General features: G+C 63.3%; 46 protein-coding genes and 1 pseudogene (1 of these 47 running past the window's edge). 23 read left to right on the top strand and 24 right to left on the bottom strand.

Features of this window, described 5'->3' with window-relative positions; translation table 11 throughout:
• Window positions 1-163, bottom strand: the 5' portion of a protein-coding gene (locus tag B3361_RS01015) for an RHS repeat-associated core domain-containing protein (RefSeq protein ID WP_225624736.1). 749 nt of this gene lie to the left of the window's left edge; the window shows 163 of its 912 coding nt (coding positions 1-163); it begins with the start codon at window positions 161-163; the stop codon falls past the left edge of the window.
• A gap of 192 nt (window positions 164-355) precedes the next feature.
• Between B3361_RS01015 and B3361_RS01010 the strand changes: the two genes are divergently transcribed.
• Entirely contained in the window at window positions 356-931 is a 576-nt protein-coding gene (locus B3361_RS01010; protein WP_054904290.1) for a DUF2780 domain-containing protein, read from the top strand.
• A 201-nt stretch (window positions 932-1,132) separates the two neighbouring features.
• Here B3361_RS01010 and B3361_RS01005 read toward each other — a convergent pair whose 3' ends face one another.
• From B3361_RS01005 to B3361_RS00990, 4 genes are all read right to left on the bottom strand, one after another.
• Window positions 1,133-1,861, bottom strand: a complete 729-nt coding sequence (locus B3361_RS01005; RefSeq protein ID WP_054904289.1) for an RHS repeat-associated core domain-containing protein — start codon at window positions 1,859-1,861, stop codon at window positions 1,133-1,135.
• A gap of 243 nt (window positions 1,862-2,104) precedes the next feature.
• Window positions 2,105-2,800: an RHS repeat-associated core domain-containing protein gene (locus B3361_RS23955; protein WP_082414563.1), complete on the bottom strand. Its 696-nt coding sequence runs from the start codon at window positions 2,798-2,800 to the stop codon at window positions 2,105-2,107.
• Window positions 2,801-3,071: 271 nt separating this feature from the next.
• A complete protein-coding gene (locus B3361_RS00995) occupies window positions 3,072-4,421 on the bottom strand; it encodes an APC family permease (protein ID WP_054904287.1) in 1,350 nt (449 codons plus the stop codon).
• Window positions 4,422-4,644: 223 nt separating this feature from the next.
• Window positions 4,645-5,532 (bottom strand): acyltransferase, encoded by an 888-nt coding sequence (locus tag B3361_RS00990; protein WP_054904286.1) that lies wholly within the window; start codon window positions 5,530-5,532, stop codon window positions 4,645-4,647.
• 182 nt (window positions 5,533-5,714) lie between these two features.
• Here B3361_RS00990 and B3361_RS00985 point away from each other — a divergent pair, with 182 nt between their 5' ends.
• A complete protein-coding gene (locus tag B3361_RS00985; RefSeq protein WP_009682544.1) occupies window positions 5,715-6,215 on the top strand; it encodes an ATP-dependent zinc protease in 501 nt (166 codons plus the stop codon).
• Between the two features lie 174 nt (window positions 6,216-6,389).
• On the opposite strand, the gene B3361_RS00980 is transcribed toward B3361_RS00985, so the two are convergent.
• The 5 genes and pseudogenes from B3361_RS00980 to aceE form a co-directional block, all read right to left on the bottom strand.
• A complete protein-coding gene (locus tag B3361_RS00980; protein ID WP_054904285.1) occupies window positions 6,390-7,013 on the bottom strand; it encodes a glutathione S-transferase in 624 nt (207 codons plus the stop codon).
• A 3-nt stretch (window positions 7,014-7,016) separates the two neighbouring features.
• Window positions 7,017-7,685 (bottom strand): peptide-methionine (S)-S-oxide reductase MsrA, encoded by a 669-nt coding sequence (gene msrA / locus B3361_RS00975; protein WP_054904284.1) that lies wholly within the window; start codon window positions 7,683-7,685, stop codon window positions 7,017-7,019.
• 155 nt (window positions 7,686-7,840) lie between these two features.
• Window positions 7,841-10,531: a putative bifunctional diguanylate cyclase/phosphodiesterase gene (locus B3361_RS00970; RefSeq protein ID WP_054904283.1), complete on the bottom strand. Its 2,691-nt coding sequence runs from the start codon at window positions 10,529-10,531 to the stop codon at window positions 7,841-7,843.
• Window positions 10,532-10,780: 249 nt separating this feature from the next.
• Window positions 10,781-12,058: pseudogene (aceF, locus tag B3361_RS00965) on the bottom strand (dihydrolipoyllysine-residue acetyltransferase); the annotation flags it as partial.
• Window positions 12,059-12,083: 25 nt separating this feature from the next.
• Entirely contained in the window at window positions 12,084-14,729 is a 2,646-nt protein-coding gene (gene aceE / locus B3361_RS00960; RefSeq protein WP_286920041.1) for a pyruvate dehydrogenase (acetyl-transferring), homodimeric type, read from the bottom strand.
• 383 nt (window positions 14,730-15,112) lie between these two features.
• Here aceE and glnE point away from each other — a divergent pair, with 383 nt between their 5' ends.
• The 8 genes from glnE to B3361_RS00920 all read left to right on the top strand — a co-directional run bounded on the left by glnE (window position 15,113) and on the right by B3361_RS00920 (window position 25,231).
• Window positions 15,113-18,046: a bifunctional [glutamate--ammonia ligase]-adenylyl-L-tyrosine phosphorylase/[glutamate--ammonia-ligase] adenylyltransferase gene (gene glnE, locus B3361_RS00955; protein ID WP_054904281.1), complete on the top strand. Its 2,934-nt coding sequence runs from the start codon at window positions 15,113-15,115 to the stop codon at window positions 18,044-18,046.
• Between the two features lie 224 nt (window positions 18,047-18,270).
• Window positions 18,271-19,320, top strand: coding sequence for a lipopolysaccharide heptosyltransferase II (gene waaF, locus B3361_RS00950; RefSeq protein WP_054904280.1), 1,050 nt, complete (start codon window positions 18,271-18,273; stop codon window positions 19,318-19,320).
• Window positions 19,321-20,379: a lipopolysaccharide heptosyltransferase I gene (gene waaC / locus B3361_RS00945; protein ID WP_029885035.1), complete on the top strand. Its 1,059-nt coding sequence runs from the start codon at window positions 19,321-19,323 to the stop codon at window positions 20,377-20,379. It begins immediately after the preceding gene.
• Window positions 20,379-21,503, top strand: a complete 1,125-nt coding sequence (locus B3361_RS00940) for a glycosyltransferase family 4 protein (RefSeq protein WP_286920040.1) — start codon at window positions 20,379-20,381, stop codon at window positions 21,501-21,503. The genes waaC and B3361_RS00940 overlap by 1 nt, the downstream gene beginning before the upstream one ends.
• Window positions 21,500-22,306 (top strand): lipopolysaccharide core heptose(I) kinase RfaP, encoded by an 807-nt coding sequence (gene rfaP / locus B3361_RS00935; protein WP_054904278.1) that lies wholly within the window; start codon window positions 21,500-21,502, stop codon window positions 22,304-22,306. The genes B3361_RS00940 and rfaP overlap by 4 nt, the downstream gene beginning before the upstream one ends.
• Window positions 22,306-23,040, top strand: a complete 735-nt coding sequence (locus B3361_RS00930; RefSeq protein WP_054904277.1) for a lipopolysaccharide kinase InaA family protein — start codon at window positions 22,306-22,308, stop codon at window positions 23,038-23,040. The genes rfaP and B3361_RS00930 overlap by 1 nt, the downstream gene beginning before the upstream one ends.
• Window positions 23,037-23,789 (top strand): lipopolysaccharide kinase InaA family protein, encoded by a 753-nt coding sequence (locus B3361_RS00925; RefSeq protein WP_054904276.1) that lies wholly within the window; start codon window positions 23,037-23,039, stop codon window positions 23,787-23,789. Before B3361_RS00930 ends, B3361_RS00925 begins: the two co-directional genes overlap by 4 nt.
• Window positions 23,789-25,231 carry a lipopolysaccharide kinase InaA family protein gene (locus B3361_RS00920; RefSeq protein WP_054904275.1) on the top strand — a complete coding sequence of 481 codons (1,443 nt, stop codon included), beginning with the start codon at window positions 23,789-23,791 and terminating at the stop codon, window positions 25,229-25,231. The genes B3361_RS00925 and B3361_RS00920 overlap by 1 nt, the downstream gene beginning before the upstream one ends.
• Here B3361_RS00920 and B3361_RS00915 read toward each other — a convergent pair.
• The 8 genes from B3361_RS00915 to B3361_RS00880 all read right to left on the bottom strand — a co-directional run bounded on the left by B3361_RS00915 (window position 25,192) and on the right by B3361_RS00880 (window position 36,352).
• Entirely contained in the window at window positions 25,192-28,002 is a 2,811-nt protein-coding gene (locus tag B3361_RS00915) for a dermonecrotic toxin domain-containing protein (protein ID WP_286920039.1), read from the bottom strand. The two genes, B3361_RS00920 and B3361_RS00915, sit on opposite strands and share 40 nt — an antisense overlap.
• Before the next feature lie 71 nt (window positions 28,003-28,073).
• Window positions 28,074-28,250, bottom strand: a complete 177-nt coding sequence (locus tag B3361_RS00910; protein ID WP_009683340.1) for a hypothetical protein — start codon at window positions 28,248-28,250, stop codon at window positions 28,074-28,076.
• The gene (locus B3361_RS00905) at window positions 28,247-29,359 is read right to left on the bottom strand and encodes a PepSY-associated TM helix domain-containing protein (protein ID WP_009683341.1); all 1,113 of its coding nucleotides are present in this window, start codon (window positions 29,357-29,359) and stop codon (window positions 28,247-28,249) included. Before B3361_RS00905 ends, B3361_RS00910 begins: the two co-directional genes overlap by 4 nt.
• 158 nt (window positions 29,360-29,517) lie before the next feature.
• Window positions 29,518-31,950: a TonB-dependent siderophore receptor gene (locus tag B3361_RS00900; RefSeq protein WP_054904273.1), complete on the bottom strand. Its 2,433-nt coding sequence runs from the start codon at window positions 31,948-31,950 to the stop codon at window positions 29,518-29,520.
• A gap of 133 nt (window positions 31,951-32,083) precedes the next feature.
• Window positions 32,084-33,040 (bottom strand): FecR domain-containing protein, encoded by a 957-nt coding sequence (locus tag B3361_RS00895; protein ID WP_054881576.1) that lies wholly within the window; start codon window positions 33,038-33,040, stop codon window positions 32,084-32,086.
• Window positions 33,037-33,555 (bottom strand): RNA polymerase sigma factor, encoded by a 519-nt coding sequence (locus tag B3361_RS00890; RefSeq protein ID WP_029885025.1) that lies wholly within the window; start codon window positions 33,553-33,555, stop codon window positions 33,037-33,039. The genes B3361_RS00895 and B3361_RS00890 overlap by 4 nt, the downstream gene beginning before the upstream one ends.
• Before the next feature lie 152 nt (window positions 33,556-33,707).
• Window positions 33,708-34,418 (bottom strand): 3'-5' exonuclease, encoded by a 711-nt coding sequence (locus B3361_RS00885; protein ID WP_009681519.1) that lies wholly within the window; start codon window positions 34,416-34,418, stop codon window positions 33,708-33,710.
• Window positions 34,415-36,352 (bottom strand): DUF294 nucleotidyltransferase-like domain-containing protein, encoded by a 1,938-nt coding sequence (locus B3361_RS00880; RefSeq protein ID WP_054904272.1) that lies wholly within the window; start codon window positions 36,350-36,352, stop codon window positions 34,415-34,417. Before B3361_RS00880 ends, B3361_RS00885 begins: the two co-directional genes overlap by 4 nt.
• 116 nt (window positions 36,353-36,468) lie before the next feature.
• Between B3361_RS00880 and B3361_RS00875 the strand changes: the two genes are divergently transcribed.
• Complete coding sequence (locus tag B3361_RS00875; protein ID WP_054904271.1) at window positions 36,469-37,008, top strand: response regulator; 540 nt, start codon at window positions 36,469-36,471, stop codon at window positions 37,006-37,008.
• Between the two features lie 146 nt (window positions 37,009-37,154).
• On the opposite strand, the gene B3361_RS00870 is transcribed toward B3361_RS00875, so the two are convergent.
• Complete coding sequence (locus tag B3361_RS00870; RefSeq protein WP_009681522.1) at window positions 37,155-39,332, bottom strand: malate synthase G; 2,178 nt, start codon at window positions 39,330-39,332, stop codon at window positions 37,155-37,157.
• 449 nt (window positions 39,333-39,781) lie between these two features.
• On the opposite strand from B3361_RS00870, the gene B3361_RS00865 reads away from it, so the two are divergent.
• Complete coding sequence (locus B3361_RS00865) at window positions 39,782-40,300, top strand: glycine cleavage system protein R (RefSeq protein ID WP_054904270.1); 519 nt, start codon at window positions 39,782-39,784, stop codon at window positions 40,298-40,300.
• Between the two features lie 294 nt (window positions 40,301-40,594).
• Here the strand turns inward: B3361_RS00865 and rarD are convergent, their stop codons facing one another.
• From rarD to B3361_RS00845, 4 genes are all read right to left on the bottom strand, one after another.
• Entirely contained in the window at window positions 40,595-41,482 is an 888-nt protein-coding gene (gene rarD, locus B3361_RS00860) for an EamA family transporter RarD (RefSeq protein ID WP_009681524.1), read from the bottom strand.
• Window positions 41,483-41,546: 64 nt separating this feature from the next.
• Window positions 41,547-42,521, bottom strand: coding sequence for a serine/threonine protein kinase (locus tag B3361_RS00855; protein ID WP_054904269.1), 975 nt, complete (start codon window positions 42,519-42,521; stop codon window positions 41,547-41,549).
• 99 nt (window positions 42,522-42,620) lie between these two features.
• Window positions 42,621-43,367 (bottom strand): TOBE domain-containing protein, encoded by a 747-nt coding sequence (locus B3361_RS00850; RefSeq protein ID WP_054904268.1) that lies wholly within the window; start codon window positions 43,365-43,367, stop codon window positions 42,621-42,623.
• A gap of 54 nt (window positions 43,368-43,421) precedes the next feature.
• Window positions 43,422-44,153, bottom strand: a complete 732-nt coding sequence (locus B3361_RS00845; RefSeq protein WP_054904267.1) for a ComF family protein — start codon at window positions 44,151-44,153, stop codon at window positions 43,422-43,424.
• A gap of 89 nt (window positions 44,154-44,242) precedes the next feature.
• On the opposite strand from B3361_RS00845, the gene bioB reads away from it, so the two are divergent.
• The 9 genes from bioB (at window position 44,243) to B3361_RS00800 (ending at window position 54,570) form a co-directional block, all read left to right on the top strand.
• A complete protein-coding gene (gene bioB / locus B3361_RS00840; protein WP_009681528.1) occupies window positions 44,243-45,301 on the top strand; it encodes a biotin synthase BioB in 1,059 nt (352 codons plus the stop codon).
• A 1-nt stretch (window position 45,302) separates the two neighbouring features.
• The gene (gene bioF, locus B3361_RS00835; protein ID WP_029886356.1) at window positions 45,303-46,475 is read left to right on the top strand and encodes an 8-amino-7-oxononanoate synthase; all 1,173 of its coding nucleotides are present in this window, start codon (window positions 45,303-45,305) and stop codon (window positions 46,473-46,475) included.
• Complete coding sequence (locus B3361_RS00830) at window positions 46,468-47,199, top strand: alpha/beta fold hydrolase (protein ID WP_054904266.1); 732 nt, start codon at window positions 46,468-46,470, stop codon at window positions 47,197-47,199. The genes bioF and B3361_RS00830 overlap by 8 nt, the downstream gene beginning before the upstream one ends.
• Window positions 47,192-48,010 (top strand): malonyl-ACP O-methyltransferase BioC, encoded by an 819-nt coding sequence (bioC, locus tag B3361_RS00825; protein WP_054904265.1) that lies wholly within the window; start codon window positions 47,192-47,194, stop codon window positions 48,008-48,010. The genes B3361_RS00830 and bioC overlap by 8 nt, the downstream gene beginning before the upstream one ends.
• Before the next feature lie 10 nt (window positions 48,011-48,020).
• On the top strand, window positions 48,021-48,701 hold the full coding sequence (gene bioD / locus B3361_RS00820) for a dethiobiotin synthase (protein WP_054904264.1): 681 nt from the start codon (window positions 48,021-48,023) through the stop codon (window positions 48,699-48,701).
• 120 nt (window positions 48,702-48,821) lie between these two features.
• On the top strand, window positions 48,822-49,118 hold the full coding sequence (locus B3361_RS00815; RefSeq protein WP_009681533.1) for a hypothetical protein: 297 nt from the start codon (window positions 48,822-48,824) through the stop codon (window positions 49,116-49,118).
• Window positions 49,119-49,407: 289 nt separating this feature from the next.
• Complete coding sequence (locus B3361_RS00810) at window positions 49,408-51,213, top strand: phenylacyl-CoA dehydrogenase (RefSeq protein ID WP_029886352.1); 1,806 nt, start codon at window positions 49,408-49,410, stop codon at window positions 51,211-51,213.
• Between the two features lie 170 nt (window positions 51,214-51,383).
• Entirely contained in the window at window positions 51,384-52,664 is a 1,281-nt protein-coding gene (locus B3361_RS00805) for a GGDEF domain-containing protein (protein WP_054904263.1), read from the top strand.
• Between the two features lie 127 nt (window positions 52,665-52,791).
• Window positions 52,792-54,570, top strand: coding sequence for an acyl-CoA dehydrogenase C-terminal domain-containing protein (locus B3361_RS00800; protein WP_054912559.1), 1,779 nt, complete (start codon window positions 52,792-52,794; stop codon window positions 54,568-54,570).
• A 280-nt stretch (window positions 54,571-54,850) separates the two neighbouring features.
• Here the strand turns inward: B3361_RS00800 and B3361_RS00795 are convergent, their stop codons facing one another.
• Window positions 54,851-55,774: a LysR family transcriptional regulator gene (locus B3361_RS00795; protein ID WP_054904261.1), complete on the bottom strand. Its 924-nt coding sequence runs from the start codon at window positions 55,772-55,774 to the stop codon at window positions 54,851-54,853.
• A 211-nt stretch (window positions 55,775-55,985) separates the two neighbouring features.
• Here B3361_RS00795 and B3361_RS00790 point away from each other — a divergent pair, with 211 nt between their 5' ends.
• Together B3361_RS00790 and B3361_RS00785 are read left to right on the top strand one after the other, a co-directional pair.
• Entirely contained in the window at window positions 55,986-57,266 is a 1,281-nt protein-coding gene (locus tag B3361_RS00790) for an aspartate aminotransferase family protein (RefSeq protein ID WP_054904260.1), read from the top strand.
• A gap of 160 nt (window positions 57,267-57,426) precedes the next feature.
• Window positions 57,427-57,585, top strand: a complete 159-nt coding sequence (locus B3361_RS00785) for a YqaE/Pmp3 family membrane protein (protein WP_009681539.1) — start codon at window positions 57,427-57,429, stop codon at window positions 57,583-57,585.
• Window positions 57,586-57,671: the final 86 nt, after the last annotated feature.

The raw sequence follows: 57,671 nt of genomic DNA, 5'->3' as shown, positions 1-57,671 counted from the left end.
CATCTGTTGCGAGAAGCACGGTGCTGCTTGCTTCTTGTTCAGATAATTCAGCAAGCGGGAGCGCTTCAATTCGCAGCATTGAACGCTTTTGATCGTTTCCAATGACAGTCGTTAGTTTGCTGGTCTGGTAGAAATATTTGGCGGTACCAGGACTGATTTTCATCGGCGTGCTCCCGTTTCTGCAGTAGGCCCCAAAAATGTATGAGGTGGGTACTGCGATTATCTTGAGTACTTTGAGCAATTGGCTACTGGCAGAAATATCAGGTGTGCGCCTGTCTGGGCTCGGAACAATCACTCAGATTTCCAGTCAAATCCGCTGTTTCCCAGGCCATGCCGGCCAACGAGGTCCCTCCCGATGAAAGTACTCACCCTGGCAACCCTGATGACCCTGGCCGCAAGCCCGGTGTTCGCCTTCAACCTCAGCGACGCCGCCAACGCCGTATCCGCCATGCAAAACCAGCAACAGCAAGGCCAGGTACAGGCGCCCCAGGCGCAGGCCGATTTGCTCAACACCCTGGGTAGCCAGTTGAACATTACCCCCGAACAGGCCGTCGGCGGGGCGGGGGCGATGTTGGGGTTGGCACGCAACAGTCTGAGCAGCGAGGACTATGGCCAGCTAACCAAGGCGGTACCGGGTCTGGACCTGTTGTCGGGTGCCAATGCCCTGGGCGGGCTAAGTGGCTTGGGGGATTTGCTGGGCAGCAACAAGGGTAGCCAGTCGGCCTTGGACAAGGCATTGGGTAACGACGTGCAGAACCGCAGCGACCTGGACAATGCCTTCAAGGCGCTGGGGATGGATATAGGGATGATCGGCCAATTTGCGCCGTTGATTCTGCAGTATCTGGGGCAGCAGGGGATTGCCGGGTCGTTGTTGCAGAATCTGGGGAGTTTGTGGACTGCACCGGCGCCGTTGGCCCATCCTTCGGTCTGATCGTTTTGTAGCGCCAGTGTCGGCCTATCGCCGGCAAGTCGGCTTCCCACTGGGATATCACTGGCTTCAGGCGTGGCGCTACACCTGCGGGAGCGGCCTTGCCGGGGCACCGAACCAATCGGAAAGGACCGCTTACTTACAGATAACTATGCAGCGTGTAGGATTTCATCAAGTCGACTTTCATTAGATTAATCCAATTCATTAGTAATGCATATAAGTTTTCAGCGCGTTATTAAGTCTTCGGATTCGATATTGTGCATCCTTCAGCCATACGGCGAGTTTGAGTTTTTCTATGTTGTAACGGTTTTCATCGAAACCTTGGCTTAGGGCGAAGTGCAATGTAGAAGGATCATTGAGTTCGTTGAGTATGCGCTTCTTTCGCTTAATGCGCTTGCGGAACGCTTCAATATAAATAGATAAAGACTGAATTTCTTTCTCGCGAAATTTTATGTCGGCGATTGGTTCTGCGGGGTATCTATGGGTCTGTGGCTGCAGATTAAAACTAACAGTCTTCTTTCTCGTCTTAAGGGCTAAGGCTGGGGCGCTGGCTTTCAACGGACGGTTTGCGATTGCCTGCACCGCAGGCTTGATTGTACGCGGCGCTACCTGCTGAATTGGCTGGCGTGACTGACTCTCCCAAAAATGCTGTAAACGAGCGAAGGTTCGATGTTGGCCTGTATCATCCCGGAAATTGAGAGGGTCACAGGCACAGTATGCGTAGGCGTTATAGCCGCCTTTCCCGAATGGGCTGAGATGATCGGGGCTATAGAAACGCATCGGGGCGGGGCTGTAATACCGGTAGCCTTGCCCCAATGCATAGGTGCCCGCGGGCGGATCGTACCAATTTCCATTGAAACCAATCAGGGCTGCTCGAGGTGTTTGTTCGCCGGTGTAGCCATAGGGGCTGTAGATAAAAGCTGACAATTTCAATGAAAGAACCTCGCTATGAGAAGTTGTGTAAGTGCTCGTCTTTGCAAGGCCAAGTACGACTAGTGAAATTATCTTAACAATGGCTTCAGATGAAGATCGGGTACGGGCAGTCTGCACCGTTGATTTGTGATACCTGGGGCAGTAGCGGATTGCTGGGTCACTGCTGCAGAGCTTGGGCAGCCTCGGACTTAACCGGCACCAGTGAATGCGCGATCGGTACGGTTTAACTGGACATGGGAGGAGTCAGGAATGGAACCAACTGGCCATCGCCCTGTTCACTCGGTCTTCTTGTTTTGGCACTTCACGACGGATTCTAGCGAGACTAGCAAGGTACTCCGAACGCATTTCCGGGTTATGCAGTTGCTTCAGATACTCTGGGGCACGCGCAAGTGCCAGATTCGCCTCGTGCAGCTCCCTGGCCAGAGTTACGACTTCACCCAATGTCACGCTTGGATTTCTCCGATCTTCAAACGGCATCCGACCACCGTTTGCCAATGGATTTCTATTGGCACGTGGCTGCTGATTGTTCGGTGTTGGCGGTGATGGATCGGTGTGCGAATTGTTTCCGGTCTGCAAGCGCTGCCTGTTGAGGGAGCGATTGAGGTGCTGGGCCGTTTGTGGGGGAGGAGCATCGGCTGTCAGTATTGTGGGATGGCGGCGTATTCGATTGAAACCGGCATGCCCGTCTGGATCTACGTCGTTTATGGAGTCTCCCGCGCAATAGCTATAGGCATTCACTCCCCCTTTGCCGAACGGGCTCCAGCTATCAGGTGCAAGAAATCGCCTCAGGCCTGGGCTGTAGGCGCGATAACCATTGCCTAGCAGGTAGTTGCCGGTAAGGCTGTCTTCTCGCTCGCCATTGAAGCCAAGCATGGACACCTTGCTTACTTGATTCCGGTGGTGCCCGTAAGGGCAATAAGCACGCAGAGCTGCTGACATAGAGCCTGGCCTTGCAAGACGGTGATCCCTAGTCTTGGTCTTTCCGAAGCCTGGCACAACTAGCAGAATTATCAGTACATACCGCTGGCAGCAAGCTACTTTGAAGCGCCAGCACGCCTAACGGGCTCCGGTGCCGGTAGTACAATCACGAATGTGAAAATTTGGAGGGGTCAGTGCTGTTATCGCAGCCCTGAAGCTTGGTGCAGTACCTGTAGAAGCGCCCCAGCAAGGCCGCTCCTACACGAGATCGCGCAAGCCCGAGTAAGCGGAGTTAGGCTGTTTCTGTGAAGTCCACCAGGCGCACCGGGCGGCGGAAGCCGGCGGTCAGTACCGCCAGGTAAGCCAGGCCCAAGGCAAACCAGCACAGCCCGATCACCAACGTCAGTGCCGACAGGCTGGTCCACAGCCACAGGGTCAGCGCCAGGCCCACCAGCGGCACCAGACCGTAGCACAGCAGCCCCTTGAGGTTGCGCTGCGCCCCGTCATCCATCAGGTGGGTCTTCACCACCGCCAGGTTCACCGCCGAAAACGCTACCAGCGCACCAAAGCTGATCAACGAGGCCAGGGTCGCCAGGTCGATCACCAACGCCAGCAGCGAAAACGCCGACACCAGCAAAATGGCGAACACCGGGGTACCGAACCGTGGCGACAGGTAACCGAAGCTGCGCCGCGGCAGCACGTTGTCACGGCCCATGGTGAACAGGATGCGCGACACTGCCGCCTGCGAGGCCAGCGCCGAGCCCAGGCTGCCGGCAACAAAAGCTGCGGTGAAGAAGTTGGCCAGGAACTGCCCACCCGCCTTGGACATCACCTCGTGGGCCGCCGCATCGGCATTGGCGAAGGTGGTGCCCGGCATGACCAGCTGGCTGACATAGGCCAGTACGGTGAACAGTACGCCAGCGAACAGGGTGGTGAGGATGATCGCCCGTGGCACGTCGCGGCGGGCATCGCGGCATTCTTCAGCCAAGGTCGAAACGGCATCGAAGCCGAGGAACGACAGGCACAACACCGCCGCACCGGCCATCAGCGCGCCAAAGCCTGGTTGTGAGCCGTCACCCAGCAGCGGCGACAGCAGGTCGATCGGCTGGCCGGCCAGCGTTTGGCATGACAGCGCCACGAATACCACGATGAAGACGATCTGCGCGCCGACGATCAGGTTGCTGGTTTTGGCCACCGAATGGATGCCGACCACGTTGAGCACGGTGACCAGGGCGATCGAGGCCAGCGCAATGGACCACGCCGGGATGGCCGGGAAGGCGATATTGAGGAACAAGCCGATCAACAGGTAGTTGATCATCGGCAGGAACAGATAGTCGAGCAGCAGCGACCAGCCAGCGAGAAAGCCGATGTTGGGGCCGAAAGCCATGTTGGTGTAGGAGTACGCCGAGCCTGCCACTGGGAAACGCTTGACCATGAAACTGTAGGACGCGGCGGTGAACAGCATGGCCACCAAGGTGACCATGTAGGCGCTGGCGGTGCGGCCGCCGGTCAGCTCTGTCACGATGCCATAGGTGGTGAAGATGGTCAGCGGGACCATGTACACCAGGCCGAAGAACACCAGGGCCGGAAGGCCGAGAACACGGCGAAGCTGAGCGGAGTTGGAGCTGGGTGGGTTGGCCATCGATCGATCCAGGGCGTTTTTTTAGTTGTGCTTTGGTCGATTTTTATCCACTTGCGTGGGGGATGACAAAAAAGTAATCCTTATGTTGATTATTAGCCTGGGTTTTAATCGGATTGTTGGGCTGCCTGAGCGGGCCGCGGGTGGCAGCCCAAGCCCGAAGATAGCACCACCCTGCGTAGGAGCGGGTTCACCCGCGAAGAGGCCCCACCAGGCGGTAAAGACCTCAGCCCATCTCCCCCCGCAGTTGCTCGATCCGCTGGTCCTTGTCCCACCACAACTGGTTCACCCAGGCCTGCACAGTTTGGCGGAATTCAGGATCGTTCTCGTAATCCCCCGCCCACAATCCAGGGTCCAGCTCACGCACCTGAATGTCGATAATCACCCGGCTAATGCTGCCATTGAGCAAATCCCAGAACCCCGGCGCCTTGTTGCCTGGGTACACGATGGTCACGTCCAGCAGCGCATCGAGCTGATCACCCAGCGCCGCCAGCACGAACGCCACGCCACCGGCCTTGGGCTTGAGCAGGTAACGGTATGGCGACTGTTGCGCCTGGCGCTTGGCGTCGCTGAAGCGCGTGCCTTCGAGGTAGTTGACCACGGTCACCGGCTGGCGCTTGAACAGCTCGCAGGCGGCCTTGGTGATCTCCAGGTCCTTGCCCTTCAGCTCGGGGTGCTTGGCCAGAAAGGCCTTGCTGTAGCGCTTCATGAACGGGTAATCCAGCCCCCACCAGGCCAGCCCCAGCAGCGGTACCCAGATCAGCTCTTTTTTCAGGAAGAACTTGAAGAACGGCGTGCGCCGGTTGAGGCTTTCGATCAGGGCCGGAATGTCCACCCAGGACTGGTGGTTGCTCACCGCCAGGTAGGAAGTGTCCTTGCGCAGGTTCTCGACGCCGCGGATATCCCACTGGGTGGGGATGCACAGGGCAAAGATGGCCTTGTCGATTTCCGACCAGGTTTCGGCCACCCACATCACCGCCCACGAGGCATAGTCACGGCCACGGCCCGGCAACACCAGTTTGAGCAGGGCGAAGACCAGCAGCGGGCAGATCAGCACCAAGGTGTTGAGCAGCAGCAGGCTGGTCGTAAGAATGCCGGTAAGCAGGCGACGCATAAGGAAACTCTTGTTGTATGAAGTTGGCAGGGCGCAATGATAAGCAGCGCCGTGGCCTACGCCAAATGTCCAATGCCCGGCGGCAGGAACAAATGTTTCACAACATGTTGGATAACCTTGTGACAACGAACCTATCCTGCCAGTGCAGTCTAAGCACTGACCTCTTTGAAGGAAGCCTGCCTGTGAAACCTTTGCTTGCCCTGTTGTCGTTGTTGTCACTGCCGGTAATGGCCGCCGACCCTACCCTCTACGGCCGCTACGAGAACATCGCCCTGCCCGAGCTGGGCGAAACGTTGAAAGCCAAGATGGATACCGGCGCCTTTACCGCGTCGCTGTCGGCCAAGGATATCGAGTTGTTCACCCGCGATGGCGATGAGTGGGTGCGCTTTCGCCTAGCGACCAAGGACGCCGATGGCAAAGTTTACGAGCACAAGGTCTCGCGTATCAGCAAGATCAAAGGGCGGGCCGATGAGGAAGACGAAGGGGATACGCCGGAAGTTTCCAAGCGCCCGGTGGTCGACCTGCAGTTGTGCCTGGGTGACGTGAAACGCACTGTTGAAGTGAACCTGGTGGACCGCAGCAACTTCAACTACCCGCTGTTGATTGGCTCCAAGGCGCTGCGCGAGTTCAAGGCGGCGGTCAACCCGGCGAAGAAATTTACTGCTGGCAAGCCAGACTGCTGATAGGTAGCTTGAGGGAGGGCAAACAGCTCGGCGCTGATTGGGTCAGGATTGGGCAGTTGTTTCCTGTGGGATTCCGGTGAGGCATTCGCGGGCATGCCCGCTCCCACAGGTACTGCACAGCTCTCGAATACTGTGATGTCCCTGTGGGAGCGGGCGTGCCCGCGAAGAGGCCCTTCAGGCCTGCGGAGAAGTGGCGACCATCGACGGCCGCTTGCTCACCTCGGCATACCACGCGGCCAGCCCGGGCTGGTGCTCGCGCCAGCCGAACTCGGGCTGACGCAGGTCCAGATACCCCAGCGCACAGGCCACGCCTATCGCCGCCAGGTCGAACCCGGACATCAGCTCAGGCAAATGCTCCTGCTCCAGGTTGGCCAGGCTACGGCGAATCTTGTCGCCCTGCGCCTGCAGCCAACCGTCCCAGCGCTTGTCTTCAGGCCGCAGGAAGCTTTCATAACGGCACGATACCGCTGCATCCAGGACCGCATCGGCCTGCGACACCAGCGTCAGGCGCCGCCAGCGCGCCGAGCCTTCGCGTGGCAGCAGCGGCAGGCCGACGTGCTGCTGGTCGAGGTACTCGCAGATCACCCGGCTGTCGTGCAGCACGGTGCCGTCCTCCAGGCGCAGCGCCGGGATCTTGCCGATCGGGTTGCCCTGGTTCAGCTGCGGGTCGCCGCTCACCGGGCTGATGTTGACCGGCTGCAGCTGCACCCGCTGCAACTGGCCGGTTTCGTGCAGCACAACCATCACTTTGCGCACGAACGGTGACAAGGGCGAGTGGAACAGCGTCATCGTGCTCATGCTTCAGTTACCTTGCAGGCTGGGTGGCAGGCACACGCCGGTACCGCCGATGCCGCAATAGCCGTCCGGGTTCTTGGCAAGGTACTGCTGGTGGTAAGCCTCGGCGAAATACACCGTCGGTGCCTGATCGATTTCGGTGGTGATTTCGCCGAACCCGGCCTTGCTCAGCTCGGCCTGGAAGGCGTCACGGCTGGCCTTGGCCTGTTCCAGCTGTTCCGGGCTGGTGCAGTAGATGGCCGAGCGGTATTGGGTACCGACATCGTTACCCTGGCGCATGCCCTGGGTCGGGTTGTGCAGCTCCCAGAACATCGCCAGCAGTTCGCGGTAGCTGACCTTGTCCTTGTCGAACACCACCAGCACCACTTCGGTGTGGCCGGTCAGGCCCGAGCAGACCTCTTCGTAGGTTGGGTTCGGGGTAAAGCCGCCGGCGTAGCCCACCACGGTGCTGACCACCCCTTCGCGCTGCCAGAAACGGCGCTCGGCACCCCAGAAGCAGCCCAGGCCGAAGATGGCGAAGTCGATGCTGCCTTCGAAGAACGGGCCGAGCAATGGGGTGTCCTTGAAGACGTAGTGGAACTCGGGCAGGCTCATTGGCGTTTCGCGGCCAGGCAGGGCCTGTTCCGCGGTAGGCATGACGTTTTTGTTCACCAGGATTTCCGAACGCAGGACCATAGCCGTTCCTCTGTGTTTAATCAGTTGGATAGGTGTTGGGGCTTTCGCGGGCATGCCCGCTCCCACAGGATGAACGTTGTGGGGAACCTGTGGGAGTGGGCGTGCCCGCGAAGGGGCCCGAATGGCTTCTATAGTGCCCGAGGTTTACGCCGCTGTCAGGCCACCGGTCCACGCGGATAGCGCTTCAACCGCTCGGCCAGCTCGCGCCCCGGGATCGGCCGGTCGAACAGGTAGCCCTGGCCCACATCACACCGGTGCCTGCGCAAGAATGCCAACTGCTCCGGGGTTTCGATGCCCTCGGCCACCACCTTCAGCTTCAGGTTGTGGGCCATGGCGATCACTGCCGAGGTGATTTCCATGTCGTCCTGGTTGTCGGGGATCTCGTTGATGAAGCTACGGTCGATCTTGAGGATGTCGATCGGAAACTTCTTGAGGTAGCTCAGCGACGAGTAGCCGGTGCCGAAGTCGTCCATGGCCAGGGTCAGCCCCAGGGCCTTGAGTTCCTCCAGCTGGCGGTGGGTGTCTTCGCTGGCTTCCAGCAGCAAGCCTTCGGTCAGCTCCAGCTCCAGCAGGTGCGGGGGCAGGGCTTCTTCCTTGAGGATGCTGCTGATCGACGCCACCAGGTCCGGGTCGGAAAACTGCTTGGGCGACAGGTTGATGGCCACATGCAGGTTACCCATGCCAGCGGCGCTCAATTCCTGGCTCATGCGGCAGGACTGGCGCACGACCCACTTGCCAATGGGGATGATCAGGCCGGTTTCCTCGGCCACGCTGATGAACTGGTCCGGGCGGATCATGCCGCGCTCGGGGTGGTTCCAGCGCAGCAGCGCCTCCAGGCCCAGCAGGCGACCGCTGCGCAGGCACAGCTTGGGCTGGTAGAACACCTCCAGCTCGTTCTGGGTCAGTGCGCGCCGCAGGTTGTTCTCGACGAACAGCTTGTAGCTGGCCTCGGCATTGAGCACTTCGGTGAACACCTGCACCTGGTGCTTGCCGTTGGCCTTGGCCTTGTGCAGCGCCAGGCCGGCGTTCTTCATCAGGCTGGCCGGGTCGCTGCCATGCAAGGGTGCATAGGCCAGGCCGACCGAGGCGGTAACGTTGATCAACTGGTTGTCGACGAACATCGGCTTGTCGAGGGTACGCAGCAACTGCAGGGCCACGCCCTGGCCATCTTCCAGGATGGTGTTGTCCAGCAGCACGGCGAACTCGTTGCTGGCAAAGCGTGCCAGGATACCGCCGCTGTGCAGGCTGTTGCGCAGGCGCCGGGCCAGGCTGATGAGCAGCTTGTCGCCGGTCTGATGCCCAAGGCTGTCGTTGATGCGCTTGAAGTTGTCGATGTCTACCAGCAGCAGGCACATCGAGTGTTCGCCGTTGCGGGCAAAGCGCTCATCCAGGCTGCGAATGAACGCCGGGCGGTTGCCCAGGTTGGTCAGGTTGTCGGTGTACGCCAGGCGTTCGATGCGCTGCTGCGCCAGTTTGGTCTGGGTGATGTCTTCATAGATGCCGATGTAGTGGGTCAGCTCACGGTTGTCGCCGTACACCTTGGAAATCGACAGCTGCCCCCAGTAGGGCTCGAGGTTCTTGCGCCGGCTCTTGAATTCGCCTTGCCAGCTGTTGCCCATGGCCAGGCTCGACGGTGAGTCGAACAACAACTCATTGAGGTTTTCCAGCGCCGGCAGCTCGCCGAGGTGGTGGCCTTGTACTTCGTCGGTGCTGTACTGGGTAATGGCGGTAAAGCTTGGGTTGACGTACTCCACCCGGCCATCGCGGTTGACCAGCAGGAACGCGCTGGCGCTTTGTTCGACCGCACGCTGGAACAGGTGCAGCGCGTTGGCTGCAGCGCGGCGGTTGTGGTTGGTGATGACCTGGGCGAACTGGTCGGCCAGTTCGCCGGCGAAGGCGATTTCATCCGACTGCCAGGCCCGCGGCTGGCCGGTCTGTTCCAGGCACAGCACACCCACCACCTGGCCGTCGACACGAATGCTGGCGTCGAGCATGGCCTTGTTTTCCGGGCACAGACTTCGTGCCAGCTCACGGGTGCGCGGGTCATGGCCGGCGTTATGGGCATCGATGGCGCGGCTGGCGTGCAGCGCGTCGAGGTAGTCCGGGAAACGGCTGGCGTCGATGGCTTCGGGGCGGCGGTGTTCCTGGGTGTCGCGTTTCCACGCGGTGATCGGCTCCAGGCGCTGGTCTTCCAGGTGCCAGATGCTGGCGCTGTCGACGTTGTAGATTTCGCAAGCGCTCTGGGTGATCAGCTGGGCGGCTTCCAGCAGCGAGTTTTCGGCACTGTAACGTTGGCGGGCCAAACGCAGGATCAGGTCCTGCTGGCCGCGCACGCGTTCCAGGTGCTCAAGTTGCTCCTGCTGGGCGCGCTGGTTCAGTTGCAGGGCCAGCTGCAGGCGGTTGTTGCGCGACTCCAGGTCGTTGGCATCCTGCTCGGCGGCGTCGTGCGGCTGGTCGTCGAGTACGCTCAGGTAGCCACGCAGCAGCAGGCGGTTGTGCTGCTTGTAGGCTTCACCCGCCTCCAGCAGGCGCAGTGCGGTATTGGGCGTATGCAGGGTATAGCGCACCCGGTAGTAACCGCGCTGGGCCAGTTGCTGCTGGATCTCGTCGTGCAGGCGGTAGCGTGCCTCGGGCTCCATCAGGCTGGCGTAGGGCGCATCGAACTGTGCGCACAAGGTGCCGGCATGCAGGCCGAACTGCCGCTCGCAGGCTGGGTCCAGGTAAAGCATGGCCCAGCTGGCTTCGTTGAGCCGTTCGAAACGCAGCATGCCCAGCCGCGAGGGCACGGGTAACGGCGTGACGACCTCGGCCGCCACACGGCTGGCGGCATCGGGTTGGCTTTTCATCGAAGACTCGCTTGAAGAGGGAATGCTGCGTAGGGCCGCTGCGGGTCTGGCAAGGTTGCATCATGTGCCGAGGGCTGGCAAGCAGCCATGTGTGATGCCGTGTAGGGGTTATCGGCGGCCTGGCCGGAATCTGTAGTTTGGCGTGCTTGTTCAGCGGGCAAAAAAAGCCCCGCCAATCGACGGGGTTGAGGTACGAGCGTGGCAGCTCGAAAAAGGAACTGCCCCTGCATGCAGGGGCAGTGGGCCGCCTTACAGCAGCATGGTGCGGATGTCGCCCAGCACGTCGCCCAGGCGCTTGGTGAAGCGCGCGGCGGCAGCGCCGTTGATCACACGGTGATCGTAGGACAGCGACAGTGGCAGCATCAGCTTGGGCTGGAAGGCCTTGCCATCCCAGACCGGCTGCATGGTTGCCTTGGACACGCCAAGGATCGCCACTTCCGGCGCGTTGACGATCGGCGTGAAGCCGGTGCCGCCAATGTGGCCGAGGCTGGAGATGGTGAAGCAGGCACCCTGCATCTCGTCCGCCGAGAGCTTCTTGGTACGGGCTTTTTCAGCCAGTGCCGCAGCTTCGGCAGCCAGTTGCAGAAGGCTCTTCTGGTCGACGTTCTTGATCACAGGGACCAGCAGGCCGTCCGGGGTGTCCACGGCGAAGCCGATGTGCACGTACTTCTTGCGGATGATGGCCTTGCCGCTTGGCGCCAGCGAGCTGTTGAAGTCTGGCAGTTCCTTGAGCAGGAATGCGCAGGCCTTGAGCAGCAGTGGCAGCACGGTCAGCTTCACGCCAGCCTTTTCGGCCACGGCCTTCTGCGCCACGCGGAAGGCTTCCAGCTCGGTGATGTCGGCGGAGTCGAACTGGGTCACGTGCGGCACGTTCAGCCAGCTGCGGTGCAGGTTGGCGGCACCGACCTGCATCAGGCGGGTCAGGGCCACTTCTTCCACTTCACCGAACTTGCTGAAGTCCACGGCAGGGATCGGCGGGATGCCGGCGCCACCGGTCGCGCCGGCAGCTGCCGGGGCGCTCGATGCCTTTTGCATCATCGCTTTGACGTAGACCTGCACGTCTTCCTTCAGGATGCGGCCGTGCGGGCCGGTGGCCGCGACTGCGCCCAGGTCGACACCGAATTCACGGGCCAGTTGGCGCACCGCCGGGCCTGCGTGGACCTTGGCGTTGCTACCGGCAGCAGGCGCGGTGGTGGCCGGCGCAGGGGCTGCCGCCGGGGCGGCCGCAGCAGGTGCGGCAGCCGGGGCAGCCTCAGCCTTGGCCGGGGCAGCGGCGGCAGGTGCCGGGGCAGCAGCAGGTGCTGCGCCAGCGACCTTCAGCTTGAAGATCAGGTCGCCAGTGCCGACTTCGTCTTCCAGCTTGCACAGGACTTCTTCGACCACGCCGGCAGCCGGCGACGGGATTTCCATGGAGGCCTTGTCGGACTCCAGGGTCAGCAGGCTCTGGTCAGCCTCGATACGGTCACCGACCTTGACGAACAGCTCGATGATTTCACCTTCACCGCTGCCGATGTCAGGTACGCGAATGAGTTCGCTCACTTAAAAATACTCCTCAGCAGTCCAGTGGGTTGCGCTTGTCCGGGTCGATGCCGAACTTGACGATAGCGTCTGCAACAACCTTGGGTTCGATCTCGCCACGGTCAGCCAGGGCTTCCAGGGCAGCCAGCACCACGAAGTGGCGGTCAACTTCGAAGAAGTGACGCAGCTTCTTGCGGCTGTCGCTGCGACCGTAACCGTCGGTACCCAGGACCTTGAACTCTTTGCTCGGTACCCACTGGCGAATCTGCTCGGCGAACAGCTTCATGTAGTCGGTAGAGGCAATGACCGGGCCTTTGCGACCGGCCAGGCACTGCTCGACGTAGGTCTCTTGTGACTTCTGGCCAGGCTTCAGGCGGTTGGCGCGCTCTACGGCCAGGCCGTCGCGACGCAGTTCGTTGAAGCTGGTGACGCTCCACACGTCGGCGCCGACGTTGAACTCTTCACGCAGGATCTTCGCCGCCTCGCGCACTTCGCGCAGGATAGTGCCGGAGCCCATCAGCTGTACGTGGTGTGCCGCTTCGCGGGTGTCTTCTTCGAGCAGGTACATGCCCTTGATGATGCCTTCCTCGACACCGGCCGGCATGGCTGGCTGCTGGTAGGATTCGTTCATCACGGTGATGTAGTAGAAGATGTCCTGTTGCTCTTCGGTCATCTTCTTCATGCCGTCCTGGATGATCACCGCCAGCTCGTAGCCGTAGGTTGGATCGTAGGTGCGGCAGTTCGGGATGGTGCCCGCCATCATGTGGCTGTGACCGTCTTCGTGCTGCAGGCCTTCACCGTTGAGGGTGGTACGGCCGGCAGTACCGCCGATCAGGAAGCCACGGGTGCGGCTGTCGCCAGCGGCCCAGGCCAGGTCGCCGATACGCTGGAAGCCGAACATCGAGTAGAAGATGTAGAACGGCAGCATCGGCTGGTTGTGGCAGCTGTACGAGGTACCGGCAGCGATGAACGACGACATGGCGCCGGCTTCGTTGATGCCTTCTTCCAGGATCTGGCCCTTCTTGTCCTCGCGGTAGAACATCACCTGGTCTTTGTCGACTGGCTCGTAGAGCTGGCCGACCGACGAGTAGATACCCAGCTGGCGGAACATGCCTTCCATACCGAAGGTACGGGCTTCGTCCGGGATGATCGGCACGATGCGCTGGCCGATGTCCTTGTCCTTGACCAGCTGCGCCAGAATACGCACGAAGGCCATGGTGGTGGAGATTTCGCGGTCGCCCGAGCCGTCCAGGATCGCTTTCAGCGTTTCCAGTGGCGGGGTTGGCACGCTGAAGCTCTTGGCCCGGCGCTGAGGCACGAAACCGCCCAGGGCAGCACGGCGCTCGGCCAGGTACTTGGCTTCGGCAGAACCTTCTTCGGGCTTGTAGAACGGCAGGTTCTCGAGGTCGGCATCCTTGACCGGGATGTCGAAGCGGTCACGGAAGTGACGCAGGCTGTCGACGTCGACCTTCTTGGTGTTGTGCGCGGTGTTCTTGGCTTCGCCGGCACCGGTACCGTAACCCTTGATGGTCTTGGCCAGGATGACGGTCGGCTGCTCTTTGTGGTTCACCGCCTGGTGGTAAGCCGCGTAGACCTTGTACGGGTCGTGGCCGCCACGGTTGAGCTTCCAGATCTCGTCGTCGGACAGGTCTTCGACCATGGCCTTGAGTTCCGGGGTGTTGAAGAAGTTCTCACGAACGTACGCGCCGTCTTTGGCTTTGTAGTTCTGGTACTCGCCGTCGATGACTTCGTCCATGCGGCGCTGCAGGGCACCGTTGGTGTCCTTGGCCAGCAGTGGGTCCCAGAAGCGGCCCCAGACGACTTTGTTGACGTTCCAGCCACCGCCACGGAACACACCTTCGAGTTCCTGGATGATCTTGCCGTTGCCGCGAACCGGGCCGTCGAGGCGCTGCAGGTTGCAGTTGATGACGAAGATCAGGTTGTCCAGCTTCTCGCGGCCGGCCAGGGCGATTGCACCCAGCGATTCCGGCTCGTCGCACTCGCCGTCGCCCATGAAGCACCAGACTTTCTGCTTGCCGGCAGGGATGAAGCCGCGCGCTTCCAGGTACTTCATGAAGCGGGCCTGGTAGATGGCCTGGATCGGGCCCAGACCCATCGAAACGGTCGGGAACTGCCAGAAGTCAGGCATCAGCCATGGGTGAGGGTACGAAGACAGGCCGTTGCCGTCCACTTCCTGGCGGAAGTTGTTCATCTGTTCTTCGCTGATGCGGCCTTCCATGAAGGCGCGGGCATAGATGCCTGGGGAGGCGTGGCCCTGGAAGAAGATCAGGTCGCCGCCATGTTCTTCGGTCGGGGCCTGGAAGAAGTAGTTGAAGCCGATGTCGTACAGGGTGGCGCTGGAGGCGAAGCTGGAGATGTGTCCGCCCAGGTCCGAGTCTTTCAGGTTGGTACGCATGACCATGGCCAGGGCGTTCCAACGCACCATCGAGCGAATGCGGCGTTCCATGAACAGGTCGCCAGGCATGCGTGCTTCGTGGGTGACAGGGATGGTGTTGCGGTATGGCGTGGTGATCGCATACGGCAGCTGGGAACCACTACGGGTGGCCAGCTCGCCCATACGGGTCATCAGGTAATGAGCGCGGTCTTCGCCTTCTTTGTCGAGGACCGACTCCAGGGCATCCAGCCATTCCTGGGTTTCGATTGGATCGAGGTCTTGCATGGCTTGCTCCAGGGCGGAAAGGCAACCAGAATCGATTGCCTGAGATTGCGACTGGCCTTATGGGCAGACGTCGTGAATTCTTGGATTACCGGGGTGTCGTCCGGCGCGTTGTAGTTTTACTACATTTGCTTGCGCATTTCATGCTTTTACACGACACGAGTAGTAGTAAAACTACAATTGTGCGACGTTTGGTCGCACGTTGGCTTGTGAGGAAAAACGTTCATGTTGGTTGGCATTGTGTCGCGAACGGGTGTTTCTTGATGTTTGTTGCCAATTTTGCATTTTTTTCAGCTATTTCCAACTTTTGTACGACAGTCCAACCGTGGTCCGGCTTCCCTTTGGCCGCTTTTTTCTCTCTATTTCACGCCGATCAAGGATAGACCATGCGCCTACCTTTGCCCTCCGATCTGCCTGCCAGCTTGCAGCCGCTGGTTTCTCGCAACCAGCAGTTCCTGCGCGATGCCGTGGCGGCTCACCCCGAACTGGACCTGAACGATTGCAGTGCAGCCCAGCGGCACCAGTTCGACCAGGTGGCCGCGGCCAGCGACTTCGTGCTGGGCGTGGCCCAGCGCGACCCGGCCATGCTGTTTGCCCTGCTGGCCAGCGGTGAGCTGGAACGGCGCTATGCCCCGGGGGAGCTGCGCGGGCAAATTGCCGCGGCGGCGCAGGCGGCGCAAAGCGAAGAGGAACTGGCGCGCAACCTGCGCCGCGCGCGCAATCGGCAGCAAGTGCGCATCATCTGGCGTGACATTACCCGCCAGGCGGAACTTGGCGAAACCTGCCGCGACCTGTCGGACCTGGCCGATGCCTGCATCGACGAAGCCTACCAATGGCTTTACCCGCGCCACTGCCAGCAATTCGGGACGCCCATCGGCAACCGCAGTGGCCAGCCGCAGCACATGGTTGTGCTGGGCATGGGCAAGCTGGGCGCGGTCGAACTCAACCTGTCCTCGGACATCGACCTGATCTTCGGTTTCCCCGAGGGCGGTGAAACCGAAGGGGTCAAGCGCTCGCTGGACAACCAGGAGTTCTTTACCCGCCTGGGCCAGCGCCTGATCAAGGCATTGGACCCGGTGACCGTCGACGGCTTCGTGTTCCGCGTCGACATGCGGTTGCGCCCTTACGGCTCTGCCGGGGCCCTGGTGCTCAGCTTCAATGCCCTGGAGCAGTATTACCAGGACCAGGGGCGCGACTGGGAACGCTACGCCATGATCAAGGCTCGGGTGGTGGCCGGCGATCAGGCTGCTGGCGCGCAGTTGCAGGAAATGCTGCGCCCGTTCGTGTACCGCCGCTACCTGGACTTTTCCGCCATCGAAGCGCTGCGCACCATGAAGCAGTTGATCCAGCAGGAAGTCCGGCGCAAGGGCATGGCCGACAACATCAAGCTCGGTGCTGGCGGCATTCGTGAGGTCGAGTTCATCGCCCAGGCGTTCCAGCTGATCCACGGTGGGCGTGACCTCAGCCTGCAGCAGCGGCCGTTGCTCAAGGTGCTGGCCACCCTCGAAGGCCAGGGCTACCTGCCGCCGGCAGTGGTGGCTGAGCTGCGCGAAGGCTATGAGTTCCTGCGTTATACCGAGCACGCCATCCAGGCCATCGCCGACCGCCAGACTCAGATGCTGCCCGAGGGCGAGACCGATCAGGCGCGGGTCGCCTTCATGCTTGGCTTTGCCGACTGGCAGAGCTTCCACGACCAGCTGACGTACTGGCGTGGCCGCATCGACTGGCATTTCCGCCAGGTCATTGCCGACCCGGACGATGAAGACGGTGAAGGCGAGTTGGTGGTGGGCGGTGAGTGGTCGCCGCTGTGGGAGCAGGCCCAGGACGAGGAAGCGGCTGGTCGCCAACTGGAGGAGGCCGGCTTCAAGGCGCCTGTGGACGCTTTGCGGCGCCTGGCCGCGTTGCGCTCAAGCCCGCAGCTGCGCTCCATGCAACGCATCGGGCGTGAGCGCCTGGATGCCTTTATTCCACGCTTGCTGGCGCAAGCGGTGGAGCACGACAACCCCGACCTGGTACTCGAGCGGGTATTGCCGCTGGTAGAGGCGGTGGCGCGGCGTTCGGCCTACCTGGTGCTGCTGACGGAAAACCCGGGTGCATTGCGCCAACTGTTGACCCTGTGCGCCGCCAGCCCCTGGATCGCCGAGCAGATGGCCCGCTACCCGCTGCTGCTCGATGAGTTGCTCAATGAGGGCCGCCTGTTCAGCCCCCCACTGGCGCCAGAGCTGGCCAGCGAGCTGCGCGAGCGCCTGACGCGCATCCCCGAAGACGACCTTGAGCAGCAGATGGAGGCGCTGCGCCATTTCAAGCTGGCCCACAGCCTGCGCGTGGCGGCCTCGGAAATCAGCGGCAACCTGCCCTTGATGAAGGTCAGCGACTACCTGACCTGGCTGGCCGAGGCCATTCTTGACCAGGTGCTGGCGCTGGCCTGGCGCCAGACCGTGGCCCGCCACGGTCAGCCCAAGCGCAGTGACGGCAGCCTGTGCGACCCAGGGTTCATCATCATCGGCTACGGCAAGATGGGTGGGCTGGAACTGGGCCACGGCTCGGACCTGGACCTGGTGTTCATCCACGATGGCGACCCGCAGGCGGAAACCGACGGGGCCAAGCCGATCGACAGTGCGCAGTTCTTTACCCGCCTTGGCCAACGCATCATTCACCTGCTGACCACCCAAACCAACTCGGGCCAGCTGTATGAGGTGGACATGCGCCTGCGCCCGTCGGGGGCTTCGGGCCTGCTGGTCAGTTCGCTGGGGGCCTTCGAGCGCTACCAGCAGAACGAAGCCTGGACCTGGGAGCACCAGGCCCTGGTGCGGGCCCGTGTGCTGGTCGGTTGCAAGCAGGTGGGGGCTGCGTTCGAGGGTGTTCGCGCCAAGGTGCTGGGCCAGGCCCGTGACCTTGGGAAGCTGCGCAGCGAAGTGAGCGAAATGCGCGCCAAGATGCGTGACAACCTGGGCACCAAGGCCACCGCCGCCGGGACTGCAGCCAATGCCTTCGAGGCTGGCATGCCGTTCGATATCAAGCAGGATGCCGGCGGTATCGTCGATATTGAATTTATGGTGCAATACGCCGCTTTGGCCTGGGGCCACGAGCACCCGGCCATACTCCGATGGACCGATAACATCCGCATTCTGGAAGAGCTGGAGCAGGCAGGTTTGCTGCCAGCCAGTGACGCGGTGCTGTTGCGTGAAGTGTACAAGGCGTTCCGCTCGGCCTCGCACCGCCAGGCCCTGCAGAAACAGGCCGGGGTGATCGATGCGGCGCAGTTTGCCGATGAACGCCGTGAGGTGCGGCGGATCTGGGGTGAGCTGGGTTTGACTTGAGAATGTTGGGGCCGCGTTGCGGCCCATCGCGACACAAGGCCGCTCCTACAGGAGAACGCATTCCCTTGTAGGAGCGGCCTTGTGTCGCGATGGGCTGCAAAGCAGCCCCAAAGGCTCATGCTTCACCACCGGTGGTACACTGTCCGCCACATAGCCTGAATATAAAGAGGGGAGGCCAGGCTGAACCGCAGCCTGTAGCCTCCCCGAGCGTTTCTGGACTAAGCATGAGAATACTGATCATTGGCCCCAGCTGGGTCGGCGACATGGTGATGGCGCAGACCCTGTTCCAGTGCATGAAACAGCAGCACCCCGACTGCGTGATCGACGTGCTGGCACCCGAGTGGAGCCGGCCGATCCTCGAACGCATGCCCGAAGTGCGCCAGGCCTTGAGCTTTCCGCTCGGCCACGGCGCACTGGAGCTGGCCACGCGGCGGCGTATCGGCAAGTCCCTGGCCGGCCAATACGACCAGGCCATCCTGCTGCCCAACTCGTTGAAGTCGGCGCTGGTCCCCTTCTTCGCCGGCATTCCCAAGCGCACCGGTTGGCGCGGCGAAATGCGTTTCGGCCTGCTCAATGACGTGCGCAAGCTGGACAAGGCCCGCTACCCGCTGATGATCGAGCGTTTCATGGCCCTGGCCTACGCCCCTGGTGCCGAATTGCCGCAACCGTACCCGCGCCCGCACCTGCAAATCGAAGCCCAGAGCCGCGAGGCCGCCTTGGCCAAGTTCGGCCTGGAGCTCGACCGCCCGGTACTGGCGCTGTGCCCCGGTGCCGAGTTTGGCGAGGCCAAGCGCTGGCCGGCCGAACACTATGCCGCCGTGGCGGATGCGATGATCCGCCAGGGCTGGCAGGTATGGCTGTTCGGCTCGAAAAACGACCACCCGGTGGGCGAGCAGATCCGCGACCGGCTGATCCCGGGGTTGCGCGAAGAGTCGGCCAACCTGGCTGGTGAAACCTCGCTGGCCGAGGCTATTGACCTGATGTCGTGCGCGCAGGCCGTGGTGTCCAACGACTCGGGGCTGATGCACGTGGCGGCTGCGCTCAACCGTCCGCTGGTGGCCGTATATGGCTCCACCTCGCCCGGCTTCACCCCACCGCTGGCCGAACAGGTGGAAGTGGTGCGCACCGGTATCGAGTGCAGCCCCTGCTTTGACCGCACCTGCCGCTTCGGCCACTACAACTGCCTGCGCCTGCTGGAGCCCGGTAAAGTCATCGCCGCCCTGCATAGCCTGAGCGGGCCGGACCTGATCGATGCCGTGGCCGAGGTCGACTAAGTGCGGGTACTGATCATCAAGACCTCATCCCTGGGTGACGTGATCCATACCCTGCCGGCACTGACCGATGCCGCCCATGCGCTCCCGGGCATCCGGTTCGACTGGGTGGTGGAAGAAGGCTTCGCCGAAATCCCCAGCTGGCACCCGGCGGTCGACCAGGTCATCCCGGTGGCCATCCGCCGCTGGCGCAAGAACCTTTGGCAAACCCTCAAGAGCGGCGAATGGAAGGCCTTCAAGCAGCGCTTACGCGCGCGCAAGTACGACCTGGTGATCGACGCCCAGGGCCTGGTCAAGTCGGCCTGGCTCACCCGCTACGTGAAGGCCCCGGTGGCTGGCCTGGACCGCTATTCGGCCCGTGAAGGCTGGGCCAGCCGCTTTTATGACCGGCGCCTGTCGGTTGCTACCGGCCAGCATGCGGTCGAGCGGGTGCGCCAGCTGTTCGCCATGGCCCTGGCCTACGACCTGCCCGAAGGCATCGGCAACTACGGCCTGGACCTCGAGCGCCTGCAACTGCCGCCAGCGGCGCCCTATGTCGTGTTCCTGCATGGCACCACCTGGGCGACCAAGCACTGGCCGGAAGCCTATTGGCGCGAACTGGCCGAGCGCATGGGCCGGCGCAAGCTGGAGGTGCGCCTGCCGTGGGGCAACCCGGCGGAGAAGGCGCGGGCCGAGCGCATTGCCCAAGGCTTGAACAATTGCCAGGTGCTCCCCAAATTGAACCTTGCCGGTGTGGCCCGCGTGCTGGCAGCGGCAAAGGCCTGCGTGGCGGTCGATACCGGCCTGGGCCACCTGGCCGCGGCACTCGATGTGCCGACCATTTCGTTATTCGGCCCGACCAACCCGGGCCTGACCGGCGCCTACGGACGGACCCAGATTCACCAGGCCAGTGACTGGCCCTGCGCGCCCTGCCTGCAGAAGAAGTGCACCTACAAACCGAGCGCCGATGACCTGGCCCGGTTCGATCTCAAACGCGAGTGGCCACTGTGCTTCACTCGCCTGAATCCCGAGCATGTGGCGAGCCGCTTGAGCGCGTTGCTGCTGGCTGAGGATGTCCGTTGATGCAACTGGCTTTCGTACTTTACAAATATTTCCCCTTTGGCGGGCTGCAACGCGACTTCATGCGCATTGCCCTGGAGTGCCAGAAGCGCGGCCACCAGATCCGTGTGTACACGTTGATCTGGGAGGGCGACATTCCTCCAGGCTTCGAGGTGCTGGTGGCGCCGGTCAAGGCGGTCTTCAACCACCGGCGCAACGAGAAGCTCAGTGCCTGGATGGCCGCCGACCTGGCCAAGCGCCCGGTCGACCGCCTGATCGGCTTCAACAAGATGCCGGGGCTGGACGTGTACTACGCCGCCGACGGCTGCTTCGAGGACAAGGCGCAAACCCTGCGTGGCGGCCTGTACCGCCGTTGGGGCCGCTACCGGCACTTTGCCGAGTACGAGCGTGCGGTGTTCGCCAAGGACGCGCATACCGAAGTGCTGATGATTTCCGAAGTGCAGCAGCCGCTGTTCATCAAGCATTACGGCACTCCGCTGGAGCGCTTCCACCTGTTGCCGCCGGGCATTTCCCAGGACCGCCGCGCGCCGGCCAATGCCGCCGAGATTCGCGCCGAGTTCCGCAAGGAGTTCAACCTGGGCGAGGGTGACCTGCTGCTGGTGCAGATCGGCTCGGGCTTCAAGACCAAGGGCGTGGACCGCAGCCTCAAGGCGCTGGCGGCACTGCCGTCGGCGCTGCGCAAGCGCACCCGGTTGATGGTCATCGGCCAGGACGACCCCAAGGTATTCCAGCTGCAAAGCGCTACCCTGGGCCTGGGCGACCAGGTGCAGTTCCTCAAGGGCCGTAGCGACATCCCGCGCTTTCTGCTGGGTGCCGACGTGCTGATTCACCCGGCGTACAACGAAAACACCGGTACAGTGCTGCTCGAAGCGCTGGTGGCCGGTTTGCCGGTGCTGGTGTCCAGGGTGTGCGGCTATGCCCATTACATTGCCGAGGCCGACAGTGGCCTGGTGCTGGACGAGCCGTTCGAGCAGGACCAGCTCAACAGCTACCTGCAGTGCATGCTGGAAGACCCGCAGGCCCGCGCCAGCTGGTCGCGCAACGGACTGGCATTCGCCGAAACCGCCGATCTGTACAGCATGCCGCAGCATGCTGCCGACGTGATCCTGGGGCAGAAAACCGCATGAAGCTGATACTGGCCGAACCCTTCAAACACCTGTGGGCCGGGCGCGATGCCTTCGACGCCGTGGAGGCGCTGCAAGGTGAGGTCTACCGCGAACTCGAAGGCCGCCGCACGCTGCGTACCGAGGTGGCTGGCGAGGGCTTTTTCGTCAAGATCCACCGCGGTATCGGCTGGGGCGAGATCTTCAAGAACCTGCTGACCGCCAAGCTGCCGGTGCTCGGTGCCGGCCAGGAGTGGCAGGCGATCCAGCGTTTGCATGAAGCGGGCGTGCCAACCATGACCGCGGTCGCCTACGGTGAGCGCGGCAGCAACCCCGCCGCGCAACATTCGTTCATCATCACCGAAGAGCTGGCGCCGACCATCAGCCTGGAAGACTTCAGCATCGACTGGGCCAGGCAGCCGCCCGAGCCGCGCCTGAAGCATGCGCTGATCGCCGAGGTGGCGAAAATGACCGGCGGCATGCACCGCGCCGGGGTCAACCACCGCGACTGCTACATCTGCCACTTCCTGCTGCACACTGACCGCGCGGTGACGGCGGATGATTTCAAACTGTCGGTGATCGACCTGCACCGCGCGCAAACCCGGGCGACAATCAGCCGGCGTTGGCGTGACAAGGACCTGGCGGCGCTGTACTTCTCGGCGCTGGACATCGGCCTTACCCAACGCGACAAATTGCGCTTCCTGCGCGCTTACTTCCAGCGCCCGCTGCGGCAAGTCCTCAAGGACGAAGCCGCGCTGCTGGCCTGGCTGGAGCGCAAGGCGCAGAAACTCTACGATCGCAAGCAACGCTATGGGGATGCACTCTAATGGCGAGTTGGACACTGGCGCCGGGTTACCAACACCTGGCGGCGGACTTCGGCAGCCTCGATGCGGTATTTGCCATTCAAGGCGAACGCCTGACCCGCGACCCGCTCAGCGAGGTGGTGCGCATCGAGCGTGATGGGGTCAACTATTACGTCAAGCGGTACACCGGTGCCGGCAAGCACATGCGCCGCTACCTGGGCCGGCCGCGCATCAAGGCCGAATGGCAGAACCTCAAGCAGTTCGCCAAGTGGGGCATTCCCACCGCCGAAGTGGTGGCCTGGGGCCTTGAGCGCAATGGCCTGGCCTTTGGCCGCGGGGCGATGATCACCCGCGAGCTGCCCAACACCGAAGACCTGTCGGCACTGGCCGAGCGCAACGATGCGCGGCTGGCCGATCGCACCTGGGTCGACCATATCAGCCGCCAGTTGGCCCGCCATACCCGGGTGATGCACGAACACCGTTTCGCCCACAACGACCTGAAGTGGCGCAACCTGCTGGTCGATGACCAAGGCACGCTGTTCTTCATCGACTGCCCCACCGGCGATTTCTGGCGCGGGTTCATGTGGCGGCACCGGCTGATCAAAGACCTGGCCTGCCTCGACAAGGTGGCCAAGTACCACCTCTCGGCTACCCAGCGCCTGCGTTTCTACCTGCAGTACCGTGACCGTAAACGGCTTGATGCGCGCGACAAGAAACGCATTCGCCAGGTGCTGGGCTTTTTCGAGGGAAGGGAATGACCGACTACCTGGCCAGCGCAGAACTCGCGCTGCTCAAACGCCATGGGCTGGATGACTTCGAGGCGCTGTGGGCGCTGCAACTGGACGCCGTGGACGAGCCCAACACCGGCCGTGGCGGCTGGAGCAGCGTGTTCCGCCTGGAGCTCGAAGGCAAGGGGTACTACCTCAAGCGCCAGTGCGACTACCTGACCCGCACCCTGCACCGGCCGTTTGGCGAGCCAACCTTCGCCCGCGAATTCCGCAATATCAGCCGTTATCAGAAGTTGCACATTCCGGCCTTGCAGGCGGTGTTCTACGGTGAGCGCAAGCAGGGCGGCCAGCACCGGGCGATTCTGATGACTCGTGCCCTGGACGCGTGGGCCGACCTCGACAGCCTGCTGGGCCAATGGCCGCAGTTGGGCGAGGCCGAACGCAACGGCATCCTGCAGGCGTGCGGCCAGCTGGCGCGTACCCTGCACGGCGCCGGCCAGGTGCACGGCTGCTTCTACCCCAAGCACATCTTTCTGCGCCAGCGCCGCGAGGGGTGGGACGCCCAACTGATCGACCTGGAAAAGACCCGGCCGTTGCTGTTCGGCATGCGTGACCGCCTCAAAGACCTGGAGCCGCTGCTACGCCGCGCCCGGGCCTGGAGCGAGGCGGATGTCCGCACCTTGCTGGCCAGCTACCTGGCGCAGCCCGCCGAAGGCACGCTGGTCGCCACCTGGCGGCAACGCCTGACGCAACGCCGTCGTGAAAAAGAGGCCCGCTGATGCGTTTGTCTGAACTCAAGGCTGCCGGGCGTAGCCCGTCACTGCCGCTGACCCTGACCTTGGCCGATGCCGCCGGCAGCGCTGACCTGCAGCTGCTCAGCCTGTTGCGTGTGCTACCGGGCCAGCGCTATGTCGGCGCCGGTGTGTGGCGCGGGACGCCAGTACTGGCCAAGTTGTTGGTGGGTGCTAACGCGGCGCGGCATTTCCAGCGCGAATTGCAGGGCGTGAAGCTGTTGGCCGGGCAGGGGCTGACCACGCCCAGGCTGCTGGCCGACGGGCTCAGGGAAGGCGAAGGTGGCTGGCTGCTGTTTGAATTCCTCGACGGTGCCCAAAGCCTGGCCGATGCCTGGGGCGCGGTGGAAAACCTGCCGGTGCTGGCCGACGCGCAGCAGCAGGTGCTGGGTGAGGCGCTGACGGCCGTGGCGCACATGCACGCCAAAGGCCTGTGGCAGGAAGACCTGCACCTGGACAACCTGCTGCGCCACGCCGGCAAGCTGTACCTGATCGATGGCGCCGGCATCAAGGCCGAAACCCCTGGCCAGCAACTCTCGCGCCCGCGGGTGCTGGAAAACCTCGGGGTATTCTTCGCCCAGTTGCCCAAGCGCCTGGAACCGTTCATCGAAGAGTTGCTGGTGCATTACCTGCTGGCCAATGCCGAGCACGCGCTGCCACTGGAAGCCTTGCAGAAGCAGGTGGACAAGGTGCGCAGCTGGCGGCAGAAGGACTACCTGGAAAAGGCCGGGCGCGAATGCAGCCTGTTCAGCGTACAGCGCAGCTTGTCGGGCTTGCGTGCGGTTCGCCGCAGCGAGGTGGCCGCCATGCTGCCGGTGCTGGAACAGGCCGATGCCTTGATCGACCAAGGCCACCTGTACAAGACCGGTGGCGCCGCCAGTGTGGCGCGTATCGAGGTGAATGGCCGGCAGTTGGTGCTCAAACGCTACAACATCAAGAACACCGCGCACTGGCTCAAGCGCTTCTGGCGCCCGAGCCGGGCCTGGCATTCATGGATCGAAGGGCACCGCCTGGAGTTTCTCGACATCGCCACGCCACGCCCCTTGGCGGTGCTGGAGCAGCGGGTGCTGGGCCTGCGCAGCCGTGCCTACCTGGTCACCGAGTATGTCGAAGGCCCAGACCTGACCGCGTGCTTTGCGCCCTACGTGGAAAGTGGCGAGGCCCCGCAAGAACAGCTCGATGCGTTGGTGCAGGTGATGCAGCAGCTGATCCGCGAGCGCATCAGCCACGGCGACTTCAAGGGGCACAACCTGTTCTGGGACAACGGGCGCTGGTCGCTGATCGACCTGGACGCCATGTGCCAGCATGCCACCCAGCTCAGCTTCGCCCCCGCCTATGCCCGCGACCGGGCACGGCTGCTGCGCAACTGGCCAAGTGGCAGTGCCTTGCATCAGCGGTTGGACGGGCTGTTGCCGCGGCTTACCGAATAACAGTCTGGAAACGCCAGCCAGTCACTGCTTCGGCCGGGCTGGCGAACCCGGATGCGCCACTGGTCCCCCTGCCAACGCACAATGGCCCAGGCAATGGGCCTGCTGTGCGGTTGCCCGGGCATCAGCAAATGGTAATGGTTGTCCAGCAAGTGCGCGCGCAGCGGCAACGCCTGGCTGCCTGCCACCAGAAAGTACTCCCGGCCCAGGCGGTACAGCCCAGCGGTGTCGGTTGGCTCGGCGCCAGCGGGGTACGTGGGCAGTTGGCACGCTTTGAACAGCGCCTGCAAGTCGGGTAGCCCGTCATGCCACAGCACCACAGAGTCCACTACCCATTCGCCGTCTTCGCGGCGTTTGACCGGTACCTTGGTATAGGCGTCTGGCATGCGCGGGTCTACTACCCGCCAGCGGTAGCCGTCGAAAGCGACCTGGTATGTAGCCCCGCTGGCATCCCGGATGTAGTAGAAGCTCATGCCGGGGTACGGCGAGGGTTGCTCGTAGATACCTTCTTTGTGAATGCCATCCACGCGGTAGCGCAGTTTTTCACGGTTGATGTTCACGCTTGCCGAAGGCGGCAACTTCAGCGGTGGAGGCGAGGGTATTCCCCGCAACGCGCGGCGCATCACGGTTGTTCCACCCAGGTTGTTGACGGCGTCGTTGGCGTAGGTGAAGGCGTCGACGATGTGCTTCAGTACCTCCGTACGTTGCGCTTGCTTGAAGGCCTTGTGCGCATCGATCACCGACAGGATCGAACGCCCCAACGATACCGCCACCAGTGCCCGGTTGGGCAACACGAAGCTGATCAAGTCCAGAATGAGCGTCAGCCCGCGCAGGCCGAGCTCGGTCAGCAGTTCCCGCCGGGTGTTGGTGCTGGCATCGACCGCGGCCAGCATGGCATTCACTTCCGCGAGGTAGCGGGCCTGCTGGAAATCGCCGGTGATCGTCGGGCGTTGTACATGGGGCCCCATGCCGCCTTTGGTCAGCCATAGCTCGATTTGCTCACGGTCGGCCAGCGGCAGGCGGTCTTTCAGGTAATCGCGCAGGGCAGGTTGTTTGCGCAGGGTCTTGAGCATGTGCCGGGTATTGCGAAACTCACGCCAGGCACGGCGGTCCGGGGCGTCCGGGGTGTAGACGATGAAGCGGGCGAAGCCTGGGCTGTCTGGGGTGACCAGCATGATGCCTTGCAGCGTATGCCCACCGATCAGCAACTGGCGCACGCTCAGTTGCGCTACGTCTGCCTGTTGGCGGGCATGGCTTTGCGGGTATTCGAGCAAGGTGGTGATCCAGGCGAACCCGCGCTCGAACGGGTCTTCGAGAAGGTGGCCGGCATAGTGCGCCTTGGCCGCTTCAGCGCGCATGCGCGCATGGCTGATGGCGACATAACTGTCCTGCCGCCACTGTGCCTGCGGCGATGTCAGCAAATGGGTGCGCAGGTATTGGCTGTAGCTTTCACCCACATCCAGCTCACGCACCAGCTGCTTGACCTGGCTTGGGCTGACGCCAGCGATGGTCACGCCCTGCTTGTCGTGCACCCTCGCCGTCAACCAGTAGTCGATATCGAGCAAGCTGACGTTGATCAGCGCCAGCTCGTCGATGCGGTAGGTCTGCTGGACCAGCTCGATGCTGTCGCCAACCTGCGGGCGGCTGGCGACGGGTATCCAGGGGCCGGTAATGCTGGGCGGCAACACAGGGCCTATGGGCCTGGCCAGGGTAACGCTGACATACACGCCGAGCGGGTCGATATCCAGCTGGTGACGTTGGCGCAGATGCGTGCGCAGGCGTTCACGTGTCCAGGCGAGCAGGCCATTGCGGTCGACGAATTGCTCAAGGCTCAGGATACCGGGTGCCGCCGCCTTGTCGATGGCGATCACCAGCTCTTGCAGGGTTTGCATGATGTGCGTGAGGCCCTGTGCCGAGGCGTTTTTCAGCCAGGCTGGCGAGTTGCGCTCCAGCAGCAGGCCGTAGCGTGTCTGTAGCGCAGAGCGGCTGTCGGCCCATGGCAGCAGATCGGCGGCCTCGGCCAGGTCCGCTGTCAGCTTGGGCCAGTCCACCGCCGCCTGCTGCGCAGCTTCCTGCCAGGCCTGGGTCAGCGCGGCGTGCTGGCCGTCGATCAAGGCCTGAGCCTGTGCCTGAATCATGTCCTCGTTGAACCATTCATAGCGCAGGCGCTCGGCGTTGCGGGCGTTGTCGCGATCGTGTTCGTTGCTCATGTGCCGCAGCAGTGGCCGGCTTTGCTGCACGTCGTCCAGGCGTTCGCAAAGCTCGGGGTGCAGCTCGGCAAGGCTATCGAATGCTTCGATGCCATGGGACAGGCTGCACAGCAGCGCGTAGTCGGTGGTGTTGCGGGTGTCTGGCATGCGGCCCTCGGGCCCGCCTTCGACGATCACGAAAGTGCCGGGCAGGTAGCTACGCCAATTGGGTGTGGTGATGTCCAGTACGGGGCGGTAGATCTGCGGCCGTTGCGCGGCTGGTAAATGCTGGCGCTGCGAGGGCAGCGGCCTGTTGGCGCAGCAGGTGACCAGCTCGGCATGGCTCGAACCCAGCGTATGGTCATCGCTGCGCAACGCGATTTGCGCCAGCAGTTGCTGGCGCAGCAGCGCAGCCAGGCGTGCCTGCCGGCTTTCGCCGCTTGCGGTGCCAAGCCAGTACTGCGCAAGGTCGGCGAAGTAGCGCTGCCGTGCGTTCAGCAGCGGCAGCGACGGGTCGGGCGTTGGGGGTGGGGTGAGCAGGGCGCTCAATTGCGCATCGAAGGACTTGAAGTGTGTCAGGCTCATGGCGGGCTCCACGGTGAACAGGCCGTGCAGCTTGGTCCCAGCTGTTGATCCAGGCGTGTTAGCTGTTTACCTCATTTGCCGCTCAGCCCACGGAACCCGAGCCATGCCGGAATGCCCAGCCCCAGCCAGGCCAGGGCGTCCCAGGCGCCGTCCCCGAGCAGCGCGGCGAACAGGCCGGCTGCACCCAGCGCGGCGATGAGCCCAGGCCAGGCGAAGATCTGCCTGGTGCTGCGTGACGTGTGGCTCACGGGCGCGCCCCCCTGCTGCTGCGCAGCTTGGTCCACCACAGGTAGAGGCCGCTGCCGAGTACGATGATCGTCAGCACGTCCAGTGCTGCCCACAGCACCTGCATGGGCCGCCCGCCGTAGTCGCCAAAATGCAGGGGTTGCGACAGGCCCATGGCATCCATGTACCAGGGGCGTTCGCCGACGGCGGTCACTTGCAGCGTGCGTGCATCGATCAGGACCGGGGTCAGCAGGTGCGAAGTGAGGTGCGTGGCACCTTTCATGAACACCGCGTAGTGGTGCTCACTGGAGAAGCGTGTACCGGGGAAGGCGATGAAGTCTGGGCGCATGCCGGGGGCGGCCTGTTCGGCGATGGCCAGCAGGTCGCTGGCCGCAGCGCGTTCGCCCAGCGGTGGGGCGTTGCGGTAGGGCGCCACCATGGCCGCCAGGCTGTCGTTGCGCCAGGCAGCGATCACCAGGTCGGACAGGGCGCTGATCACGCCGGTTACACCGACAGTCAGTGCCCAGGCCAAGGTGACGATGCCGATCAGGTTGTGCAGGTCGAGCCAGCGCAGGCGCCGGGATTTGTCGTGGCGCACGCTGGCGAAGCCCAGCCGGCGCATGAACGGGGCATACAGCACGGTGCCGGACACGATCGCGACGACGAACAGCACGCCCATGAAGGCCAGCAGCAACTTGCCCGGCAGGCCGGCGAACATGTCCACGTGCAGGCGCAGCATCAGCATCATGAAGCCACCGTTGGCGGCGGGCATGGCTACCGCTTCGCCTGTGCGGGCGTCGAGCATGAAGGTGTGCGACAGGTTGGGCTCGGTACCGGCGGTGGCGGCGGTGATGGCCACCACGCCGTCGGGTTGGTCTTCTTCATAACCAAAGTACTGCATGACCTCGCCGGGGCGGTGCTGCTCGGCCTTGAGCACCAGCTGTTGCAGGTCGAGGTGCGGGGTGCCGGGCGGCATTTCGCGCAGTTCGGCGGCGTCGCCCAGCAGGTGTTCGAGTTCGTGGTGGAAGATCAGCGGCAGGCCGGTGAGGGCGAGCAACAGCAGGAACAGGGTACAGACCAGGCTGCTCCAGGTGTGGACCGCTGACCAGCGGCGGATGGTTGGGCTTTTCATCACGGTACCGTTTTTTGCCTGAGGAATTGGAGGGGGCTGCTGCGCAGCCCAATCGCCGGCAAGCCAGCTCCCACAGGTCAGCGCAGGTCCTCGGGGTCCTGATTTACCTGTGGGGGCTGGCTTGCCGGCGATTGGGCCGCAACGCGGCCCCGGCTCACTCAGAACTTGTAGGTGGCGCTGGCCACGACACTCCGCTCGTCGCCGTAGTAGCAGTAGTACGAGTCACAGGTGGAGAGGTAGTCCTTGTCCAGCAGGTTGTTCGCATTGAGCGCGACCGACGCCCCTTTCAGGCTGTTGTCCAGGCGGCCCAGGTCGTAATGCACCGAGGCATCGAACACCGTGTAGGCATTGGCCTTGCCCAGCCAGGTGTTGCCTTGGTCACCATAGGTATTGCCGGTGTAGCGTGCCCCCAGGCCGATGCCGAAGCCGTCCAGTACGCCCGAGTGGAAGGTGTAGTCGCCCCACACCGAGGCCTGCTGGTTAGGCATCAGTTGCAGGCGGTTGCCCTTGAACTGGCCATCCTGCACTTCGGATTTGGCCAGGGTATAGGCGGCAATTACCTTCAGGTTGTCGGTAACGTCGGAAACCGCTTCAAGCTCCAGGCCGCGGACTTTCACTTCGCCGGTTTGGCTGGTGACACTGGTATTGCCGTCGTTGCTGGTGACCAGCACATTCTTTTGAGTCAGGTCATACACTGCGGCCGAGAGCAACGTATTTGAACCGGGGGGCTGGTATTTGACACCCAGTTCCCACTGCTTGCCTTCGGTTGGTTTGAACGACTTCAGTGGGTCCGCATCGGCCTTGCTGGCGGGCTGGAAAGATTCTGCATAGGACAGGTAAGGCACAAACCCCGAATCGAAGACGTAACTGATCGCCGCGTTGCCGCTGAAGTTACTGTCGCGCTGGGTGTTGGTAGCGTCGCCTTTGTTGAAGAACGTTGTACCGGTGTGTACCCAGTCCTCCCGACCACCCAAGGTCAGCCGCCAGTTGCCCAGCGCCATTTGGTCCTGCACGTACAGGCCGGTCTGAATGGTTTTCTGGTCGTAGTCGTAGTAGGCAGTGGAACGGTCGGGTCTGCTGATCGGCAAACCGTAGACTGGGTCGTTGACATTGATGGGTGGCGCAGCGCCATAGATCGTCAGGAAATTGTTGTTGGTACGTTGGTGGTCCAGGCCGAGCAGCAAGGTGTGGCTGATGGCGCCTGTGCTGAAATCACCCTGGAAGTTGTTGTCGACGGCGAACTGGCTGATGTCCTCGTCAACGTTGGTGGTACTACGCCCCACGTTGCCTTGGTCGTCCACGACCATACCGAACTCCGGCAAGTAGCTGTTGACGGTGATCGTCTGGAACGACAGCTCGGACTTGGTATAGCGCAAGTTTTGCCGGAACTGCCACACGTCGTTGAAACGGTGCTCGAACGCGTAGCCCAGCGCGTAGTAGGTACGGTCGTAGAATTCGTAATTCGGGTCACCCAGGTTCTTGTGGTGCGAGATCTTGCCGAACGGCATGTCGATCTTGGTGCCCTGGATCGGTCGGAACTGGCTGGTGACCCCGGTATCGTCGCGGGTGAATTGGGAAAGGAAGGTCAGCGAGGTATCTTCGTCCACGTTCCAGGTCAGGCTCGGGGCGATGTTGTAGCGCTTGTTGTCGATGTGATCGACCTGCGTACCGCTGTCACGGATCACACCGCTCACGCCATACAGCAAGCGGCCGTCGTCATCGATCTTGCCGGTGCTGGCGAAGTTGATCTGGCGGTGGTTGTCACTGCCATATTGCAGTTCGATTTCATGCGCGCTTTCGGCTTGCGGGCGGCGGCTGACCATGTCCAGCAGGCCGCCGGGTGGGGTCTGGCCATAGACCGAAGAGGCCGGGCCGCGCAGCAGCGCCAGGCGGTCGAGGTTCCAGGTTTCGGCTTTCGGGTTGGCGTACACGCCACGTGGCAACGGCAGGCCATCCAGGAACTGGGTGGGCTCGAAGCCGCGCACCCGCATCCAGTCATAGCGGGTGTCGCTGCCGAAGCTGGCAGAGACGATGCCTGGCATATAGCGCACGGCGTCGTCGAGGCTATGCACGCCGCGGTCTTTCATCTGCTCGCGGGTCGCCACGGAAATGGACCGTGGGACTTCGACCAGGGCGGTGTCGGTCTTGGTGCCGGCGGCCGTGCGCTGGGCCAGGTAGCCGTCGACCGGGCCCCACGCGGTTTCAATGGCGCTGTTGGCGTTCACGGTGATTTCCGGCAAGGCCAGGCTGCCCTCCGGCACCGCGACCAGGCTGTAGCTGCCCGCGCTGCTCTGCTGCAATTGCAGGCCGCTGCCCAGCAGCGCTGCCTGCAAGGCGCCGAGGCCGTCATAGCGGCCGTTGACCGGCGCCGAGGTGCGGCCACTGACCAGCGCGGGGTCCAGGGCCAGGGCGATACCGGCCTGGCTGGCGATCTGGTTCAGGGCAGTGGCCAGCGGTGCGCTGGGCAGGTTGTAGGCGCGCAGCGCGGACTGCTCGGCGGCGAACAAGGCAGGGCTGACCAGCGGCGCGGCCATGCCGATGGCCAGGGCCATCAGGCTGGGGCGCAGGATACGATCTACGGCACGGGACATGCGGCGGTTCCTCGACGGGTAAGTGCTTGCTGCATCCTTGCCGAGCGAGAATCGAAAAGTGACAGGGCGAATCTGAAAAAAAGTGAGAATTGTTTGTAAAAGCAGGGGCGCCTGCGATCAGGCTGCTACAGCGCTACCTGGGCGTGACCTTCACCCACCACTGGGTATGCCGCTCGACCTTCACCGGCAGCACCGGCTCCAGTGAGGCCAATGCCAGGTCGGTATCGGTCAGCGGGAAGCTGCCGCTTACCCGCAGGTCGGCGACCGCTGCATCCACGCCCAGGTAGCCGCTGCGGTACTTGCCCAGCACCGCCAGCAAGTCACCAAGGCGTACGTCGTCGACCACCAGCATGCCGCGCGTCCAGGCATCGGCACCGGCCGGCACTGCGCTGACCTGGCCCAGGCCATCGGCATGCATCAGCACCTGCTGGCCTTCGCGCAACACCTGCTCGTCACCGCTGTTATGCGGCATGGCCGCGACCGACGCTTGCAACACTTCAAGGCGCGTGCCTGCGGCTTCACGACGTACCAGGAAGCGCGTGCCCAGTGGGCGCAAGCGGCCATCGTCGGTGCGCACCAGCAGCGGGCGGGGGTCCTGGTGGCCGGTATCGACCGAGATTTCACCCTGGTGCAGCACGATCACCCGTTGCGCACCGGCGTAGTCGATGTCTACCGCGGTGTGGGTATTGAGGCTCAACAGGGTGCCGTCGGCCAGGCGCAAGGTGCGCAACTCGCCGGTGGCGGTACGCTGGTCGGCAAGCCAGTAGCTGGGCGCCAGTGACGGTGCGCCAACCCACGCCAGCAGCGAGCCGAGCAGGAACATGCCGGCCAGGCCGCCGCCCACCTTGCCGATGCGCCGGCGCAGGCTGGCGCGCGACTGCAGCAACGCCTGGCGCGCCGGGCCGGCGGCTGCGCTGAGCCGCTGGTCCATGGCGCCGAGCTGTCGCCAGGCGCGCGCGTGTTCTTCGCTGGCGGCATGCCAGCGCATGAACTCACCACGTTCGGCAGGGCTGTCGCTGCCGCCGTCGAGGTTGAGTTTCCAGGCAATGGCAGCTTCCAGTACACGCGACGAAACCGGTGCGTTGCTCACGTCGGCTCCCCGTACAGGGCCACGTAGCACTGACGCATACCCTGGGCGAGGTACTGGCGCACCCGCGACACCGAAACGCCCAGGCGCTCGGCGATTTCGGCATGGCCCATGCCATCCAGGCGGTTGTGCAGGAACGCCGCGCGGGCTTTGCTCGACAGCTTGCCAAGCAGGCGGTCGATGGCTTTGAGGTCTTCCAGAATCAGGTGCTGTACTTCGGGGGAGGGGTGTTCGGCTTCCGGCACCAGTGCCAGTTCCGCGAGGTAGGCCTGTTCCAGTGCGGCGCGCCGGAAGTGGTCGAACATCAGCCCCTTGGCCACGGCCGCAAGAAAGGCACGCGGTTCGCGGGGCGAGGCCAGCTGCTCGCGGCCTAGCAGGCGCACGAAGGTGTCCTGGCTCAGGTCTTCGGCACGTTGGCGGCAGGCCATGTTGCGTTGCAACCAGGCGAGCAGCCAGCCGCGGTGATCGCGGTACAGCGTACCAACCAGATCGGCGTGTGGGCTCTGTGCAGAAGGCAAGCAGCGTCCCCCCGGAACGTATGCATTAACTAACGATAATTATTCGCGATTGTTGCAGAGGGGAGGGGGTGGGTGCAATGGACGCTTATCGGTTCGCCTGCATGGGGTTGGCCAAAGGCCTGCGGTTTCACCGGCGCTGCGTAGCCCTGGCCTTACATGCCATGGCTCTGCACCTTGCGTCGCCGCCAGCCGCGCAGGCGCTGTTCCAGTTGCAGCGGGCTGTCCAGTTGTTGGCGCCGGGCCTGGCTGAACAGGATCAGCACAAGTTCTGCGGTGACCTGGGCATCAGCGCTGGCGTGGTGGCGTTCCTCCACCTGTAGCCCAAAGCGCGCCACCCAGTCATCCAGGCCCGCCTCGCGCAGAACCGTGTCGGGGTTGAGCATCGGCGCCAGCTCGGCCACATCCAGAAACGGCGACTGCAAGCGGTAACCCAGGCTTTCTTTCAGTGCCCGCGCCAGCATGCGCTGGTCGAACGGAGCATGGAATGCCAGCACCGGGCTGTCGCCAATGAAGTCGAGCAGGTCCAGCAAGGCTTCGGCGGGCTCGCAACCGGCCGCCAGGGCGCTTGGCCCGAGCCCGTGAATCAGCACGCTGGCGTTGGTTTTCAACAGTGGCCGCTGCAGGGTGCGTTCAAATTGCTGGGCAAAGTCGATGGCCCCGTCCTCAATGGCCACTGCGCCGATCGACAGTACCTGGTCACGGTTGGGGTTGAGCCCGCTGGTTTCCAGGTCCAGCACCACCCAGCGCTGCTCACGCAACGTGCACACACCCAGGGGCGCGGGTTTAGGTTGCCGGGCCAGGCGCTGGCGCGTGGCAGGGTCCAGCTCGGGTGTGCCGGGGCGCAGCCAGGCGAACAGGCTCATAACTGGTACCGCAGGGCCAGGCTGCTTTGCAGGCGCTGGGCCTGGCGCAGGGACTCGCGCAGGATACGCCGGTCCAGGTGGTTGAGGCTGTCCGGGTCAAGCCGGTTGGAATACGGCAGGTTGGCGCGGGCCTGGCGTTGATGCTGTTGCATGCGGGTCTGCTGGATGAAGTGATACGCCTCTTCATAGGCCGCGCCGTCCAGTGCTTCGATTACCCCTTTGGCGACCAGCTGGCGCAAGCGCTCCAGGGTATTGCAGGCGCCGATGCCATTGGCCAGCGCCAGCAGCCGGGCACCATCGACGAAGGGCGTCAGGCCCTGGACCTTCAGGTCGAGTGTGGCCGCCTTGTCGTTGCCTTGGCGGGTCAGCACGAACTCGCGCAGGCGGCCCACTGGCGGGCGCTGGCGCAGGGCGTTTTCCGCCATCATGCGCTGGAATATACGGTTGTCGGCCACCTGCGCCAGCACGCCTTGGCGCAGTTGCTCGCAGCCCTGATCGTCGCCCCACACCACCCGCAGGTCGAAGTAGATGCTTGAGCCCAGCAGGTTTTCCGGGCTGGCTTCGCGGACAAAACCGGCAAAGCGCCGCGCCCACTCGGCACGCGACAGGCACAGCGCAGGGTTGCCGGCCATGATGTTGCCCGTACACAAGGTGAAGCCACACTGGGCCAGGCATTGGTTGATGTACTGTGCCAGCGGCAGCAGGCGGGCACGGATGGCGTCGGCCTCGGCACTGTCCAGCGCCTCGAAAAGGATGCCGTTGTCCTGGTCGGTGTGCAGGGTCTGTTCGCGACGCCCTTCGCTGCCAAAGCACAGCCAGCTGAAAGGCACCCCAGGGTCGCCCCGTTCAGCCAGGGCCAGTTCGATGACCCGGCATACCGTGTGGTCGTTGAGCAGGGTGATGATCTGGGTGATCTGGGTGGACGAGGCGCCGTGGGCGAGCATCCGTTCGACCAGTTGGCTGATCTCGCCGCGCAGCGAGACCAGGCTGTCCAGCCGCGGTGCATGGCGAATGGTGCGCGCCAGGTGCACCAGGTCGACCCGTTGCAGCGAGAACAGGTCGCGCTCCGAGACCACGCCACACAGCCGGCCGTTTTCCACCAGGCACACGTGGGCAATGTGCCGCTCGGTCATTGCCATGGCTGCATCGAAGGCACTGGCCTGTGGGCTGAGGTAGAACGGCTTGGCGGTCATGTGCCGGGCAATCGGCGCACCCAGCTCGGCGTCCGCCGCGGCCACCACCTGGCGCAGGTCGCGCAGGGTGAAGATGCCGGTGGGGTAGCGCTGCGCGTCAACCACGACGATGCTGCCCACCTGCTGCTCGTGCATCAGCCGCACGGCTTCGCGCAGCGGCGTATCCGCGCTGCACACCACCGGGTGCCGCATGGCCAGTTCGCCCAGCGGCGTGTTCAGCGAGTACTGGGTACCCAGGGTTTCCACCGCACGCTGGCGAACCTGCTGGTTGACCTGGTCGAGCAGGCTGCTGACCCCGCGCAGGGCAAAATCCCGAAACACTTCAGACATCGAGAACACGCGGATGAACGCTGCCTTGTTCAGTTGCAGGCAGAAGGTGTCTTCGCCGGCCAGGTGCTCGGTGCGGGTGGCCCGTTCGCCGAGCAGGGCGGCCAGCGGGAAGCACTCGCCGCTGGTGATTTCGAAGGTGGTTTCGACACCCGGTTTCACCAAGTGCTGACGCTCGCCCACCACCCGCCCCTGCTTGACGATGTAGAAATGCTCGACCGGCCCGTCTGCCGGCTTGACGATGCTTTCGCCGCTGGCATAGAAGCGCAGCTGGCACTGCTCGACCAGGTAGGCCAGGTGGCTGTGCTCCATCTGGTTGAACGGCGGAAAGCGCTGCAGAAACTGCAGCGTGCCCTGAATGTTCTGCAGCACTGCGGTCCTGCCCGCCTGGCTGTAGGCGTCCTTTTTGCTCATGAAACCGACCGTATCGCTATGCCGAACTATATATATCTATATATAGGTGCCGGCCATGTTGTTCTCTGCCTCCATGGTCGGCTTGCGGCGGGGTGGTGCCCATTGGACGTAAGTCTATGAGCCCCCCTGTCAAAGACCCGACGAAAGGTGAATCGGGTCACGCAAGTTCTGCGGTCCTATGGCTGAAGCGGAATTTTCTTGACGAGATGGCCATGCCTGAGCAAATCGATATTCTAAGCGACGAAGAGCGCGAGGCATTGGGTGTGGCCAGTGCGCCGGTGGCCGTAAAGCCGTTGGTGTTGGTGGTGGATGACAACGCGGTGAACCGTGAAGCGTTGATCCTGTATCTGAAAAGCCGGGGCATTGAGTGTGTGGGCGCGGACGGGGCCGAGGAGGCCAGGTTGTACCTGCATTTCGAGCCGCGCATCGGCTTGATGATTACCGATTTGCGCATGCAGCCAGAGGATGGGCTGGAGCTGATCCGCAAGATTCGCGGGTCGGAGCGGGCGGCGTTGTCGATCATCGTCGTGTCGGGCGACACCGATGTGGCAGAGGCGGTGGACGTGATGCACCTGGGGGTGGTGGACTTCCTGCTCAAGCCGGTGGACCTGGGCAAGTTGCTGGAGCTGGTGAAGAAAGAGCTGAAAATTGATTGAGGCAGAGAGGGGCTGCTTTGCAGCCCTATCGCGACACAAGGCCGCTCCTACAGGTGCAGCGCAAGTTTTGATATTTGCGATATCCCTGTAGGAGCGGCCTTGTGTCGCGATTGGGCCGCAAAGCGGCCCCCGTACGCAGGTGTAACTTACAACCCGTTACGCGCCTTGTACTCGCGGCGACGGCGGTGCAGCACTGGCTCGGTATAGCCATTGGGCTGCTTGCCACCTTCGACCACTAGCTCCACTGCCGCCTGGAACGCAATGTTGTCGTCGAAGTTCGGCGCCATCGGGCGGTACAGAGGGTCAGCGGCGTTCTGCTGGTCGACCACCACCGCCATACGCTTGAGGCTTTCCAGCACCTGCGCCTGGCTGACCACGCCGTGGCGCAGCCAGTTGGCCAGCAGTTGCGCGGAGATGCGCAGGGTGGCGCGGTCTTCCATCAGGCCGACGTTGTTGATGTCTGGCACCTTCGAGCAACCGACACCCTGGTCGATCCAGCGCACGACATAGCCGAGGATGCCCTGGGCATTGTTGTCCAGCTCGTTGCGGATCTCTTCGGCCGACCAGTTGGTGTCGGCGGCCAGCGGGATGGCCAGGATATCGTCCACCGACGCCGGGGTGCGCGAGGCCAGCTCACGCTGGCGTGCCTGCACGTCCACCTTGTGGTAGTGCAGGGCATGCAGGGTGGCGGCAGTGGGCGACGGCACCCAGGCGGTGTTGGCACCGGCCAGCGGGTGGGCGATCTTCTGCTCGAGCATGGCGGCCATCAGGTCGGGCATGGCCCACATGCCTTTGCCGATCTGCGCACGGCCTTGCAGGCCGGTCGCCAGGCCGACATCGACGTTGTTGTTCTCGTAGGCACCGATCCACTTCTCGTTCTTCATGGCACCTTTGCGCACCACGGCGCCGGCTTCCATCGAGGTGTGAATTTCATCGCCCGTGCGGTCGAGGAAGCCGGTGTTGATGAACGCGACGCGCTCGGCAGCGGCCTTGATGCAGGACTTGAGGTTGACCGTGGTCCGGCGCTCCTCGTCCATGATGCCGACCTTCACGGTGTTGCGCGGCATGCCCAGCAGGTCTTCGACCTGGCTGAAGATCTCGGCGGCAAACGCCACTTCCTCAGGGCCATGCATCTTCGGCTTGACGATGTACACGCTGCCACTGCGGGTATTCTTGCGGCTGGTGTTGCCATTGAGGTTGTGCAGGGCGATCAGGTTGGTGAACAGACCATCCTGGATGCCTTCCGGAATTTCGTTGCCCTGGGCGTCGAGAATTGCCGGGTTGGTCATCAGGTGGCCAACGTTACGCACGAACAGCAGCGAACGGCCGTGCAGGGTCACGCTGCCACCGTTGGGCGCAGCGTACTCGCGGTCGGGGTTCATGGTGCGGGTGAAGGTCTTGCCACCTTTGCTCACGCTTTCGGCCAGGTCGCCCTTCATCAGGCCCAGCCAGTTGCGGTAGACGATGACCTTGTCGTCGGCATCGACGGCGGCGACCGAGTCTTCGCAGTCCATGATGGTGGTCAGTGCCGACTCCATCAGGATGTCTTTGACGCCAGCGGCGTCGGTGCTGCCGACCGGGGTGCTGGCATCGACCTGGATTTCGAAATGCAGGCCGTTGTGTTTCAGCAGCACGGCAGTCGGTGCCGCGGCATCACCCTGGAACCCGATCAGTTGGGCGTCGTCACGCAGGCCGGTGTTGGTGCCGCCCTTCAGGGTGACCACCAGCTTGCCGGCTTCGATGCGGTAGGCGGTGGAGTCGACGTGCGACCCAGCCGCCAGCGGCGCGGCTTCGTCAAGGAAGGCGCGGGCGAAGGCAATCACCTTGTCGCCACGCACTTTGTTGTAACCCTGGCCTTTTTCGGCGCCGCCTTCATCGCTGATGGCATCGGTGCCATACAGCGCGTCGTACAGCGAACCCCAACGGGCGTTGGCGGCGTTGAGGGCAAAACGGGCGTTCATCACCGGCACGACCAGCTGCGGGCCGGCCATATGGGCGATTTCTTCGTCCACGTTCTGGGTGGTGGCCTGGAAATCGTCGGCTTGTGGCAGCAGGTAGCCGATTTCCTGGAGGAATGCTTTGTAGGCTGCGGCGTCATGGGCCTGGCCTTTGCGTGCCTGGTGGTAGGCGTCGATCTTGGCTTGCAGCTCGTCGCGCTTGGCGAGCAGGGCTTTGTTCTTTGGAGCGAGGTCATTGATGATCTTCTCTGCACCCGCCCAGAACTGCTCGGCGACGATGCCGGTCCCGGGGATGGCTTCGTTGTTCACGAAGTCGTACAGGACCTTGGCGACCTGAAGGCCACCGACTTGAACGTATCCAGTCATTGCTTGCCTCACTCTGCTCAGCTATTTCGCTCTTCTGTATTAAGCCTGTAGCGCTTCTCTAAACACGTACCAGTACTTGCCCCCGGGGAAGACCCCGAGCGCGGCTGGGTGCAGCCCGCCAGACTGGCTGGCAGACAGTGTGCGTATTTTCACAGGCGCCTTGGCAGACATCCAAACGACGTTTTGTAGTCCGCGCCACGGGATACTACATGAAGCAGTAGACGGGGCAAAATCAGACTAAAAGCGCCGTTGTGCGACCCATTGGTCGCGTATGGTCACGCTGGGAGCAGGTATGTTCGCAAAAAAAGGGTGGATTGTTCCAGATAAATCTTGAAACAGTACACGATTGGCTGTGCGGATTGCCCTGCGGCAGGTTGCCGCGCCTTGCCTATACTGAGCCGACCCCCCGATTTTCTGCGCCTGGCGCGGCTCGACACGAGGAACGGCTTGTGGATCATCTTGTACTGACTGTTATCGCCCCTGACAAGGCCGGCCAGGTGGAACGTGTTGCGCAGTGCATCGCCGACCACAGCGGCAACTGGCTGGAAAGCCGCATGTCGCGCATGGCCGGGCAGTTTGCCGGGATCCTGCGGGTGGCGGTGCCGGCTGAACATCACGATGGGCTGGTGGCGGCGTTGCAGGGGCTGGCCCAGTACGACATTCGTGTGCTGGTTGCAGAGAGCGGGGTGGAACCCTCGTGTACCTGGAAGCCGATTGCCATGGAACTGGTCGGCAATGACCGGCCGGGGATCGTGCGGGACATCACTCGTTTGCTGGCGGAGTTGCAGGTGAACGTGGAACGGTTCACGACAGATGTGCGGCCGGCACCGATGAGCAGTGAGCCGTTGTTCCATGCCGATGCCTTGTTGGCCTTGCCCCTGGCCTTGCCGCTGGACGAGCTGCAGCAGCGGCTGGAGAGTCTGGCGGATGACTTGATGGTGGAGTTGCGGTTGCGGGCGGAGGATTGAGTGGATTGGCCGGGGGCCCCTTTGCGGCCCATCGCGACGCAAGGCCGCTCCTACAGGGGATTTGGTAAAGACATCCCTTGGGGTTATCCCAGTATCACGGGGAAGGCCCTGTGGATAACCTGGGGGTTCACCTCCCCAGCCCAGGCAATGCGCCCGCTGCAGAGGTTTGCTCAAAAAACACCCAAAATTCAGCAGCTTGTGCACAAAGCACGGGGACGAGGGTGTGGATAACCTTTGGAGATGTCTCTGCAGGCCAGGTATTACATGGCCTGCAGAGTTTTGATCGTTTTTTGATCAGGCGCGCTTGCGCAAACTTAGCCAGGCATCCACGCTGTAAATGGCCAGGCCAGCCCAGATGAACATGAAGGCTACCAGGGTGCTGGAGGACAAATGCTCATCGAACAGCAGCACCGCCTGCAGCAGTACCAGGGTTGGCGCCAGGTATTGCAGGAAGCCGAGGGTGGTGTAGGGCAGGTGCCGCGCTGCGGCGTTGAAGCACACCAGCGGTACCAGGGTCACCGGCCCCGCAGCCATCAGCCAGAGCGCTTCGCTGCTGGTGTAGAACGCGCCTTGTGCACTCATGGCCGTTGGGTGCAGCAGCAACCAGCCCAGGGCCAGCGGTACCAGCATCCAGGTTTCCACGACCAACCCCGGCAGCGCCGCAACCGGGGCCTGTTTGCGGATCAGCCCGTAGAAGCCAAAGCTCAGCGCCAGCGCCAGCGACACCCAGGGCAGGCTGCCCACCTGCCATACCTGCTGGGCCACGCCAACTGCAGCCATGCCCACTGCCAGCCATTGCAGGCGGCGCAGCCGCTCGCCCAGCAGCAGCATACCCAGCAGCACGTTGATCAGCGGGTTGATGTAGTAACCCAGGCTGGCCTCGAGCATGCGCCCGTTGTTGACCGACCACACATAGGTCAGCCAGTTGAAGGCGATCAGCGCCCCGCTCAGGGCCAGGACCCCCAGCCGGCGCGGGTTGTCGCGCAGCTCGCGCCACCAGCCGGGGTGTTTCCACAGCAGTAGCAGCAGCGAGCCGAACAGTGCCGACCAAAGCACCCGGTGGACGATGATCTCCACCGCCGGGACGCTCTGGATTGCCTTGAAGTAAATCGGGAACAGGCCCCAGATGATGTAGGCGCTCAGGCCCAGGATATACCCGCGACGCGGGTTTGCGGCATGCATGCAGAATCCTTGCTTAGGTAGCTAAATAAAGCGACCCCTATTGTAGACAGAGGCGTGCACCGTTTTAGAACAATTTCAGCGGGGCTTCATCCAGCGCCGCCATTTGTTCACGCAGGGCGAGGATCTGATCGCCCCAATAGCGCGGCTGGCCGAACCAGGGGAAGCTGGGCGGGAATGCCGGGTCATCCCAGCGCCGCGCCAGCCACGCGCTGTAATGCAACTGGCGCAGCGCTCGCAGCGGTTCGATCAGGGCCAGCTCACGCGGGTCGAAATCGTGAAACTCGTTGTAGCCGTCGATCAGTTCGGCCAACTGCCCCAGGCGCTCCTGGCGGTCGCCGGCCAGCATCATCCACAGGTCTTGTACGGCGGGGCCCATGCGGCAGTCGTCGAGGTCGACCACGTGGTACACGTCTTCGCGGTGCATCAGGTTGCCGGGGTGCAGGTCGCCATGCAGGCGGATGAGCTGGTGCGGGGTGCGGGCGTAGATGTCCTCGACCCGCTTGAGCAGGTCGCGGGCCACTGACGCGTACGCCGGCAGCAGCTCGCGGGGTACAAAGCCCCCATCGAGCACAGTGTTCAGCGAGGCATGGCCGAAACTGTCCACAGTCAGCGCTTCACGGTGAGCGAACGGTTTGCAGGCGCCGACGGCATGCAGGCGGCCAAGCAGTTGCCCCAGGCGGTAGAGCTGGTCGAGGTTGCCAGGCTCCGGGGCATGGCCGCCACGGCGCGGGAACAACGTGAAGCGAAAGCCCTGGTGCTCGAACAAGGTACGGCCGGCGTGCCGCATAGGCGCTACGACCGGCACTTCGCAATCGGCCAGTTCAGCGGTAAAGCTGTGTTCTTCGAGGATGGCCGCATCGCTCCAGCGGCCAGGCCGGTAGAACTTGGCGATCAGCGGCTGCGCCCCCTCGATGCCCACCTGGTAGACGCGGTTCTCGTAGCTGTTCAGTGCCAGCACCCGGGCATCGCTGAGAAAGCCGAGGCTTTCCACGGCGTCCAGGACCAGGTCAGGGGTGAGGGTATCGAACGGATGGGACATGGGAGCTCCGGGGGTATACGGCATGGGCTCCATGGTACAGGGTTATCCCTGTAGCGTACCCGTAGGGTTCATCCGCGAACCGCCTGCGCCACGGCCGGCCTAGGCAGGCACCCCGAGCAACACATAGGCAGGGTGGAACTGAACCCGTACCTGCTGGCCGGCCAACCAACCCGCCTCTGCCATGGCACACAGCGTTTGCCCGTTGCCCAGCGCCAACCGGACTTCATTGGGCCCGTCGGCCTCCACCAGCACGTCTTCTACCGTGGCCCGCAGGCAATTGCTCCCCGCTTCAGGCTTGTCTCCCTCGGCCAGCAACTGCACCCAGCCTGCCTTGAGCAGCGCCACCACCCTGCTGCCCAAGGTCAGCTCCAACCGCGCGGTGCTGTCGTGGGTGATCAGCGCGTCGATCTCCAGCCCGCCACCCAGCGCCAGGCTGACCCGGTCATAGCGGCCCTCACTGCGCAGGCCGCTGACCTGGCCCTGCAGCTGGTTGCGCGCGCTGGTGCGTAGCATCAGGCGCCCAAGCAAGTCGAGGTCGCTGGACTCTTCCGCGGCCTCGAGAATTTGCGCCTGCAGGGCCTGCAGCCTTTGGTACAGGCGCAATACGCGCTGACCCTCCACCGACAGCCGGGCGCCCCCACCCCCACGCCCGCCAGTGCTGCGCTCGACCAACGGCTGACTGGCCAGGTTGTTGAGCTCATCGATGGCGTCCCAGGCTGCCTTGTAGCTGATGCCCGCCGCCTTGGCCGCACGGGTGATCGAGCCTTGCTCGGCAATGTGCTGCAGCAGTGCGATGCGCTGCGGGCGCCGGGTTATGTGCTGGGTCAGTAGAGTGGGCAAGGGCATGGGCATCCGGTCGCTGTAAGGGCCTGGGGCCAATAGTGTGGCCTAGCGGCAGGGTTATACATACCCCGGCTTAGGGGTACGCGCCAGGCAATACACATCCACCCGCTGTGCCCCGGCTTTGCGCAACACCTGGGCAATGGCCTGGGCGGTAGCGCCAGTGGTCAACACGTCATCGACGATGGCGACGTGCTTGCCTGGCAGGTCACCGGCGACCGCAAAGGCCTGGCGCAGATTGCGCCGCCTGCCTTTGGCACTCAACCGCTGCTGCGCGGGGGTTTCCCGAGTGCGCAGCAGTACCCGCTCATCGCACGGTATGCCCACGTGCGCCGCCAGCCAGCGGGCCAGCAGCCCGGCCTGGTTGAACCCACGCTCGCGCAGTCGACGCCTGGCCATGGGCACAGGCAACAGCAGTTCAGGGCGTGGCAGCCCCTCGGCATAGCGGTAGCGCAGCCCTTGCCCAAGCAACTCGGCCATCAAACGCCCCAACGGCCACTGCCGGTTGTGCTTGAAGCGGCTGATCAACGTGTCGACCGGAAAGCCGAAATGCCACAGGGCAAAGACCTTTTCGAACGCCGGCAAGCGGCGGCTGCACTGGCCGCAGGCGAGGCCGGCCATGGGCAGTGGCAGGGCGCAGTAGCGGCAATGGTCGCCCAGCCAGGGCAGCTCTTGCTCACAACCGACGCACAGCGGGTAGTGTTGCCCGGCAGGCGCGTCGCACAATAAACAAATCTGGTTAATAAGTGAGCACTTGTAAACCAGTCGTTTCCAGTTGAGTTGACAGTTCATAGGCCATCCGTGACTATGCGAGTTATCCGTGATGCGCTGGCGGGCTTTCCTGTCCCCGCGCCAGCTTAAGCCTAAACAAGGAAACGCCGATGAGCGCCAGCACAACTGCAACAACACGTCACGACTGGTCCCTGGCCGAGGTCAAGGCCCTGTTCCAGCAGCCTTTCAATGACTTGCTGTTCCAGGCGCAGACGGTGCACCGCGCGCATTTCGACCCCAACCGCGTGCAGGTTTCGACGTTGCTGTCGATCAAGACTGGAGCCTGCCCGGAAGATTGCAAATATTGTCCACAGTCCGGCCACTACAACACTGGGCTGGAAAAACAGAAGTTGATGGAAGTGCAGAAGGTGCTGGAAGAAGCAGCACGCGCCAAAGCCATTGGCTCGACCCGCTTCTGCATGGGCGCGGCGTGGAAGCACCCGTCGGCCAAAGACATGCCTTATGTGCTGGAGATGGTCAAAGGGGTGAAGGCCTTGGGCCTGGAAACCTGCATGACCCTGGGCAAGCTCGACCAGGAGCAGACCCAGGCCCTGGCCCAGGCCGGCCTCGACTACTACAACCACAACCTCGACACCTCGCCGGAGTTCTACGGCAGCATCATCACTACGCGCACCTACAGCGAGCGCCTGCAGACCCTGGCTTACGTGCGCGATGCGGGCATGAAGATCTGCTCGGGCGGCATCCTGGGCATGGGCGAGTCGCTGGACGACCGCGCCGGGCTGCTGATCCAGCTGGCCAACCTGCCCGAACACCCCGAGTCGGTGCCGATCAACATGCTGGTCAAGGTGGCCGGTACGCCGCTGGCCGAGGAGGAAGATGTCGACCCGTTCGACTTCATTCGCATGCTGGCCGTAGCCCGCCTGTTGATGCCCAAGTCGCATGTGCGCCTGTCTGCCGGCCGTGAGCAGATGAACGAGCAGATGCAGGCCCTGGCCTTCATGGCCGGTGCCAACTCGATTTTCTACGGTGAAAAACTGCTGACCACTGCCAACCCGCAGGCTGACAAGGACATGCAGCTGTTCGCGCGCCTGGGCATCAAGCCTGAAGCACGTGAGGAACACGCCGACGAAGTGCACCAGGCCGCCATCGAGCAGGCGCTGGTCGAGCAGCGTAGCAGCGAGATGTTCTACAACGCCGCGACCGCCTGAGATGGCTTTCGACCTGGCCGCGCGCCTGGCCGAACGGCGCGCTGCAGACCTGTACCGGCAACGGCCACTGCTGGAAAGCCCGCAGGGCCCGGAGGTGGTGGTCGACGGCCAGCGCTTGCTGGCCTTCTGCAGCAACGATTACCTGGGCCTGGCCAACCACCCCGAGGTGGTTGGCGCCTGGCAGGCCGGTGCCGAGCGCTGGGGTGTCGGTGGCGGTGCGTCGCACCTGGTGATCGGCCATAGCACCCCACACCACCAGGTCGAAGAGGCGCTGGCCGAGCTGACGGGGCGCCCTCGTGCGCTGCTGTTTTCCACCGGCTACATGGCCAACCTGGGCGCCATCACCGCCCTGGTGGGGCAGGGCGACACGGTGCTGCAGGACCGCCTGAACCATGCCTCGCTGCTTGATGGCGGGCTGCTCAGCGGTGCACGGTTCAACCGCTACCTGCACAACGACCCGGCCAGCCTGGCCAGCCGCCTGGACAAGGCCGTTGGCAATACCCTGGTGGTCACTGACGGTGTGTTCAGCATGGACGGCGACCTGGCCGACCTGCCGGCCCTGGCCGAGGTCGCCCGGGCACGGGGTGCCTGGCTGATGGTGGACGATGCCCATGGCCTGGGCACCCTTGGCGCTCAGGGCGGTGGTATCGTCGAGCACTTCGGCCTGGGCGTGGACGATGTACCGGTGCTGATCGGTACGCTGGGCAAGGCCTGCGGTACTTCCGGTGCCTTTGTTGCCGGGAGCGAGGAACTGATCGAGGCGCTGGTGCAATTCGCCCGCCCCTACATCTACACCACCAGCCAGCCACCGGCACTGGCCTGCGCCACGCTGAAGAGCCTGGAGCTGCTGCGCCGCGAAAGCTGGCGCCGCGAGCACCTGGCCGCATTGATTCGCCAGTTCCGTGAAGGCGCACAGCAGATCGGCCTGGAACTGATGGACAGCCCCACACCGATCCAGCCGATCGTGATTGGCGACAGCGCGCAGGCCTTGCGCCTGTCGCGCATGTTGCGCGAGCGCGGCTTGCTGGTCACCGCCATCCGCCCACCGACCGTACCGGCGGGCAGTGCCCGTTTGCGCGTAACACTGAGCGCTGCCCACAGCCAGGCGCAGGTGCAGCTATTGTTGAATGCATTGGCCGAGTGTTATCCACAATTGGAGAACGCCGATGCGTAATCGCCTTGTACTGCTGCCCGGCTGGGGCCTGGGCACAGCCGCACTGGAACCGCTGGCCGCCAGCCTGCGCGCCCAGGACCCCCGTCTGCAGGTCGAGCTGATGCCCCTGCCGGAATTGCCCCACAGCGATGTTGAGGGCTGGCTTGAGCACCTCGACCGTAAATTGCCGGGCGATGTCTGGCTAGGTGGCTGGTCGTTGGGCGGCATGCTCGCCAGCGCCCTGGCACACAAGCGTGGCGACCACTGCTGCGGCTTGCTCACCCTGGCCAGCAACCCCAGTTTCGTTGCCCGTGGTGACTGGCCGCATGGCATGGCCGAAGACACCTTCGGCACCTTCCTCGACGGCTGCCGCAGCCATACCCAAGTCACCCTGAAGCGCTTTCGCAGCTTGTGCAGCGATGGCGCCCAGCAGCAGCGTACCCTGCTGCGCCAGCTGGGTGTCGGCGTACCAGACACCGACCCTCTGTACCTCTCCACCGGCCTTGAAGTGCTGGCCAAGCTGGATACCCGCGACGCCCTGCAGGCCTACGGCGGCCCGCAACTGCACCTGTTCGCCGGCAGCGATGCGCTGGTGCCTGGCGAGGCAGCCAAGGCCTTGAGCGAGCTGCTGCCCGATGTGGAGGTGGGCCTGGTAGAAGACAGTTCCCACGCCTTCTTGCTGGAGTACCCGCAAGAGCTGGCGGCGGGCATCAAGAGTTTCCTGCATGAGAGTGGCGATGACTGACCTTTCCTGTCCGACCCTGCCCGGCGCATTGCCCGACAAACGCCAGGTAGCGGCTTCGTTCTCCCGCGCTGCAGCCAGCTACGACAGCGTAGCCGCGTTGCAGCGCGCCGTGGGCTTGAGCCTGTTGGGGCAAGTGCCGGCAGGCTGGCAGCCATTGCGCTGGCTGGACCTGGGCAGCGGTACCGGCCATTTCAGCCGTATCCTGGCCGAGCGGTTCGCCCAGTCCAGTGGTGTGGCGGTGGATATCGCCGAAGGCATGCTGCGCCATGCCCGCAATGAACAACGCGGGGCGCACTACCACGTGGCCGGCGACGCCGAGCGTTTGCCATTGCGCGATGCCAGCGTCGACCTGGTGTTCACCAGCCTGGCCGTGCAATGGTGCGACCAGTTCGCCAGTGTGCTGGCCGAGGCGCTGCGGGTACTGAGCCCTGGCGGCGTGCTGGCCTTCAGCAGCTTGTGCGTAGGTACCCTCGACGAACTGCGTGCCAGCTGGCAGGCGGTGGACGGCCTGGTGCATGTAAACCGCTTCCGCCGTTTCGAGGACTACCAGCGCCTGTGTGCCGCCAGCGGTTTTGAGCAGCTTGAGCTGCATCGCTGTGCGCATGTGCTGCATTACCCGGACGTACGCAGCCTGACCCACGAACTGAAGGCGTTGGGCGCGCACAATCTCAACCCTGGGCGACCGTCCGGGTTGACTGGCCGGGCACGCATGCAGGGCCTGTTGCAGGCGTACGAGGCATTTCGCCAGCCTGCCGGGCTGCCAGCCACCTATCAGGTGGTCTATGGTGTGTTGCGCAAGCCACAGGCGTAAGGGGAGCAAGATGAGCAGGGCCTATTTCATCGCCGGTACCGATACCGATGTCGGCAAGACCACCGTCGCGGCCGGTTTGCTGCATGCGGCGCGGTTGCAAGGCTTGAGCACCCTGGGTGTCAAGCCGGTGGCCTCGGGGTGCACGATGACCCCCAACGGCTTACGCAACAGCGACGCCCAGGCGCTGATTGATGAAAGCACCATCAAGTTGCCCTATGGGCAGGTCAACCCGTTTGCCTTCGAGCCTGCAATTGCGCCGCATGTGGCCGCCCGCGAGGCGGGGGTGACTTTGGAGGTGGCAGCGTTGCTGGCGGCCATGCGCAATGTGTTGCAACAAAATGCCGATTTCACGTTGGTAGAGGGGGCTGGGGGCTGGCGTGTGCCGCTTTCGGGGCTGGAGAACCTTTCAGATCTGGCGGTGGCCCTGCAGTTGCCGGTGATTCTGGTGGTGGGGGTGCGGCTGGGGTGTATCAGCCATGCCTTGCTCAGCGCCGAGGCGATCGAGCGCGACGAGCTGCAGTTGGCAGGCTGGGTGGCGAACATCATCGAGCCGCGCACTTCACGGCTGGAAGAGAACCTGGCCAGCCTGGCCGAGCGCTTGCCAGCGCCTTGCCTGGGGCGGGTGCCCAAGCTGAAGCAGGCCAGTGCAGACAAGGTGGCTGAGCATTTGCAGCTGGATTTGCTGGATTAGGTGCTGGAATACTCAGGGCCTATCAACTGGCACCGGGCCATTAGCGATTTAAACGGGCCTTTTTACCGACGGCCTGTTTTAATGGGCTGTGTTCCTATCCAGCGTCAATGGAGTCCTGACATGGAAATCACCGGTAGCTCCGCCTATTACGCGGGCCTGAGCGCTATACAAGCCGGCCAGAACCGCGTCGATCAGGCGGCCAGCCAGATCGCCAACACCACCGCCGAACGTACCGCCACCAGCCAGTCCAGCGACTTCCAGGCCGAACGCCTGCGTGCGGTCGACCGCAGCCAGCAGATGGACCTGGCCACCAGCCTGGTGCAACAGGCGGTCGGCAAGACCGAAGTCGAGCTTGGCGCAAAGGTCGTCAAGGCATCCGACGAAATGCTCGGCCGGATCATCGATACCTACGCCTGACAGAGTGCCGATTTCGAATAACACATAGCCCCTGTAGGAGCGGGCGTGCCCGCGAAAGCGTCAGCTCAGGCAACCCCATTGCCTGGCCGAGCCCTTTCGCGGCCATGCCCGCTCCCACAGGGTATTGTTTTTATTGAGCTTGGCATAAACGCCATTTTTCGTGGCGTAAATGGCACTATCGTCCCTCCTTGACAGAAGCCGGAGCTAAACGTAAGTTTCAAACAACTGTTTGACAGACGCCGCGGCGCACGCGGGTCACCCCACAGAACTCACCTAGAGGTTCATCGCAATGCCTGACTACAAAGCCCCCTTGCGTGATATCCGCTTCGTTCGTGACGAGCTGCTCGGCTACGAGGCGCACTATCAGAGCCTGCCGGGTTGCCAGGACGCAACGCCCGACATGGTCGACGCGATTCTTGAAGAAGGTGCGAAGTTCTGTGAGCAGGTGCTGGCGCCGCTGAACCGTGTGGGTGACCAGGAAGGCTGCACCTGGAGCGAGTCGGGCGTGAAAACCCCAACCGGCTTCAAGGCGGCTTACGAACAATTCGTCGAAGGCGGCTGGCCCAGCCTGGCACATGACGTGGAGCACGGTGGCCAGGGCCTGCCAGAGTCGCTGGGCCTGGCCCTGAGCGAGATGGTCGGTGGTGCGAACTGGTCGTGGGGCATGTACCCGGGCCTGTCCCACGGCGCCATGAACACCATTTCTGCGCACGGCACCGCCGAGCAGCAGCACACCTACCTGACCAAGCTGGTGTCGGGTGAATGGACCGGCACCATGTGCCTGACCGAGCCACACTGCGGTACCGACCTGGGCATGCTGCGCACCAAGGCCGAACCGCAGGCTGACGGCAGCTACAAGGTGTCGGGCACCAAGATCTTCATTTCCGCCGGTGAGCACGACATGGCCGAGAACATCGTGCATATCGTTCTCGCGCGCCTGCCGGATGCTCCGGCCGGTACCAAGGGCATTTCGCTGTTCATCGTGCCGAAGTTCCTGCCCAATGCCGAAGGCGGTGTGGGTGAGCGCAATGGCGTGAGCTGCGGCTCGATCGAACACAAGATGGGCATCCACGGCAACGCCACCTGCGTGATGAACTTCGATGGCGCCACCGGCTACCTGATCGGCCCGGCCAACAAAGGCCTGAACTGCATGTTCACCTTCATGAACACCGCGCGCCTGGGTACCGCGCTGCAGGGCCTGGCCCACGCCGAAGTCGCGTTCCAGGGTGGCCTGAAGTACGCCCGCGAGCGTTTGCAGATGCGCTCCCTGACCGGCCCCAAGGCACCGGACAAGGCCGCCGACCCGATCATCGTCCACCCGGACGTGCGCCGCATGCTGCTGACCATGAAAGCGTTCGCCGAGGGCAACCGCGCGATGGTCTACTTCACCGCCAAGCAGGTGGACATCGTCAAGTACAGCCAGGATGAAGAAGAGCGCAAGAAGGCCGATGCCCTGCTGGCCTTCCTCACCCCGATCGCCAAGGCGTTCATGACCGAAGTCGGTTTCGAAGCGGCCAACCATGGCGTGCAGATCTATGGCGGTCACGGCTTCATCGCCGAGTGGGGCATGGAGCAGAACGTGCGTGATAGCCGTATCTCGATGCTGTACGAGGGCACCACGGGCATCCAGGCCCTCGACCTGCTCGGCCGCAAAGTGCTGATGACCCAGGGCGAAGCGCTGAAGGGCTTCACCAAGATCGTGCACAAGTTCTGCCAGGCGCAGGAAGGTGTCGAGGCGGTCAAGGAGTTCGTCGAGCCGCTGGCAGCCATCAACAAGGAATGGGGCGAGCTGACCATGAAAGTGGGCATGGCTGCCATGAAAGACCGCGAAGAAGTGGGTGCAGCCTCGGTCGATTACGTGATGTATTCCGGCTACGCCTGCCTGGCCTACTTCTGGGCCGACATCGCCCGCCTGGCCGCTGAAAAGCTGGCCGCCGGCACCAGCGAAGCGGCGTTCTACACCGCCAAGCTGCAGACCGCGCGCTTCTACTTCCAGCGCATCCTGCCGCGTACCCGCACGCATGTGGCGGCCATGCTGTCGGGCGCCAACAACCTGATGGACATGGACGAAGAGAGCTTCGGCCTGGCGTACTGATTCAACCGCTGTTGCCAGAACCCGCCTGCCCTCACCGGCAGGCGGGTTTTTTTTGTTCAGGCCCAGGCCACTCGACAACCCTGGCCGAGTTGAAATTCAACTGTTCGGGTACACTGCCGATGAAATAAGGGCACAATGCCACTATTGATCTGCCGGGTCGGAGATTACCCTTGTTTCGTTTTAACGCTGTACGTGCCAGCCACTTCCTGCCCTCGCTGCTGCTGCTGTTGGCAGGGCTCGCCGCAGCTTATGTGAGAGACCTCAGTGTGTTTTTCACATCGCTGTTCAATGTTCTGCCCACCTTGGTGCTGCTGCTGGGTGGCGCTTACTGCGCGGTGTATCGTCGCCAACGTGAGCTGTTTCTGATGCTTACGGTATACATCGCCTACTTTCTGCTCGACACCCAGACCGACTTCTACCGCGACCACGGCCGTGTGCGCGAGGACGCAGCGGTGGTCTTCCACCTGGTATGCCTGCTGTTGCCGGCATTGTTCGGCCTGTATGGTGCCTGGCAGGAGCGCACCCACTTGCTGCAAGACCTAGTGGCCCGTGGCGCCGTGCTGTTTGCCGTGGGCAGCGTGGCAGTGGCCCTGGAGCAAAGCTACCCCGAGGCGCTGTTGACCTGGTTGGCGGAGATTCGCTGGCCGACCTTGCATGGCCAGTGGATGAGCCTGATCCAGTTGGCCTACCCGCTGGTCGCGGGGGTGTTCATCCTGCTGGTGGTGCAGTACCTGCGCGCGCCGAGGCCGTTGCACGCGGCCCAGATCACAGGCCTGCTGGGCATTTTCTGGATGCTGCCGCAAACGTTCATCCTGCCGTTCACGCTGAACATCATGTGCAGCCAGGTGATGTTGATGATCGCCGCAGCGGTTGCGCACGAGGCCTACCAGATGGCCTTCCGCGACGAGCTGACCGGTTTGCCCGGCCGGCGTGCGTTGAACGAGCGCATGCAGCGGCTGGGTCGCAACTATGTCATCGCCATGACCGACGTTGACCACTTCAAGAAATTCAACGACACACACGGTCACGATGTCGGCGATCAGGTGTTGCGCCTGGTGGCCAGCCGTTTGGCCAAGGTCACCGGTGGTGGGCGTGCCTACCGCTATGGGGGAGAGGAGTTCGCCTTGGTGTTCGCGGGCAAGACCGCCGAGGAATGCGTGCCCCATGTGGAAGCGGTGCGCGAGGTGATCGCCAACTATGTGATGCACCTGCGCGACAAGTACAACCGCCCGCAAGACGATACCGCCGGGCGCCAACGCCGCGCCGGCAGCAGCGGCGGCACGGTTTCGGTGACCATCAGCATTGGCGTTGCCGAGCGCCAGGCCGATCACCGCAACCCCGAAGCCGTGCTCAAGTCGGCCGACCAGGCGCTCTACAACGCCAAAGGCGCAGGGCGCAATTGTGTGGTGGTGCATGGCCAGCAATCGCGACGTGGGGCTATACGCACTTAGTGACTAAAATAGACTAATTGGTCGATTGATGACCCTATGTCTCGTAAATGTTGTTCGGTTACACTGGTATCAACCCCAGTGTCGCGGTACCCCGAGACCGCCCAGACCCCACTTGCGAGAGGTTGTCATGGCTGACTATAAAGCGCCCGTGCGCGACATGCGCTTCGTACTGAATGAAGTGTTCAACGTGGCTGAGCAGTGGGCCCAGTTGCCCGGGCTGGCCGAAGTCGTCGATGCCGATACGGCCATGGCCGTACTGGAGGAGGCTGGCAAGGTGACCGCCAAGAGCATCGCACCGCTCAGCCGCGCCGCCGATGAAGAGGGCTGCCACTGGGACAACGGCGCGGTGCGCACGCCGGCCGGTTTCATCGAGGCCTACAACACCTACGCCGAAGGTGGCTGGGTGGGCGTGGGTGGCGACCCGCTGTTTGGCGGCATGGGCATGCCCAAGGCCATTTCGGCGCAGGTCGAGGAAATGGTCAATGCCTCGAGCCTGGCCTTTGGCCTGTACCCGATGCTGACCGCCGGCGCCTGCCTGTCGATCAACGCCCACGCCAGCGAGGCGCTGAAGGAAAAGTACCTGCCCAACATGTACGCCGGTGTATGGGCTGGCTCCATGTGCCTGACCGAACCGCATGCGGGTACCGACCTCGGCATCATCCGCACCAAGGCCGAGCCACAGGCGGACGGCAGCTACAAGGTCAGCGGCACCAAGATCTTCATCACCGGCGGCGAGCACGACCTGACCGAGAACATCATCCACCTGGTGCTGGCCAAGTTGCCGGATGCGCCGGCGGGGCCGAAGGGCATCTCGCTGTTCCTGGTGCCCAAGTTCATGGTGAACGAGGATGGCAGCCTCGGTGCGCGCAACCCGGCCACCTGTGGCTCCATCGAGCACAAGATGGGCATTCAGGCGTCGGCTACCTGCGTCATGAACTTCGACGAGGCTGTGGGCTATATCGTCGGTGAGCCGAACAAAGGCCTGGCAGCCATGTTCACCATGATGAACTACGAGCGCCTGGGGGTGGGTATACAGGGGCTGGCGACGGCCGAGCGTTCCTACCAGAATGCCGTGGAGTACGCGCGCGACCGTTTGCAAAGCCGTGCCCCCACCGGCCCGCAAGCCAAGGACAAAGCCGCCGACCCGATCATCGTCCACCCGGATGTGCGGCGCATGCTGTTGACCATGAAGGCACTCATCGAGGGTGGCCGCGCGTTTTCCACCTATGTGGCCATGCAACTGGACAGTGCCAAGTACAGCGAAGACCCTGGCGTGCGCAAACGCAGCGAAGAACTGGTGGCATTGCTTACGCCGGTGGCCAAGGCCTTCCTGACCGACCTGGGCCTGGAGTGCGCGGTGCACGGCCAGCAAGTGTTCGGCGGGCATGGCTACATCCGTGAATGGGGCCAGGAGCAACTGGTGCGTGATGTGCGCATCACCCAGATCTACGAGGGCACCAACGGTATTCAGGCCCTCGACCTGATGGGCCGCAAGGTGGTGGCCAGCGGCGGCGCCTACTACACGCTGTTCTCCGACGAAATTCGCCAGTTCATGGCCAGTGCGGGTAGCGAGCTGGATGAGTTCACCCGCCCCCTGGGTGCTGCGCTCGGCCAGCTGGATGGGCTGACTGAATGGGTACTGCAGCAGGCCAAGGGCAACCCGAATGAAATTGGCGCAGCATCGGTCGAGTACCTGCATGCCTTTGGTTATGTCGCCTATGGCTACATGTGGGCATTGATGGCGCGGGCGGCGAAGGCGGGGGAGGGCGACGAGGCGTTCTATTCGGGCAAGCTGGGCACGGCGCGGTTCTACTTCGCGCGCTTGCTGCCACGGGTGGATTCGCTGGTGGCCTCGGTGAAGGCGGGCAGTGAGTCGCTTTACCTGCTGGATGCCGAGCAGTTCTAGCTGATTCAGGGGCCGCACAGCGGCCCCTGTGCTTCGCGTATCTGCGAATGCCTCTCTTGTGTAAGCCTTTTCCTACACAACGTGGTGACTTTTCACCACTGTTCTCAGATTGGATCCACGGCTAATCTCTACCATATGGACGTTGCGCAGGAAGCGCAAAGGACAGATCAAGGATGGCGACGAAGGACCACCTGCCAGGATGGCGGGGCGATACGGATGTCACAGGGAAACAGTCTGGAAAACCCCGCTTCGGCGGGGTTTTCTTTGCGCGCGTGTTTTATCAGGCCAGCACATCCAGCGGTGATGCGCCCAGCTGTCGCGCGTCCGTCTCTTCTTCCAGCAGCGTACGCAGCAGTTCGACCGATGCCTGCTGGCGCTGGGCATCGCGGAACACCAGCCCTACCTTCAACGGTACTCGCGGCTCGCTCAGCGGCTTCCACAACAGCCCTGGGTCGTCCTCGGCGGCGTCTTTGGCCCGGCCTGGCAGAATGGTTGCCAGCGCGGTATGCGCCAGGCTGTCGAGAATACCCGCCATGTTGTTCATCTCGGCCTGCACCTGCGGCCGCCGGCCCTGGCTGGCTAACTGGGCCTGCCAGATCTGGCGGATTTGAAACTCCTCGCCCAGCATCAGCATGGGCAACTCGGCCGCCTGGCGGATGGACACCTTCTTGAAATCCTTCAGTGGGTGGCTGGCGGGTATCACCAATTGCAGCTCGTCCTCGTACAGCAACAGGCCATGCAGGCCGGGCTGGCGTGGCGGCAGGTAGCTGATGCCGATGTCCAGGTTACCGCTGAGCAGGCGCCGCTCGATCTCCAGCCCCGATAACTCGTAGATCTGCACCACCAGGTGGGGTTGGGCCTTGCGCAGCCGTTCGAGCAATTGCGGCACCAGGCTGGGGCGTACCGTTTGCAGCACACCGATGGCCAGGGTGCGCAAAGACTGGCCCTTGAAGTTGCGCATGGCCTCGTGGGCACGCTGCAGGCCATCGAGCAGCGGCAGGGCATGGTTGTACAGGGTATGGGCCGCCAGGGTCGGCAGCAGGCGCTTGTTGCTGCGCTCGAACAGGCTCAGGTCCAGGCTGTGTTCCAGTTGGCGGATCTGTTGTGAAAGCGCTGGCTGTGACAGCGACAGGCGCTCGGCGGCGCGGCCGACGTGGCCCTCTTCGTACACCGCGACGAAATAACGCAGTTGGCGAAAATCCATAAGTGATGCTTATCAAAAGTGCTGGAAAATCGAAATGGCCGTAACCCCTCGTGGCGCCTAGTCTATCGCCGTATTCCAACGGGTTACAGCGCTGAATCAGTCGATTGTTACCGTGGATGAGAAACACTTTTGATAGGCAAGACAAAATAATGAGCGGCGGCGCCAAGACCGCCCTGTGCTCGCCCCTTACCGTGCATTGGCTGGAGCCCCGATGAACCTGTTCAACCTGCGCCGCTCGGCCCCGACCGCCGCGGCCGAGCACAAGCCTGTGCCGGTGCGTGTGCCACCTGCTGCCGAGTTGTCGCGTGACTGCCTGATGCCCGGGACCGAACGGCCTGCGCAGGTGTTCGTGCGCGGGCAGGGCTCCTGGTTGTGGGACGATGCCGGGCATGCCTACCTGGACTTCACCCAGGGCGGCGCAGTGAACAGCCTGGGCCATAGCCCCAGCGTGCTGGTCAAGGCGTTGGGCAGCCAGGCCCAGGCGCTGATCAACCCAGGCGCGGGGTTTCATAGCCGTGGCCTGCTGGCGCTGGCCAACCGCCTGTGCCAGAGCACCGGTAGCGACCAGGCCTACCTGCTCAACAGCGGTGCCGAAGCCTGTGAAGGGGCGATCAAGCTGGCGCGCAAGTGGGGCCAACTGCACCGCAGTGGCGCCTATCACATCATCACCGCCAGCCAGGCCTGCCATGGCCGCAGCCTGGGCGCGCTGTCGGCGTCCGACCCATTGCCCTGCAACCGCTGTGAACCGGGCCTGCCCGGGTTCAGCAAGGTGCCGTTCAATGACCTGGCGGCGCTGCACGCCGAAGTGGATTCGCGCACTGTGGCCATCATGCTGGAGCCGGTGCAGGGCGAGGCCGGGGTAATTCCGGCGAGCCGCGAATACCTCAAGGGCGTGGAAACCCTCTGTCGTGAGCTGGGCATCCTGCTGATCCTCGATGAGGTACAGACCGGCATCGGGCGCTGTGGCGCATTGTTGGCCGAGGAGACCTATGGCGTGCGTGCCGACATCATCACCCTGGGTAAAGGCCTGGGCGGTGGTGTGCCACTGGCCGCGTTGCTGGCCCGCGGTACGGCGTGCTGCGCCGAACCGGGCGAACTGGAGGGCAGCCACCACGGCAATGCGCTGATGTGCGCTGCGGGCCTGGCCGTGCTGGATACCGTACTGGAGCCCGGCTTCTTCGGCCAGGTGCAGGACCACGGCCGCCACCTGCGCGACGGCCTGAGCCGCCTGGCGGGGCGTTATGGCCAGGGCGAAGTACGCGGGCAAGGGCTGCTGTGGGCGCTGCAGCTGAAGGAAAACCAGGCGCGTGAACTGGTGGCCGCGGCCCTGCACGAAGGCTTGCTGCTCAATGCCCCACAAGCGGATGTGGTGCGTTTCTCTCCGGCGCTGACCGTGAGCAAGGGCAATATCGACGAAATGCTGCTGCGCCTGGCACGCGCCTTTGCCCGCCTGCATGCGCAGCAGCATGCGCGCCGCGAAGTGTCGGCCTAAGTGTCGGGGTAAGTGGCACGTTAACCAATTCTACGAACCGTCTGGCGTTCCTGCGCATCGCCCCTGGCCTGTTCCATTCGGCCCGGGGCGTTTTTTTTGCCTGTGGAACCTCCAGGACCAGCGGCTAGTCTGTGTTGTAACCCCTTCAGGAGAGACTCACATGGACTTTATCCGCATTATCATCGCCATTATCTTGCCGCCGCTCGGGGTGTTTCTGCAGGTTGGGTTTGGCGGGGCGTTCTGGCTGAACATTCTGCTGACCCTGCTGGGGTACATTCCAGGGATCGTGCATGCGGTGTACATCATCGCCAAGCGTTAGCCTGCCCAGGCTTCATTACCGGTAGCCAGAGCATCTTCAGCGCCTATGAGATCGAGCGCCGCCCGCGCGGCGCAATCGCGAGCTGC

This window comes from Pseudomonas sp. UBA6699, assembly GCF_002454615.1.
GTDB classification, from domain to species: domain Bacteria; phylum Pseudomonadota; class Gammaproteobacteria; order Pseudomonadales; family Pseudomonadaceae; genus Aquipseudomonas; species Aquipseudomonas juntendi.
The sequence above is the reverse complement of the archived record's forward strand: the minus strand, read 5'-3'. Positions and strand labels throughout refer to the sequence as shown.

Bases quoted from the DNA above. Each gene is read 5' to 3' on its own strand.
- B3361_RS01010 (WP_054904290.1), top strand. From the start codon at position 356: ATGAAAGTACTCACCCTGGCAACCCTGATGACCCTGGCCGCAAGCCCG.
- B3361_RS23955 (WP_082414563.1), bottom strand. From the start codon at position 2,800: ATGTCAGCAGCTCTGCGTGCTTATTGCCCTTACGGGCACCACCGGAAT.
- B3361_RS00995 (WP_054904287.1), bottom strand. From the start codon at position 4,421: ATGGCCAACCCACCCAGCTCCAACTCCGCTCAGCTTCGCCGTGTTCTC.
- B3361_RS00990 (WP_054904286.1), bottom strand. From the start codon at position 5,532: ATGCGTCGCCTGCTTACCGGCATTCTTACGACCAGCCTGCTGCTGCTC.
- B3361_RS00980 (WP_054904285.1), bottom strand. From the start codon at position 7,013: ATGAGCACGATGACGCTGTTCCACTCGCCCTTGTCACCGTTCGTGCGC.
- msrA (WP_054904284.1), bottom strand. From the start codon at position 7,685: ATGGTCCTGCGTTCGGAAATCCTGGTGAACAAAAACGTCATGCCTACC.
- B3361_RS00970 (WP_054904283.1), bottom strand. From the start codon at position 10,531: ATGAAAAGCCAACCCGATGCCGCCAGCCGTGTGGCGGCCGAGGTCGTC.
- aceE (WP_286920041.1), bottom strand. From the start codon at position 14,729: ATGCAAGACCTCGATCCAATCGAAACCCAGGAATGGCTGGATGCCCTG.
- glnE (WP_054904281.1), top strand. From the start codon at position 15,113: ATGCGCCTACCTTTGCCCTCCGATCTGCCTGCCAGCTTGCAGCCGCTG.
- waaF (WP_054904280.1), top strand. From the start codon at position 18,271: ATGAGAATACTGATCATTGGCCCCAGCTGGGTCGGCGACATGGTGATG.
- B3361_RS00940 (WP_286920040.1), top strand. From the start codon at position 20,379: ATGCAACTGGCTTTCGTACTTTACAAATATTTCCCCTTTGGCGGGCTG.
- rfaP (WP_054904278.1), top strand. From the start codon at position 21,500: ATGAAGCTGATACTGGCCGAACCCTTCAAACACCTGTGGGCCGGGCGC.
- B3361_RS00930 (WP_054904277.1), top strand. From the start codon at position 22,306: ATGGCGAGTTGGACACTGGCGCCGGGTTACCAACACCTGGCGGCGGAC.
- B3361_RS00925 (WP_054904276.1), top strand. From the start codon at position 23,037: ATGACCGACTACCTGGCCAGCGCAGAACTCGCGCTGCTCAAACGCCAT.
- B3361_RS00920 (WP_054904275.1), top strand. From the start codon at position 23,789: ATGCGTTTGTCTGAACTCAAGGCTGCCGGGCGTAGCCCGTCACTGCCG.
- B3361_RS00915 (WP_286920039.1), bottom strand. From the start codon at position 28,002: ATGAGCCTGACACACTTCAAGTCCTTCGATGCGCAATTGAGCGCCCTG.
- B3361_RS00905 (WP_009683341.1), bottom strand. From the start codon at position 29,359: ATGAAAAGCCCAACCATCCGCCGCTGGTCAGCGGTCCACACCTGGAGC.
- B3361_RS00900 (WP_054904273.1), bottom strand. From the start codon at position 31,950: ATGTCCCGTGCCGTAGATCGTATCCTGCGCCCCAGCCTGATGGCCCTG.
- B3361_RS00885 (WP_009681519.1), bottom strand. From the start codon at position 34,418: ATGAGCCTGTTCGCCTGGCTGCGCCCCGGCACACCCGAGCTGGACCCT.
- B3361_RS00880 (WP_054904272.1), bottom strand. From the start codon at position 36,352: ATGAGCAAAAAGGACGCCTACAGCCAGGCGGGCAGGACCGCAGTGCTG.
- B3361_RS00875 (WP_054904271.1), top strand. From the start codon at position 36,469: ATGAGCCCCCCTGTCAAAGACCCGACGAAAGGTGAATCGGGTCACGCA.
- B3361_RS00870 (WP_009681522.1), bottom strand. From the start codon at position 39,332: ATGACTGGATACGTTCAAGTCGGTGGCCTTCAGGTCGCCAAGGTCCTG.
- rarD (WP_009681524.1), bottom strand. From the start codon at position 41,482: ATGCATGCCGCAAACCCGCGTCGCGGGTATATCCTGGGCCTGAGCGCC.
- B3361_RS00855 (WP_054904269.1), bottom strand. From the start codon at position 42,521: ATGTCCCATCCGTTCGATACCCTCACCCCTGACCTGGTCCTGGACGCC.
- B3361_RS00850 (WP_054904268.1), bottom strand. From the start codon at position 43,367: ATGCCCTTGCCCACTCTACTGACCCAGCACATAACCCGGCGCCCGCAG.
- B3361_RS00845 (WP_054904267.1), bottom strand. From the start codon at position 44,153: ATGAACTGTCAACTCAACTGGAAACGACTGGTTTACAAGTGCTCACTT.
- bioB (WP_009681528.1), top strand. From the start codon at position 44,243: ATGAGCGCCAGCACAACTGCAACAACACGTCACGACTGGTCCCTGGCC.
- bioF (WP_029886356.1), top strand. From the start codon at position 45,303: ATGGCTTTCGACCTGGCCGCGCGCCTGGCCGAACGGCGCGCTGCAGAC.
- B3361_RS00830 (WP_054904266.1), top strand. From the start codon at position 46,468: ATGCGTAATCGCCTTGTACTGCTGCCCGGCTGGGGCCTGGGCACAGCC.
- bioC (WP_054904265.1), top strand. From the start codon at position 47,192: ATGACTGACCTTTCCTGTCCGACCCTGCCCGGCGCATTGCCCGACAAA.
- bioD (WP_054904264.1), top strand. From the start codon at position 48,021: ATGAGCAGGGCCTATTTCATCGCCGGTACCGATACCGATGTCGGCAAG.
- B3361_RS00815 (WP_009681533.1), top strand. From the start codon at position 48,822: ATGGAAATCACCGGTAGCTCCGCCTATTACGCGGGCCTGAGCGCTATA.
- B3361_RS00810 (WP_029886352.1), top strand. From the start codon at position 49,408: ATGCCTGACTACAAAGCCCCCTTGCGTGATATCCGCTTCGTTCGTGAC.
- B3361_RS00800 (WP_054912559.1), top strand. From the start codon at position 52,792: ATGGCTGACTATAAAGCGCCCGTGCGCGACATGCGCTTCGTACTGAAT.
- B3361_RS00795 (WP_054904261.1), bottom strand. From the start codon at position 55,774: ATGGATTTTCGCCAACTGCGTTATTTCGTCGCGGTGTACGAAGAGGGC.
- B3361_RS00790 (WP_054904260.1), top strand. From the start codon at position 55,986: ATGAACCTGTTCAACCTGCGCCGCTCGGCCCCGACCGCCGCGGCCGAG.
- B3361_RS00785 (WP_009681539.1), top strand. From the start codon at position 57,427: ATGGACTTTATCCGCATTATCATCGCCATTATCTTGCCGCCGCTCGGG.